Origin of the sequence: Sphingomonas sp. S6, assembly GCF_043498045.1 — a bacterium.
Lineage (GTDB): Bacteria > Pseudomonadota > Alphaproteobacteria > Sphingomonadales > Sphingomonadaceae > Sphingomonas.
Map to the genome: position 1 here is coordinate 459158 of NZ_JBIEOE010000002.1, position 53707 is coordinate 512864.

The following is a 53707-nucleotide window of genomic DNA, read 5'->3' on the forward strand; positions in this document are numbered from 1 at the left end:
AAACGGCCGGAAGGAAGACAGCGCATCGGATCCCCGCGGGCGACTCGCGCGTCGCCCCGACCCGCCTGTGTGACGGTTTTGTTGCCCTTTGATGACACGGGCGGCGGGTGGGGTGGTGGTGGGGGCCGTAAGGGCACTTTTAATGTACAGGCGGCTGCCGCACCTCCTCCGTCACCCCGGACTTGATCCGGGGTCCACTCTGCGGCGAGCGGGACGGCAGGAGGCTCGCACGCTGCCCCCGCGGCCCGGTGGACCCCGGAACGAGTCCGGGGCGACGGGGTGTGGGGAGACGCGTCGCGTGATTCGGTAGCGGCGGGTCGTGTCAGGCCTTCGCCGTCGCTGTCGCCGCGGTCGTCGCTATCGCCGTCTCCGCCTCCGCTGCCGGCAGCGCGATCGTCACTGTGGTGCCGATGCCGACGCGGCTGGCGATATCCAGGCGGCCGCGGTGGCGTTCGACGATGTGCTTGACGATCGCCAGGCCCAGCCCCGTGCCGCCGACGCTGCGGCTGCGGCCGGCATCGACGCGGTAGAAGCGTTCGGTGAGGCGCGGGATGTGCTGCGGCGCGATGCCCTCGCCCTCGTCGCGGACGACGAGCTGGACCAGTTTCGAGCGGTTGAGACTTAAGGACACGCGCACCGGCGTGTTCGCGCGGCCGTATTTCATCGCATTGCCGATGACGTTGTGGAACAGCTGCGACAGCTGCGCTTCGTCGCCGGTGACCGCGGGCAGGCCGGGATCGATCGTGACCGAGACGTCGGCGGCGCGCGGGCCGCGCGCGGCGGCGATCTCCGCGGCGACGTCTTCCAGCAATTCGCCAAGGTCCAGCCGTTCGCCGGGCAGGCGGTATTTCTCCGCCTCGATGCGGGACAGCGAGATGAGGTCCTCTACCAGCCGCTGCATGCGCCGGGCCTCGTCGAACATCACCTTCAGGAAGCGTGCGCGCAGGGCGGGGTCTTCGCCGGCCTCTTCGTTCAGCGTTTCGATGAAGCCGAGGATCGAGGCGAGCGGGGTGCGCAGTTCGTGGCTGGCGTTGGCGACGAAATCGACCCGCATCTTTTCGGCGGCATAATTGCCGCTCTGGTCGACGAGGTGGACGATGCGCATGCCGTCGGTGGTTTCGCCGGTGCGCATCTCCCAGCGCTGGTCGGGCGCGCCGACCCCGACCAATTCGACCGGACGGCCGGGCAGCGTGCCGTTCGGACCCAGGCGATCGGCGGCGGCGGGATGGCGGATGGCGACGCGCACGTCCTCGCCGACGATATGCTTGCCCAGTACGGAGCGGGCCGACGCGTTCGCGCAGGTGACGATGCCGCGGCGGACGAGCAAGACGGGTTCGGCGATGACGTCGAGCACTTCGCCCAGCAATGTATCGGCGTCGGGCCCCCGTGCACGGGCGGCCGCCTGCCCCTGGTCGCCGCGGCCCATGGCGGCAAGCGCGGCGGCCATGGCGCCGACCACCGTCACCGCCGCGCCATCGATGCCGCCGCCGACCACATAAACGCCGACGCCCGTGCCGAGCGCGATGACGAGCGCGCCGCTGAGCCGCCGGGCGAATCGGGTTAGCATGGCGTCCTCGCTAGCCGAGGATGACCGCTTGCGGGAGGGGGATCGCGACGCAATTTGCGGGCCGCGCGGCACCGGCGCCGCGGCAGGCCGTCCCGCCACGGTACGCGCGCCATACTTGCCAGTGGCTTACGAATATGAAAGGCACGCTTGCGATAACAGGGGTGTCATGAGCGACGAAACGCCGATCGACGGTGCGGACCAGACCGCCGGACAGCCTGCCGCTGCGCCGGTGACGGAGGGCGTGTCGACGCGCCGCCGGGTGCTGATGCTGGGCGCGGTGACCGCGGGGGCGGTCGTCTCGATCCGCCCGGCGCTGGCGCAGAGTGCGGCGTCGGTTATGACCTGCGAAATACCTGTCCCGGACCTGGGCCGTGCGGGCCAGTATATCGATCAATATGGCAATGTCGTGCCGGCGGGCACCAAGGGCGCGTTCGCGCCGCCGGGGCGGCCGTTCAAGGGCGACGAGGTGAAGCGCGCGCTCGCCGGCGGGCAGCTGCCGGGCACGACCTACGACAGCAGCCGCGCCTATATGGCCTATATCCGGCGGCTGCAGCGCGGGCAGGGCGGCTTTACCTGTTTCGCCTCGTTGCAGATGCCGCGCTGACCCGATGCGCTATCGCGCCGCGGCGCCCGACACGCTGCTGAGCCGCGAGCTGGATATGCTGGTCGCGGTATTCCATCGGTCGTCGGGGATCACGCATCTGCTTGCCAGCCCGGCGCCCGAAATCCTGCAGGCACTGGCCGCGGAACCGCTCGACCGGGACGGGCTGCTTGCCAAGCTGGGTGAGGCGTTCGAGCTGGGCGACGGCGGTGCCGACGCGCTGGCCGCGCGGCTCGACGAACTGGTTGCGGCCGGGCTGGTCGAGGCCCTGCCCGTCGCAACGGGGCCGGTCGCCGCGGCATGAAGCACGTCTTTGGCGTTCGTATCGGCCCGATCGGCTTTCGCATCGGCAGCGACTGGCGCGCGCCGATCGCGGCGCTGGAAGAGCTGTATCGTTATTACCCCTCGCCGAACCTGCCCGACTTCACCGTCAGGCTGGAGGCAACGCGGCCGTGGCGGCGCTGGGTGCGGCCGTCGGTGCGGATCGGCGGCGATTATATGCTGCCCGAAGCCGCGCCGCTGCCGCTGGCGCAGGGGCTGCTCGCCGCCGAGATGGCGATGAACCTGCAATTGGCGCTGGGGTGTCGGCGCTATCTGCTGATCCATGCCTCGTGCGTCGAGCGCGATGGGCGGGCGCTGCTGATGACCGGCGAATCGGGAGCGGGCAAATCGACGCTGGCGACATTGCTCTCCTCGCGCGGCTGGCGCTTTATGGGGGATGAATTCGCGCTCATCGATCCTGAAACGGGTCTGGTCCACGCCTTTCCGCGTCTGATCAGCCTGAAGAACGACGGCATCGCCGCGGCGATGGCAGCCTGGCCGCAGGCGCGGATGGGGCCACTGCTGGCGGCCACGCCGAAGGGTGACATCCGCCACATGGTGCCCGATGCGCTGAGCGTCGGCGCGATGGACGAGCCCGCTCAGCCGGCGCTGCTGCTGTTCCCGCGGCACGGCTTCGCGACGGAGACCCGCGCCGTCGCGGCATCGGAGGCGTTCGTACGGCTGACGCAGGCGTCGACCAATTACGTCATGCTCGGCGAGACCGGGTTCGACGCACTGACCCGGCTTGTGTGCGACACGCCCGCCATGGCGATCGACTATCCCGATGGCGCCGCGGCGGTCGAGCAGGTGGAGGCAATGTGGCGGACGCTCTGATCCTCGCCCGCGCGCTCGCCGATCCGACCAGTCTGGCGCTCGACACCGACTGGGCGGGCCTCGTCACCATGGCGCGCGCGGAGCAGTTGCTGGGCACGCTCGCGTGGCGGCTGCACGGCCTGCCGTTGCCAGAGGACGTCGCGCTGCTGCTGAGCGATGCGCGCGCTGCGGCCGAGAATGCGCGGCGGACGGCCTTGTGGGAGGCGGAGATGGCGCGGCGGGCGCTGGCGCCGCTCGGCGTGCCGGTCGTGCTGCTGAAGGGGACCGCCTTCGTCGCGGCGGGCTTGACGGCGGGGCAGGGGCGGTCGATCGGCGACCTCGATATTTTGGTGCCGCGCGAGGCGCTGGATGCCGTAGAGGCGGCGCTGATCGGGGCGGGCTGGGAATGGGTGAAGCCCGATCCCTACGACGACGCTTATTATCGGCGCTGGATGCACGAACTGCCGCCGCTGATCCATGCCGAGCGCGATCGGATGATCGACGTGCACCACACGATCCTGCCGCTGACCGCGCGGGTGCGGCCCGACGCAGCGGCGCTGATCGCGGATGCGGTGCCGTTGGGCAACGGGCTCTCGGTGCTGTCGCCGGCGGCGATGATCGTCCATGCGGCGGCGCATCTGTTCGCCGACGGCGATCTGGCGGGCGGCCTGCGCAACCTGTGGGATATCCACTGCCTGTATGGTGAGGCGGCGGAGGGGGATGCCGGTTTCGGCCTGACGCTGGTCGAGGAGGCCGGACGCCATGGCCTGCACGATGCGGTGGTGCGTGCGCTGCGGCTGTCGCAGCAGCTGTTCGGGACGCCGGTGCGGGCTTACGAGAGTTCGGGCCGTATCCGCCTGGCGCCGCGGTGGAGCGACCGGCTGTTGCGCCGCCGCCTGCTGGCCCGGGACGACTGGGGGCGACCGATCCGTCCGGTGACGCGGCTGGCGTTCTACGTCCGCTCGCACTGGCTGCGCATGCCGCCCGCGATGCTGGCGCGGCATCTGTGGATCAAGTGGCGGCGGGGCGCGCGAGCTTAGCCCCACCCACGCCGTCACCCCGGACCCGTTCCGGGTGACGAAGAATAGGGGGCTAACGCGTCGCCAGCCGCTCCAGCGTCGGGATCAATTCGTCATAGCCGTCGATGATCGCGTCCGCGCCCAGCTCCTCGACCGGCTGCATCAGGAAGCCGAACGAGCACGCCACCGTCGGCAGGCCCGCCGCATGGCCCGCCTGCACGTCGAAAATCGAATCGCCGACGAATGCCGCGGTGCCCCCGCCGCAGCGGGCCAGCATTTCGTAGATCGGCTTGGGGCTGGGCTTGCCGTTGCCCGGGCCCATCGTGTCGCCGCCGATGATGCATGCGAAGCGCCGCGTCAGGTCGAGCGCGTCGATCACCTTGCGCGCGAGCGATTCCAGCTTGTTGGTGACGACGGCGATCCGCACACCGCGCGCCGCCAGCAGGTCGAGCGCGTCGAGCGTGCCGGGATAGGGGCGGGTCAATACCGCGATGTTCGCTTCATAATGGTCGAGCAGCCGCCGATGCAGCACGTCGAGTGTCGCATCGTCGCAGCCGCCGGTCGCGGCGAGCCCCTGTGCCAGCATGTGCCGCGCGCCGCCGCCGATCATCGGTTTCACCTGCTCGACGGTCAGCAGCGGCCGGTCGATCGACGCCAGCGCGTGATTGACCGCGGCGGTCAGATCGCCGCTCGTGTCGAGCAACGTGCCGTCCAGGTCGAACCCGACGATGTCGAATACTGGATCGTGCGATGAAATTCCCGTCATAACCCGCGCCGGTGACGTCTCCCTATGGAAATGGCAAGTCTTCCGTGGCAGGCGACGTCGCCATGACCAGTCCTCTCGCCGTCATCATCCTTGCCGCGGGCAAGGGTACGCGCATGAAGTCCGATCTGCACAAGGTGCTGCACCCGATCGCCGGGCGGCCGATGCTGATCCATCTGATCGACAGTCTGAACCAGGCCGGCGCGACGCGTCGTGTCGTCGTGGTCGGCGCGAGCGGCGAGCAGGTCGAAGCGGCGGTCGCCGCCACGGGTGTCGAGATCGCGTGGCAGCGCGAACAGCTGGGTACCGCGCATGCGGCGTTGCAGGCGAAGGACGCGCTTGCCGACTTCGACGGGGTCGCGATCGTCTGTTTCGGCGACACGCCCTTGCTGGCGACCGAGACGGTGGCACGGCTTGCCGCGCGGCTGGAGGCGGAGGATGCGCCGACGATCGCGGTGCTCGGCTTCCGTCCCGCCGATGCGCGAGCCTATGGCCGGATCATCGCGGACGCGGACGGCACGATCGCCAAGATGGTCGAGTTCAAGGACGCTTCGCCCGAAGAGCGCGCGGTCGACCTGTGCAATTCGGGCGTCACCGCGGTGCGCACGCGCGATCTGTGGCGGTTGCTGGAAGCGGTCGGCAACGACAATGCCGCGGGAGAATATTACCTGCCCGATATCGTCACGCTCACCGTCGCCGAAGGCGGCCGCGCGGTGGTGATCGAAACGGGCGAGGATGAGGTCGCCGGCGTCAACAGCCGCGCCGAGCTCGCCGCGGTCGAAGCGGGCTGGCAGGCCGCGCGCCGCAATCAGGCGATGGCCGAGGGTGCGACGCTGATCGCGCCGGATACGGTGTGGTTCAGCCATGACACGCAGATCGGCCGCGACGTCGTGGTCGAGCCCAACGTGGTCTTCGGCCCCGGCGTCTCCATCGCCGACGGCGCGATGATCCGCGCCTTCAGCCATCTTGAGGGTGCCAAGGTCGGCGCCAGGGCCGATGTCGGCCCCTATGCCCGCCTGCGCCCGGGCGCAAATCTTGCCGAAAAGGCGAAGGTCGGCAATTTCGTCGAGGTAAAGAAGGCGACGATCGGCAAGGGCGCCAAGGTCAACCACCTGTCCTATATCGGCGATGCCGATGTGGGGGCGAACGCCAATATCGGCGCCGGTACGATCACCTGCAATTACGATGGCTTCTTCAAATATAAGACGCAGATCGGCGCGGATGCCTTCATCGGTTCGAACTCGGCGCTGGTCGCGCCGGTGTCGGTCGGTGACGGCGCGATCGTCGCGGCCGGATCGGTGCTGACCAAGGATGTCGAGGCTGGCGCGCTCGCGCTCGTCCGGCCGCCGCAGATTGCCAAACCCGGCTGGGCCACCCAATTCCGCGCGATGATGCGCGCCAAGAAGGAAGCGAAGTAAATGTGCGGAATCGTTGGAATCGTCGGCGCTGAAGATGTCGCCGACCGTCTGCTCGATGGGTTGAAGCGGCTGGAATATCGCGGCTACGATTCGGCGGGTATCGCCACCGATCACGACGGGCAGATCGAGCGGCGCCGCGCCAGCGGCAAGCTGGTCAACCTCGCCAAGGAACTCGCCGCCGCGCCGCTGCCCGGCACGACCGGCATTGCGCACACGCGCTGGGCGACGCACGGCGGCCCGACGACCAACAACGCACACCCGCATGCGACCGACGAGGTCGCGGTGGTCCACAATGGCATCATCGAGAACTTCAAGGCCCTGCGTGACGAACTGATCGCGCGCGGCCGCGTGTTCACCAGCGAGACCGATACCGAAGTCGTCGCGCATCTGGTGAGCGAGAAGGTGGAAGCCGGCCTCGACCCCGTCGGCGCGGTGCGCGAGGTGCTGCCGCGCCTGCACGGCGCGTTCGCGCTCGCCATCCTTTTCCGCAAGCACCCCGACATGCTGATCGGCGCGCGCCTCGGCTCGCCGCTGGTCGTGGGCTATGGCGAGGGCGAAACCTATCTCGGCTCGGATGCGCTGGCACTCGCCCCACTGACGCAGCGCATCGCCTATCTGGACGAAGGCGACTGGGTCGTCTGCACGACCGAGGGCGCGCAGGTCTATGACCGCGACAACCATCCCGTCGAGCGGCCGATCACCATCTCGGGCGTCACCGGCGAACTCATCAGCAAGGGCAATCATCGCCATTACATGCTGAAGGAGATCTACGAACAGCCGATCGTTGTCGCCCAGACGCTGCGCTCGTATTTGCAGCGGATGGAGGATCGCGTGACGCTGCCGATCCCCGACTTCGACCTCGCGGGCATCAAGCGCGTGACGATCGTCGCATGCGGCACCAGCTTCTACGCCGGCATGGTCGCCAAATATTGGTTCGAACAGTTCGCGCGCGTGCCCGTCGACCTCGATGTCGCATCCGAGTTCCGGTACCGCGCGCCGGTGATGGAGCCGGGCGGCCTGATGATCGTCATCAGCCAGTCGGGCGAAACGGCGGACACGCTCGCCGCGCTGCGCCACGCCAAGTCGGAAGGGCAGACGATCGCCGCGGTCGTCAACGTGCCGACCAGCAGTATGGCGCGCGAAGCGGACCTGTTGCTGCCGACGCATGCGGGGCCGGAGATCGGCGTCGCATCGACCAAGGCCTTCACCTGCCAGCTGGCGGTGCTCGCCGCACTCGCCGCGAACCTTGCGCGCGCCAAGGGCAAGTTCAAGGACGGGGAGGAGCGCGAGATCGTCAAGCATCTCGCCGAGACGCCGGCGGCGCTCAACGCCGCGCTCGCCTATGACGAATCGATCCAGGAAATGGCGGGCGTCGTCGCCGCAGCGCGCGACGTGCTGTATCTGGGGCGCGGCACCGATTATCCGCTGGCGCTGGAGGGCGCGCTGAAGCTGAAGGAGATCAGCTACATCCACGCCGAAGGCTATGCCGCAGGCGAGATGAAGCACGGGCCGATCGCGCTGATCGACGAAAACGTCCCCGTCATCGTCATCGCGCCGTCGGGTCCGCTGTTCGAAAAGACCGTCAGCAACATGCAGGAAGTGCAGGCGCGCGGCGGTAAGGTCGTGCTGATCAGCGACTATGACGGCATCCAGGCGGCGGGCGAGAATTGCGTCGCGACGATCACGATGCCCAAGGTTCATCCGCTGATTGCCCCGCTGGTCTATGCGGTGCCGGTCCAGCTGCTCGCCTATCACGTCGCGGTGGCGAAGGGCACCGACGTCGACCAGCCGCGCAACCTCGCCAAATCGGTGACGGTGGAATAAGCGCGGGGCCCGCGCGATCGTTGCGCTGTTTCTATGGGATGGGATGACAGAATGGACCGTGTGCCCCCGTTGGTTGCCGGCATCGAATTGGGGGGCACGAAGATCGTCTGCATCCTCGCGCGCGGACCGGACGATATCCAGGACCGCGTGCAGATCCCGACGACCCGACCCGACGAGGCGCTGGCGGCGGTCGAGGCCGTGCTGGACGGTTGGGGCGGGTTCGAGGCGTTGGGTATCGCGAGCTTCGGCCCGATCTCGATCGACCGGCATGCCGCCGATTACGGTCACGTCACCTCGACGCCCAAGCCGCATTGGGCGGGCACCGACGTCGCGGGTCGTCTGTCCGCACGGTATCAGGTGCCGACCGGCTTCCACACTGATGTGGTCGGCGCGGCGCTGGCCGAGGCACGCTGGGGCGCGGCGAAGGGCCTGCCCGATATCGCCTATGTCACCGTCGGCACGGGCATCGGCGTCGGACTGATCGCGGGCGGCAAGCCGGTCGACGGCCTGACCCATAGCGAATTCGGCCATATCCGGCCGCAGCGCATGCCGGGCGACGACTGGATGGGCATCTGCCCGTTCCACGGCAGCTGCCTGGAGGGCCTCGCCGCCGGCCCCGCGATCGGCGCACGCGCCGGCTGCAAGGGGGAAGACATTCCCGCGGACCACCCGGTGTGGGAACCCGTCGCGCATGTCTTGGGCCAATTGTGCCATACGCTGGTGCTGACCGGCGTGCCGCGGCGGATCGTGATGGGCGGCGGCGTGATGGTCGGTAACGACCATCTGTTCCCGCGCGTCCGCGACGCGATGGTGCAAAGCCTCGCCGGCTATATCGCGCTGCCCGAGATCGCCGAACCTGCGTTCATCGTGCCGCCCGCACTGGGGGGCAACGCCGGGCCGCTCGGCGCGATCGTGCTCGGCGAACAGGCGCTGGCCGAGCGCATGGGCGCGAGTGCGGTGGCGGGGGCGTTTACGACGCCTTAACCGCATCTGCTTACTCCCTCGTCAACCATAAGAGGGAAGTTGCTGCAGATGACCGCCGCCGTTTCGAAGCGCCTGCTGATCGTCGATGACGAGCCGGCCATGCACGACAGCTATGCCCGCTGCTTCGCGGTGCAGCGCGGTGCTGCGGAGAATGCGCTGGAGGCGATGGCGGCGGAGCTGTTCGGCGATGACGCGCCGGCGGCGGATACGGCGGCAGACGACAGCTTCGACCTGACGCATTGCCATCAGGGCCTTGATGCGGTCGCGGCGGTGGAGGCGGCGCTGGCGGCGGGGACGCCCTATGCGGTCGCGTTCATCGACGTGCGCATGCCGCCGGGCATCGACGGCCGCGAAACCGCGCGCCGCATCCGCGCGCTCGATCCCGAGATCAACCTGTGCATCGTCACCGGCTTTTCCGACTTCTCGCCGATCGAGATCAGCAAGGTCGCAGGGCCGGCCGACAAGATCTTCTACATCGCCAAGCCGTTCGAAGTGGCGGAGATCGTCCAGACCGCGACCGCCCTGGCGCATCGCTGGCAGGTCGACCGCGAGCTCACCGTCGCCCGGGCGCAGCTCGCTGCGCAGATCGTCCAGCTGGAAGAGCAGAGTGCCGAGCTTGCCGCGAACGAAAGCCGCGCGATCCACATGGCGACCCACGATTCGCTGACCGATGCGCCCAACCGGCTCGCCTTCCTGCGCGCGCTGGGTGATCGCGCCAAGCGGCCGGGCCTGTTCGCGACGGCGATGTTCGATCTCGACCGGTTCAAGATCGTCAACGACACGTTGGGACACCTCGCCGGCGACGCGCTGATCCGCGAAGTCTGCAGCATCCTCCACGCGCAGGCGCCCGAGGGGGCGATCGTCGCGCGTCTGGGTGGCGACGAATTCGGCGTGCTGTTCGATGCGCCGGGCGACGAGGCGGCAGTCATGGCCTGCGATCGCATCGTCGCCGCCTGTGCCGGCACGCATCAGGTGTTCGGCAATTCGGTGCAGAGCGGCGCCTCCGCCGGCCTCGTCGTGGTCGAGGGCGCGGGTATGTGCGATCCCATCGACGCGCTGCGCCGCGCCGACCTAGCGCTCAACGATGCCAAGCGCGCCGGCCGCGGCGTGACCCGCCTGTTCGACGAAAGCATGGACGAAGGCATTCGCTTCCGCCGCCGCATCGAGCATGGCCTGGGCCAGGCGATCGAGCGCAACGAACTAAGCCTGGTCTATCAGCCGATCGTCGCGCGCAACCAGCTGGAGGTGACGGGCTTCGAGGCGCTGGTCCGCTGGAACACGCAGGAATATGGGCCGATCAGCCCGGCGACCTTCATCCCGATCGCCGAGGAATCGAACGTCATCCACGAACTGGGTGACTGGATCCTTGACACCGCGCTCGGCATGGTGACGCGTTTCCCCGGCCAATATGTCTCGGTCAACTTCTCGCCGCGTCAGTTCCGCCGCCACAATTTCGTCGGCCACATCATGGAGGCGGTGCAGCGCGCCGGTGTGACGCCGAACCGCGTGCAGATCGAGATCACCGAAACCGCGATCTTCGACGACGCCGAACGCGCCGCCGAAACGCTCTACAAGCTGCGCCAGATGGGATTCCGCATCGCTTTGGACGATTTCGGCACCGGCTATTCCTCGCTCTACAATATCCGCAAATTCGCGCTCGACAGCCTCAAGATCGATCGCAGCTTCATCGACGGCATGGGCCGCGAGCGGGAGAGTGCCGCGATCGTCCATTCGATCATCCACTTGGGCCGCGCGCTGGGGCTGGAAGTGATCGCCGAGGGCGTCGAGACGGAGGCGCAGGTGCAGGCGCTGCGACTCGCGGGGGCCAGCCATTTGCAGGGCTATTTCTTCTCGCGGCCGGTCGCGCCGGATGCGGCGCTGGCGTTGGCTGAGCAGCGGTTCCTCAACCAGGACCTGGTCGAAGCCGGAGCCGCCACGGGCACGCACGGATGATCCCGGCGCTACGGACCCGGTGGCCCTTCGGGCGCCGGCGGCCGATCGGTCCCGCATCGCTCGGTGCCAAGCTGGTGCTGATCCTGACCGCGGTCGGCGTCGCCGGCGCGCTTGGCATCACCCTGCTGCTGGCCAGCGTCATCACGCCGAGCTTTGCGGCGCTGGAGGCCAAGGCGATCGCCGGCCATGTCGAACGGACGCAGGCGGCGCTGGGCGAATATGCGGCCAAGGTCGAAAACGCGGTTCGCGACTATGGCGACTGGACGCAGAGCTACGATTACATGGCGACGCCGGCGGGATCGCCTGCGGCGGCGACGTTCGAACGCGACAGCTTCTCGCCGCTGGCGATGACCAACCTGGGCGTGCAGGGCATGGCCTATGTGACCCCAGAGGGAACGCTGCGCATCGCGCGCTGGCTCGATTCCGCGAGCGGACGTGAGCGGGCGCGGTTGCGCGCGGCGCTGGTGCAACTCGCGACGCATGCCGATCTCGCCAAGGTGATCGCGCGGAACAACTCCGGGCATTTCTATGCGCGGCTGGGGCCAGTGGTCGCGGCGATCGGTGTGGCGCAGGTGCGTCGATCCGACGGCACCGGAACGCCGCGCGGCTATGTGCTGATGGCGCGGCAGGTGACGTCGCGCCAGCTGTCCGATCTGATCCGGCTCGATGCGCGCATCGACCGGTCCGGGCTGGGCGATGCGCCGATGGTCACGCCGGGCAAGCGCACGATGGCGATCGCCGTGCCGATCGCGGGCGTCGATGGCCATGCTGTCGCCGCGGCACGATTCCATGTCGTGCGCGACGTGTCGCTGCTGGGGCGGCGGATGCTGCTGCTCGCGATCGCCGGGTCGACACTGCTGCTGCTGATCGTGTTGCTCGTCCTGCGCCGCGTCATTGCGCGGCTGGTCTTGGCGCCACTGCTGCGCGTCGAGCGACATATGCAGCGGGTGCGTGCGTCGGGTTCGATGGCGCTGTTCAAGGACGACGGGCGTCGCGACGAGTTCGGCTCGTTGGGCCGCAGCCTCAACGCGATGCTGTCGCAGCTGAAAGACCTGCGCGAGCAGATCGAGGTACAGAGCTTCGCGCTGGGGCGCAGCGAGAGCGCGGTCGCGGTGATGCACAACGTTCGCAACGCGCTCAATCCGATCAGCACGATCCTGAGCCAGGGCATCGCCCAGGCGCCCCCGATCGACCGCGCGACGCTGGAACGGGCGATCACCGAACTCGCGCGTGACGATCTGCCGGCGGAGCGCCGTGCCAAGCTGGCCGCCTTCGTACAGGCCGCCTTCGCCGCCAAGCTGGCGAGCCGCGAGGCGATGCGCCGCGAGCTGGAGGTGGGGCGCGAAGCGATGGCGCACGTGCTGGAGATCATCGGCCAGCAGCAGAAGCAGGCGCATGAACGCCCCAGCCTGGAACGCTGCGACCTCAGCGAGATCGTCGCACGCAACGCGGCCATCGCACGCTATTCGGACAGCGCGTCGATCGCGTTCAGCTTCCCGGCGGAGGCGCATCTAGCCTTGGCGAACCGCGTGATCCTGAGCCAGGTCATCGGCAATCTGCTGGGCAATGCCGCCGAATCGATCGCGGCGACCGGACGGCAGAGCGGGTCGATCGGCGTGACGATCGACGAGGAGGACGATCAGGTCGTTGTGCGCATTCGCGACGATGGCGAGGGCTTCGACGCGGTGACGGGTGCGACGCTGTTCCAGCGCGGCTTTTCGACCCGCGCCCACAAATCGGGTGGGCTCGGCCTGCATTGGTGCGCCAATTCGATGACCGCGATGGAGGGCAGCCTGCGCCTCGAGAGCGAGGGCAAGGGACTGGGCGCGACGGCGGTGCTGACGCTGCGCGCGCCGGAACGGGACGAGATCGCGCAGGCGGCGTGATCGCGTCCCGTGGTAATCGGCGGGATCAGAAGTCGAAGCGGACCCGGCCGAGCAGCCTGTCGCCGGCATGCCCCGCATCGGCGAACGGCCCGAACGCATCGGCGCGCGTGACGTCCGTCCCGACATAGTCGACGCCCAGCGTCAGGCGATCGCGGCGATATTCGACGCCGAGCCGCCAATCGGTATAGTCGCCGCCGGGGCGCAACCGTTGCGCGCGGACCGGGTCGGTGACCGTCCCCGATGAATGGCCGAGCCCGGCGATCGCGGTCAGCGGCGTGCCGGGGAGGCCCGCGCTCGCATTGGCATAGAGGTACAGGTTGCTGCCCCCGATCGCACGCTGTTCGGGCGCCCAGATCGCACCCGCGGTCAGATCGGCGGGGCCGTAGGTGTAGCTCGCCGATCCGCCGAGTTCGGCATAATCCATATTCCCACGTGCGCCGCCGAACACGTGTGCGGTGCCCTGGGCGCGCAGCCGCACCGCCCCGACGTCCCACCCGCTGCCGAGCGTCAGGTCGGCGACCGCATCTGCACCCCCGTGCCGGTCCGATCCGCGCAGCGCCGCGACGCGCGCGCTGAGATCGAGGCCGTAGCCGCTCACCGTGGCATCCCCCGCGATCGAGGCGCGACCCTCGCTCCAGCTGATGCCTCGGCGGTTCTCGTCCGTCGTCGCCTCGACACCGGCGCTGGTCGCGAGTTGCGCGACGGCGGGCGTGGTCGCCAACAATGCGCAGGCAGCGAGGGCGGCTTTCGCAACGATGTCGATCATCCGGCGGCAACGCTACCGTGCAGACGATCGAGCTCGGCGCGCAATACGTCATGATCCTCGCGGGCGACCGCCCGGATGTGGCGGTCCAGATCGATGGACTGCGTGGCGATGTCACGCGCGATGGCGTCGCGTTGGCCGGCGCACCAGCCGGGACGATGGCCGGATAGCGACCGATCGCTGACGAAGCTGCGATGCGTGGTTGCACCAGTCGCGGTGGTCGCGTGACGCTCGACCGCGATCCGGGCGGTCCAGTGGCAGCGCAGGCTCGAGGCGCGGCCGGCGGGCGCCACGGCGCCGATCTGGCGATGGTCGACCACCAACGCGCCGCGATACCGGGCGGTGACGGGGCCGCTGTGATGATCGAGCTCCGCGCTGTGATCGATCGTCACCGCCGGCGCGGCATCACGTGCCATGGCTGGTGCGGCCAGACTCAGCGTCAGGGCAAGCACGGGAAGGTGAGGGGGCATCATGGGTCTCCTGCGGCGGTCCCGACCTTGTGGTCGGTGACCGTGATGCAGGCACAATGGCCGAACGCGTGCCGGGTTGCCACCATTGGGCCCTGACCGGTCGGCGGGAAACACAAAAAAAACCGGAGCCTAAGCCCCGGTTTTCCCGTGTATTTTTGCAAGATTGCCGGCGCCTCGCGCCGGCCCGTCTTACTTACTGCGTTCGACCTGTTCGAAGTCCAGCTCGACCGGGGTCGCACGGCCGAAGATCGACACCGACACCTTGACCTTCGCCTTGTCGAAATCGAGTTCCTCGACGACGCCGTTGAAGCTCGCGAACGGACCCTCGAGCACCTTGACCGCATCGCCGATCTCGTAATCGACCTTGATCTTGGTCTTGGGCGCGGCGGCCGCTTCTTCCTTGCTATTGAGCATGCGCGCGGCTTCCGCCTCGCTGATCGCCTGCGGTTTGCCCATGCTGCCGAGGAAGCCGGTGACCTTAGGCGTGTTCTTGACGAGGTGATAGACGTCGTCGTTCATGTTCAGCTTGGCGAGCACATAGCCCGGCATGAATTTGCGCTCGACCGCGATCTTCTTGCCGCGACGGGCTTCCGTCACCGTCTCGGTCGGCACTTCGATCTGCTCGACCAACTGCTCCAGGCCGAGGCGCGTCGCCTCTGCCATGATCGCGTCGCGAACCTTGCCCTCGAAGCCCGAATAGGCGTGAATGATGTACCAGCGCGCCATTGCCTGAACCTTTACTTCGCGAGCTTGAGCAGCGCCTGGACGACCGCGTTGAAGAACGTGTCGACGCCCAGGAAGAACAGCGCGAGGATGGTCGTCATGATGACCACCATGACGCCCGTCATGATCGTCTCGCGCCGGGTCGGCCAGACCACCTTCTTGGTTTCGGCCTGGACCTGGCGGATGAATTCGATGGGGGTCGTCTTTGCCACTGTTTTTCTCAGAAACCCGCTGGAATCACGAAAATCCGTACCGCCGGGGCATGAGCCTTCCGCCGCTTTCCCGTGATGGGAAACCGGCGCTGCCCGTCCTCAGCTGTCGGATGGCCTGCGCAAATAGCCGTACGGGGCGCCGAACGCAAGGGCGCCCCGCCTTCGTCGCGCGATCAATGGCCGTAGCGTTTGATCCCGCGCCGCCGCAGCTTGTCTCGCTTGCGCTTGCGCAGCTTCAGGATGAGCACCGGCGTGCCGATCAGAAGCAGAGCCGCGATGATCGCAATGACGAGGGTATGGCGGGTCGCTTCATCCATGATGCGGGCGCGTGTAGGGACGCCCGACGACGGCGTAAACAACCTTCGTCAACAATTATGACAGATCATTCATCTGCCAGACTTATTTTTGGAAGAATTCGTCGCGATGCGCGCGTTCGCCAGCACATGGCGAACTGGCAGGAGTGCACGGACTCGAACCGTGGGCCCTCGGTTTTGGAGACCGATGCTCTACCAACTGAGCTACACTCCTGCAGCCGGGGGCGGCCTCTAGCGCCGTCTGGGCGAAACCGCAAGCGGCTCGTGTGACGAAAGAAGCTGCGCGTGCCGAATGCGTCAGGCGGCGAGGCGGATGGCGCGGCGCACGACGATATTGTCGTTCGCCGCCTGGCACCGGACGGGGGTCTGGAAGGGTAGGGCGACAATCATCACCACGAAGCCCAGGACACCCGGCGGCAGCGGCAGGAGCATGGCCAGCACGACGATGCCCAGGCGGGCTTCGGCGAACAAGGCTGCCGGACGGGCGACCGTGCCGCGTGCCGCCAGCCACGCGCTCGCGCCGACGCCGATTGCGGCGACCAGGGCTAGGCTTGCCGGCCATGCTGCCGGGAGCATCGCCAGATTCGGCAGCTGCGCGGCCGGCGTGGCCCACGGCAATTGGGTAGCGACCAGCAGTCCGGTAACGGCGGCCACGGGAAGGTATCGGATCGCGCCGCGGTTGATGGAGAGGCCCAGGCATAGCGGCGCCAGGAGCAGCCCCGCTGGCGACAAAGCGACGCTCAGTGCCGCGGCGATCGCCATGTCGCGATGGCGGCGTTCGTGGGCGGCGAACAGCGCGGCGGTGATGGCGAGCAACGCAAGGGCGTCGCTCCAGCCGGTATCAGGCAACAGACCCGCCAATATTGCCGCGCTCGCAAGCGCCGCGACCGGCATGGGGGGAGGGGCAGGTCGGAACGGCGGCATGAGCCTGTCCTGCACCCGGACCGGTTGCCGCGTGGTTAAGGCGCCATCGTGCCTGTAGGGTCACGTGGCCGGACCGCCCCGGATTGACCGCGGACCCGACTCTGCGTATAGGCCCGCCCGTTCCATCGGAGCGATCCGGTGGGCAAGCTTGAACATTGCTGGATGCAAAAGTTGTGGGGCCGGGGTGGCGTTATGCCGCCCGCGTCCCTTTTTGTATTCCGAAGTGCTGTGAAGGCTCCAGCAAAGTAACCCATATACGAGGTGAAGGCTTCATGCCGACGATCAACCAGCTGGTCCGCAAGGGCCGCGACCCGCAGAAGGCCAAGTCCAAGGTCCCTGCGATGGAGCAGAACCCGCAGAAGCGCGGCGTCTGCACCCGCGTCTACACGACGACGCCGAAGAAGCCGAACTCGGCGCTTCGCAAGGTGGCCAAGGTCCGCCTGACCAACAGCCGCGAAGTCATCAGCTACATCCCGGGTGAAGGCCACAACCTGCAGGAGCACTCGGTGGTCCTGATCCGCGGCGGCCGTGTGCGCGACCTTCCCGGCGTCCGCTACCACGTCCTGCGCGGCGTGCTCGACACGCAGGGCGTCAAGGATCGCCGCCAGTCCCGCTCCAAGTACGGCGCCAAGCGTCCGAAGTAAGCCGGTCGGTCCGGTCGCCAACCGACGCAAGTCGGACATCTGGCACCGGGACTCGCCCACCAGGCTGAAGTTTGAAAGGTTTTTGAAATGGCACGTCGTCGTCGTCCCGAAAAGCGGGTCATCCTGCCTGATCCCAAGTTCGGGGATGAGGTTCTGTCGAAGTTCATGAATTCGGTAATGCTGGACGGCAAGAAGTCCGTCGCCGAACTCATCGTCTATGGTGCCCTGGAAACCGTCGAGCAGCGCGCCAAGCGCGAGCCGATCGGTGTGTTCCATGACGCGCTGAACAACATCAAGCCGGGCATCGAAGTGCGCTCGCGCCGCGTCGGTGGTGCGACCTACCAGGTCCCCGTCGAGGTTCGCCCGGAGCGTGCGCAGGCCCTCGCGATCCGCTGGCTCATCGCCGCGGCGCGTGCCCGCAGCGAGAACACCATGTCGGCGCGCCTGTCGGGCGAGCTGATGGACGCCGCCAACAACCGTGGCAACGCGGTGAAGAAGCGCGAAGACACGCACCGCATGGCGGAAGCGAACCGGGCGTTCAGCCACTACCGCTGGTAAGGCTTGGAAGCGTTCCGCTTTTGAACTATATCATGGGGAGCCGGCGAAAGCTGCGCTCCCCATATCTCTAAGGAAACCACGATCATGGCCCGCAGCCATCCGCTCGAGCGCTATCGCAATATCGGCATCATGGCGCACATCGACGCCGGCAAGACGACCACGACCGAGCGCATCCTCTATTACACCGGCAAGTCCTACAAGATCGGCGAAGTGCACGAAGGCACCGCGACGATGGACTGGATGGAGCAGGAGCAGGAGCGCGGGATCACGATCACGTCGGCCGCCACCACCTGCAAGTGGAAGGCCGAAGAGGGCAATGGCCCCGAGCATCTGATCAACATCATCGACACGCCGGGCCACGTCGACTTCACGATCGAAGTCGAGCGTTCGCTGCGCGTCCTCGACGGTGCGGTCGCCTGCTTCGACGGCGTTGCCGGCGTCGAGCCGCAGTCGGAAACCGTGTGGCGTCAGGCCGACAAGTACGGCGTGCCGCGCATGTGCTTCGTCAACAAGCTCGACCGCACCGGCGCCGACTTCTATTTCTGCGTGCAGTCGATCATCGATCGCCTGGGCGCGCGTCCGGCCGTCCTGTATCTGCCGATCGGCGTCGAGGGTGGCTTCAAGGGCCTCGTCGACCTGGTCGAGAACCGTGCGATCATCTGGCTCGAAGAGTCGCTGGGCGCGAAGTTCGAATATCAGGACATCCCGGCCGACATGGCCGAGAAGGCGGCGAAGTATCGCAGCGACCTGATCGAGCTCGCCGTCGAGCAGGACGACGAGGCGATGGAAGCCTATCTCGAGGGCAACGAGCCCGACACGAAGACGCTCAAGGCGCTGATCCGCAAGGGCACGCTGTCGATGGCGTTCGTGCCGGTCGTCTGCGGCTCGGCGTTCAAGAACAAGGGCGTGCAGCCCCTGCTCGACGCGGTCGTCGACTATCTGCCGAGCCCGCTCGACGTGCCGGCGATCAACGGCGTGAAGCTCGACGGCGAAACCCCGGACGAGCGCCCGTCGTCGGACGACGCGCCGTTCTCGGCGCTGGCGTTCAAGATCATGAACGATCCGTTCGTCGGCTCGCTCACCTTCGCGCGCATCTATTCGGGCGTCCTGACCAAGGGCGGCTATTTGAACTCGGTGAAGGACAAGAAGGAAAAGATCGGTCGTATGCTCCTCATGCACGCGAACTCGCGTGAGGACATCGAAGAGGCGCGTGCGGGCGACATCGTCGCGCTGGCGGGTCTCAAGGAAACGACGACGGGCGACACGCTCTGCGATCCGGCGCACCCGATCATCCTGGAGCGCATGGAATTCCCCGAGCCGGTCATCGAGCTGTCGGTGGAACCGAAGACCAAGGCCGACCAGGAAAAGATGGGCATCGCGCTCAACCGCCTGGCTGCCGAGGATCCCTCGTTCCGCGTGTCGACCGATCACGAATCGGGCCAGACGATCATCAAGGGGATGGGCGAACTCCACCTCGAGATTCTCGTCGACCGCATGAAGCGCGAGTTCAAGGTCGAGGCGAACGTCGGTGCGCCGCAGGTGGCGTATCGTGAGTACCTCAAGAAGGCCGTCGACGTCGACTACACCCACAAGAAGCAGTCGGGCGGCACCGGCCAGTTCGGCCGCGTCAAGGTGAAGCTGACGCCGGGCGAGCGCGGTGCGGGCATCGTGTTCAAGGACGAGGTCAAGGGCGGCAATATTCCCAAGGAATATATCCCCGCGATCGAAAAGGGCTTCCGCGAGACGGCGGCCACGGGTTCGCTGGTCGGCTTCCCGATCATCGACTTCGACATCGTCCTGTACGACGGCGCGTACCACGACGTCGACTCGTCGGCGCTGGCGTTCGAAATCACCGCGCGCGGTGCGATGCGTGAAGCGGCCCAGAAGGCTGGCATCACGCTGCTCGAGCCGGTCATGAAGGTCGAGGTCGTTACCCCGGAAGACTATCTGGGCGACGTCATCGGCGACATGAACTCGCGTCGTGGCCAGATTCAGGGCACCGACACCCGCGGCAACGCGCAGGCGGTGACCGCGATGGTCCCGCTGGCGAACATGTTCGGCTATGTGAACTCGCTGCGTTCGTTCACGCAGGGCCGCGCGAGCTACTCGATGCAGTTCTCGCACTATGACGAAGTGCCGCAGAACGTCGCGGACGAAGTGAAGGCGAAGATGGCCTGAGGCACACGGGGCTAAAGGTAACTTGGCCCCGAGCTGCCGAAGGCCGGCCGGCGGGTCGGCGCTCAGCCGAACCCGTCCGACGACACGGGATTTACTCCCGTGTCGGCCCTTCCCACGAGGGGCTGGCATTACCGACAAACTCCCGCTACAGGGCCGCGTTCGCGTGACCCCCCGGCGGCACCGAATTCGAATCAGAAGGTAGGAAAATGGCTAAGGCAAAATTCGAGCGGACCAAGCCGCACCTCAACATCGGCACCATCGGTCACGTCGACCATGGCAAGACCTCGCTGACCGCAGCGATCACGAAGGTGCTGGCCGACCAGGGTCTGTCGGAAAAGGTCGATTTCGAAAACATCGACAAGGCTCCGGAAGAGCGCGCTCGCGGCATTACCATCTCGACCGCGCACGTCGAGTATGAGACGGCCAACCGTCACTACGCGCACGTCGACTGCCCGGGTCACGCCGACTACGTGAAGAACATGATCACCGGTGCCGCCCAGATGGACGGCGCGATCCTGGTCGTGTCCTCGACCGACGGCCCGATGCCGCAGACCCGCGAGCACATCCTGCTCGCCCGTCAGGTCGGCGTGCCGGCGATGGTCGTGTTCATGAACAAGGTCGACCTGGTCGACGACGAGGAAATCCTCGAGCTGGTCGAGTTGGAAATCCGCGAGCTGCTCAGCTCGTACGAATTCCCGGGCGACGACATCCCCGTCATCAAGGGTTCGGCGACCTGCGCCCTGTCGGGTTCGAACGACAAGTTCGGCAAGGAAGCCGTCCTCGAGCTGATGCAGGCCGTTGACGACTACATCCCGCAGCCCGAGCGTCCGCTCGACAAGCCGTTCATGATGCCGATCGAAGACGTGTTCTCGATCTCGGGTCGCGGCACCGTCGTCACCGGCCGTGTCGAAACCGGCATCATCAAGGTTGGTGAAGAAGTCGAGATCGTCGGCATCCACCCGGAAGTCCGCAAGACCACCGTCACCGGCGTCGAAATGTTCCGCAAGCTGCTCGACCAGGGCCAGGCGGGCGACAACGTCGGCGCGCTGATCCGTGGCGTCGCTCGTGACGAAGTCGAGCGTGGCCAGGTGCTCTGCAAGCCGGGTTCGATCAAGCCGCACACCGACTTCAAGTCGGAAGTGTACGTGCTGTCGAAGGAAGAAGGCGGCCGTCACACCCCGTTCTTCGCGAACTATCGTCCGCAGTTCTACTTCCGTACCACGGACGTGACCGGCACCGTCGAGCTGCCTGAGGGCACCGAGATGGTCATGCCTGGCGACAACATCGCCCTCGGCATCAAGCTGATCGCGCCGATCGCTATGGACGTCGGTCAGCGCTTCACCATCCGTGAGGGCGGTCGTACCGTCGGCGCGGGCGTCGTGAGCCAGATCGACAAGTAAGAACCAGACGGGGCGGGGGGCTTCCGCGCGCCGAACGGAACAACAGCAGCCCGGCTCTCCTAAAAAAGGAGAGTCGGGCTGTTGCCTTTTTATGAGGGCCGCCGTATTGGGCCGCCCTTCAGTTTTATTGAGTTTCGGCTCTTTCTCGTCGTCCCGCTGTTTCAGTGGGATCTCATCCCGCCGGTCCAGCACCTGCGGCACGAGTCCTCCGCATCACCGCGGTGGAGACGGCCGGGGTCGTGCTCCTCGCATCGGTAGGGATCATGGACAGCAACATCCGTATTCGCCTCAAGGCGTTCGACCATCGCGTTCTCGACCAGGCGACCGGCGATATCGCCGACACCGCGCGTCGCACCGGCGCGCTCATCCGCGGCCCGATTCCGCTGCCGACCCGCATCGAGAAGTTCACCGTCAACCGCGGCCCGCACATCGACAAGAAGTCGCGCGAGCAGTTCGAAGTGCGCACCTACAAGCGCATGCTCGACATCGTGCAGCCGACCCCGCAGACGGTCGATGCGCTGATGAAGCTCGACCTCGCGGCTGGCGTTGACGTCGAGATCAAGCTGGCGTAATGGCGCGCATCCCCGCGGTCGACGTGAGTCCCGCGGGTTTGCTGTTTTCCGCGCTTCGCGGATGACGGCCGGTTGGGAACCCGCCTGGCGGGCCCCTGACAGACACGAGATACCGCCGGCTCTACGGAGCCGGGCCAGCGTCTCCCGTCACGTCCCCGGTAACGGGGGCATCCAGCCCGGGACGGGGCCGACGTAGTTACACACGGGTTGGATGATCCTTCGCAAGAAGGGTCGCACGCACGTTCGGGAATGGTCCCGGCGTGCCTCTGTAAAAGGAGTGCAGGATCATGCGTACCGGCGTGATCGCGAAGAAAATGGGGATGACCCGCCTGTTTCAGGACGACGGCCGCCACGTGCCCGTCACCGTCCTGCAGCTCGAAGGCGTTCAGGTCGTCGCCCGTCGCGAAATGGATCGTGATGGCTACACCGCCGTCCAGCTCGGTGCTGGCGTCGCCAAGGCCAAGAATGTCGCCAAGCCGCAGCGCGGCCACTTCGGCAAGGCCGAAGTCGAGCCCAAGGCGGTCGTCTGCGAGTTCCGCGTGACCGAGGACAACCTCCTCGACGTCGGCGCCGAACTGTCGGCCGACCACTTCGTTGCCGGCCAGCTGGTCGACATCCAGGGTCGTACCCAGGGTAAGGGCTTCGCCGGCGCCATGAAGCGCTGGAACTTCGGCGGTCTGCGCGCGACGCACGGCGTCTCGGTCAGCCACCGCTCGCACGGTTCGACGGGTAACCGTCAGGATCCGGGCCGCGTCTTCAAGAACAAGAAGATGGCCGGTCACATGGGCGACAAGAACCGCACCCAGCAGAACCTGGAAGTCGTCGGCACCGACGTCGAGCGCGGCCTGATCTTCGTGAAGGGCTCGGTGCCCGGTTCGAAGGGTGGCTGGCTGTTCGTCAAGGACGCCGTCAAGGTGAAGGCGCATGCCGACACCCCGTATCCCGCCAGCCTGAAGCAGGCTGCCAACAGCAACACCGCCGCCGACACGCCCGCTGAGACGAGCGCGCCGGAAGCGACCGACGGCCAGGAGGGCTGAACGTGAAGGTCAAGGTTCAATCCTTCGCCGGCACCGCTGCGGCGGACGTCGAGCTCAACGACGAGGTCTTCGGCCTCGATCCGCGCGCCGACATCCTGCACCGCGTCGTGACCTGGCAGCTGGAAAAGCGTCGCGAGACGGCACGTGGCACGCGTGAGCGCGCCGATGTCGCCCGTTCGGGCAAGAAGCTCGGTCGCCAGAAGGGCGGCGGTGTGGCGCGTCACGGCGATCGCCGCGCTCCGGTGTTCGTCGGCGGTGGTAAGGCGCACGGCGCCCGCGTCCGCGACTTCAATCCGTCGCTGAACAAGAAGATTCGTGCGCTCGGTCTCAAGATGGCTCTGTCGAGCCATGCGAAGGCCGGCTCGCTGATCGTCATGGACAGCCTGGCGGTGGAGAATGGCAAGACGAAGACGCTGGTCGGCGATCTCGCCAAGGTCGGCTTCGGCAAGACCGCGCTGGTAATCGACGGCGACGCCGTCGAAACGAGCTTCGCGCTGGCCGCCGGCAACCTGCACGGCATCAACGTTCTGCCGTCGGCTGGTGCCAACGTCTATGACATCCTGAAGGCTGACACGCTGGTGCTGACCCGCGCGGCGGTCGAAAAGCTGGAGGCTCGCTTCAATGGCTAAGCAGCAGAAGGCCGTCGACAACCGTCATTATGACGTGATCGTCGCGCCGCACATCACCGAAAAGGCGACGTTGCTCTCCGAGCATAACGCAGTCGTCTTCAAGGTCGCAGGCGATGCGACCAAGCCGCAGATCAAGGCTGCCGTCGAAGCGCTCTTCGACGTCACCGTGACCGGCGTGAACACGATCATCCAGAAGGGCAAGACCAAGAAGTGGAAGGGCGCTCCGTACCAGCGCTCCGACATGAAGAAGGCCATTGTCACCCTGAAGGATGGTCAGTCCATCGACGTGACGACGGGGATCTAAGGGTCATGGCACTCAAGCATTACAACCCGACGACGCCCGCGCAGCGCGGCCTCGTCCTCGTCGACAAGTCCTCCCTGTGGAAGGGCAAGCCGGTCAAGGCGCTTACCGAAGGCAAGCGCAAGAGCGGCGGTCGCAACAACAAGGGCCATGTGACCTCGCGCGGCATCGCCGGCGGTCACAAGCAGAAGTACCGCTATGTCGACTTCAAGCGTCGCAAGTGGGACGTCGAAGGCACCGTCGAGCGGCTCGAGTATGACCCGAACCGTACCGCGTTCATCGCGCTGGTGAAGTATGCCGACGAAGAGCTGGCTTACATCATCGCGCCGCAGCGTCTGGCGCCGGGCGACAAGATCATCGCCGCCAAGAAGACGGACACCAAGCCGGGCAACGCGATGGAGATCGGTCAGGTCCCCGTCGGCACCATCGTCCACAACGTGGAGATGAAGCCGGGCAAGGGCGGTCAGATCGCCCGTTCGGCCGGCACGTACGTGCAGGTCGTCGGTCGTGACCGCGGCATGGTCATCGTGCGTCTCAACTCGGGCGAGCAGCGCTACATCCGTGGCGAGTGCATGGCGACGGTCGGTGCGGTGTCGAACCCGGACAACCAGAACCAGAACCTGGGCAAGGCCGGTCGTTCGCGCTGGATGGGCAAGCGTCCGCTGACCCGCGGTGTCGCGAAGAACCCGGTCGACCACCCGCACGGCGGTGGTGAAGGCCGGACCTCGGGCGGCCGTCATCCGGTCACGCCTTGGGGCAAGCCGACGAAGGGTGCGCGCACCCGTCACAACAAGTCGACCGACAAGATGATCATCCGGTCGCGTCATTCGACCAAGAGGAAGGGCTAAACCATGGCTCGTTCAGTCTGGAAGGGCCCGTTCGTCGAACTGAGCCTTCTGAAGAAGGCGGAAACCGCGCAGGATGCCGGTGGCCGCGCGCCGATCAAGACCTGGTCGCGTCGTTCCACCATCCTGCCGTCGTTCGTCGGCCTCACGTTCAACGTCTACAACGGCCGCAAGTTCGTGCCGGTGTCGGTCAATGAAGACATGGTCGGCATGAAGCTGGGTGAGTTCGCGCCAACGCGCTACTTCCCGGGTCACGCCGCTGACAAGAAGGGCAAGCGCTGATGAGCAAGCCTGCATCCCCCCGTAAGGTCGGCGACAAGGAAGCCTTGTCGGTCGGCACCCAGATCCGTGGTTCGGCGCAGAAGCTGAACCTGGTCGCTGGCCTCATCCGCGGCAAGAAGGCCGGCGATGCGATGAACATCCTCTCCTTCTCGACGAAGGCGATGGCGGTCGACGCGCGCAAGGTCCTGGCTTCGGCCATCGCCAATGCCGAAAACAACCACAACCTCGACGTCGACGCACTCGTCGTCGCCGAGGCGTCGGTCGGCAAGTCGATCACCATGAAGCGCTTCGCGACCCGCGGCCGTGGCAAGTCCACCCGCATCCTGAAGCCGTTCAGCCGTCTGCGCATCGTCGTGCGCGAGCAGGAAGAAGCATAATGGGTCACAAGAGCAACCCGATCGGCATGCGGCTCCAGATCAACCGGACCTGGGACAGCCGCTGGTTCGCCGAGGGCCATGACTATGGCCAGCTGCTGCTGGAGGATCTGAAGATCCGCCAGTACATCGTGAAGACGCTGCCGCAGGCGGCGATCTCGAAGGTGGTGATCGAGCGTCCGGCCAAGCTGTGCCGCATCTCGATCTTCGCTGCCCGTCCCGGTGTGATCATCGGCAAGAAGGGCTCGGACATCGAAAAGCTGCGCAAGACGCTGGGCGCGATGACCAAGTCGGACGTGTCCCTGAACATCGTCGAAATCCGCAAGCCGGAAATCGACGCGCGCCTCGTCGCGCAGGGCATCGCCGACCAGCTCGAGCGTCGTATCGCCTTCCGCCGCGCCATGAAGCGCGCGGTGCAGTCGGCGATGCGCCTGGGTGCCGACGGCATCAAGGTGATGTGCGGCGGCCGTCTTGGCGGCGCCGAGATCGCCCGTACCGAGAGCTATCGCGAAGGTCGCGTTCCGCTGCACACGCTGCGCGCGAACATCGACTATGCCGAGGCCGAAGCCCACACGTCCTATGGCGTGTGCGGCGTGAAGGTCTGGGTCTTCAAGGGCGAGATCCTCGGCCATGACCCGATGGCGACCGACCGGCTGATGATGGAGGCTCAGACCTCCGGCGTCCGTCCGGCTCGTGACGACCGTCGTTAAGGACTGACACACCATGTTGCAGCCAAAGCGCACCAAATTCCGCAAGGCCTTCAAGGGCCGCATCCATGGCGATGCAAAGGGCGGCACCAGCCTGAACTTCGGGTCGTACGGCCTGAAGGCGATGGAGCCGGACCGGATCACCGCCCGCCAGATCGAAGCGGCCCGCCGCGCGATCACGCGTCACATCCGCCGTCAGGGCCGGTTGTGGATCCGCGTGTTCCCGGACGTGCCGGTCTCGTCGAAGCCTGCCGAAGTCCGCATGGGCTCGGGTAAGGGTTCGCCGGAGTTCTGGGCCGCCCGCGTCAAGCCGGGCCGGATCCTGTTCGAGCTGGACGGCGTCGAGGGCAAGATCGCCGCGGAGGCGTTCGAGCGCGCCGCGATGAAGCTCCCGATCAAGACCAAGGTCGTTGCCCGCCTGGGCGACACCTCGCACCTCGGAGGCGAGTAAGATGGCCAAGACCGATTTCGTCAGCCAGAGCGACGATCAGCTCGCCGAGAACCTCGGCCAGCTGAAGCGCGAGCAGTTCAACCTCCGCTTCCAGGCGGCGACGAACCAGCTCGAAAAGTCGAGCCGCGTGCGTGAAGTCCGTCGCGACATCGCGCGGATCAAGACCCTGCAGTCGCAGCGCACCCGCGCCGCGGCCGCCAAGTAAGGAATTAGCACATGCCGAAGCGCGTGCTGACCGGACTGATCGTCTCCGACAAGGGCGACAAGACGGTGGTTGTGAACGTCGAGCGTAAGGTGAAGCACCCGCTCTACGGCAAGATCATCCGCCGTTCGAAGAAGTACCACGCCCATGACGAGGCGAATGAGTACAAGCAGGGCGAGACCGTGCGCATCGAAGAGACTGCGCCGATCTCCAAGCTGAAGACCTGGAAGGTGATCGATCGGGTGAACACCCACGCGACGCCGGAACGGGTCGACGTCGACGCATAAGTCACGCCGCCGGCCATCGTGCCGGCGGATGGCAAGGGCAGGGCTTGCGTCCTGCCAGCGGAGCGGTTACAGGGCCGCTCCCCCGGTGCAGTCCGCTGCGCCGGGGTCATTGTTTTAGGCGGGGTTGGGTCGGTATCCACCCCATTGACGAGAAGGAAATGGATCAATGATCCAGATGCAATCCAATCTCGACGTCGCTGACAACAGCGGCGCGAAGCGGGTGCAGTGCATCAAGGTGCTGGGTGGCTCGAAGCGCCGCACGGCATCGGTCGGCGACATCATCGTCGTGTCGATCAAGGAAGCGCAGCCCCGCGGCAAGGTGAAGAAGGGTGACGTGCATCGCGCGGTCATCGTTCGCACTGCCAAGGACATTCATCGTGCTGATGGCTCGACCATCCGCTTCGACGGCAACGCTGCCGTCCTGGTCAACAAGAACGAGGAGCCGATCGGCACCCGTATCTTCGGCCCGGTCGTGCGCGAGCTGCGCGGCAAGAAGCACATGAAGATCATCTCTCTGGCGCCGGAGGTGCTGTAATGGCCGCCGCGAAGATCAAGAAGGGCGATCGCGTCATCGTCCTGTCCGGTAAGGACAAGGGCAAGACCGGCACCGTGACCGTCGCCATGCCGAAGGACGGCAAGGTCGTGGTCGAAGGCGTCAACGTCGCGACCCGTCACCGCAAGCCGACCCAGGCGAACCCGCAGGGCGGCCTGGAGCGCACCGAAGCGCCGATGCACATCTCGAAGGTCGCGCACGTGACCGCCGACGGCAAGCCCACCCGCGTCCGTTTCGAGACGCAGGACGGCAAGAAGGTCCGCGTGGCCGTGAAGTCCGGGGAGAAGATCGATGGCTGATGCCTACAAGCCCCGGATGAAGGGCATTTACGAAGACACGATCATCAAGGCGATGGTCGAGAAGTTCGGCTACAAGAACGTCAACGAGATCCCCCGGATCGAGAAGATCGTGCTGAACATGGGCGTTGGCGAAGCGACCCAGGACAAGAAGCGCGTCGATCAGGCCGCGTCGGAAATGGAACTGATCGCAGGCCAGAAGCCGGTGATCACCAAGGCCAAGAAGTCGATCGCGCAGTTCAAGCTGCGTGAAGGCATGCCGATCGGCGTCAAGGTGACGCTGCGTCGCGAGCGCATGTACGAATTCCTGGACCGTTTCATCACGATCGCGTTGCCCCGCGTGCGCGACTTCCGTGGTCTGAACCCCAAGTCCTTCGACGGTCGCGGCAACTATGCCTGCGGCATCAAGGAACAGATCATTTTCCCCGAGATCAACTATGACCGCATCGACAAGGTGCGCGGCATGGACGTGATCGTCACCACCACCGCGAAGACGGACGACGAGGCGCGCGAGCTGCTCCGCCTGTTCGGCTTCCCGTTCCCTCAGCCCGAGGCTGAGCAGCAGAAGCAGGCCGCGTGAGCGGTCTGGCTTCCCTGAAGTAAGGAAGAGAGCTTAAGTCCATGGCGAAACTGAGTTCGATCAACAAGAACGAGCGTCGCAAGAAGCTGGTAAAGCAATATGCTCCCAAGCTTGCGAAGCTGAAGGCCCAGGCAAACGACAAGAGCCTGGACGAGAACGAGCGTCTGATCGCTCGCCTCAAGATGGCGGAACTGCCGCGCAACGCGAACCCGACCCGTATCCGCAACCGCTGCGAGATCACCGGCCGTCCGCGTGCGTATTATCGCAAGTTCCGTCTTGCTCGCGTGATGCTGCGTGATCTGGCCAACAAGGGCATGATCCCCGGCCTGACCAAGTCGAGCTGGTAAGGATTTATCATGGCAGTGACCGATCCCCTGGGTGATTTGCTCACCCGCATCCGCAACGGCCAGCGCGCGAAGAAGGACAGCGTCCTTTCGCCTGCGTCGAAGCTGCGTCTGCGCGTCCTCGACGTGCTGCAGCGCGAGGGCTATATCCGTGGCTACAGCGACGAACAGATGGGCCCGGCCGCCGGCGTCCGCATCGAGCTGAAGTATTTCGAAGGCCAGCCGGCGATCAAGCACGTCGCGCGCGTTTCGAAGCCCGGCCGCCGCGTCTATTCCGGCTCGCAGGAACTTCCGCGCGTCCGCAACGGCCTCGGCATCACCATCGTCTCGACGCCGCGTGGCGTTCTCTCGGACGCGGAAGCGCGTGAGCAGAACGTCGGTGGCGAAGTGCTCGCGGAGGTGTTCTGATGAGCCGCATCGGTAAGAAGCCGGTCACCGTACCGGCCGGCGTAACCCCGACGATCGACAACGGCATCATCAGCGTGAAGGGCCCCAAGGGCACCCTCACCATGCCGCTGCGCGACGAGATCAGCTACACGCTTCAGGACGGCGGCATTTCGGTGCAGCCGGCCAATGACACCAAGCGCGCCCGTGCCTTCTGGGGCATGCAGCGCACGATGGTGCAGAACCTGGTGACGGGCGTCACCGACGGTTTCACCAAGAAGCTGCTCATCACCGGCGTCGGCTATCGCGCCGCGGCCCAGGGTCGTACCCTGAAGCTGCAGCTCGGCTACAGCCACGACGTCAACATCGACGTGCCGGAAGGCATCGAGGTGAAGACGCCGGACGCCACCACCGTCGAGATCAGCGGTGCGGACAAGCAGAAGGTCGGCCAGCTGGCCGCCGAGATCCGCCGCTGGCGCAAGCCGGAGCCGTACAAGGGCAAGGGCATCAAGTACGACGGCGAGTTCATCTTCCGCAAGGAAGGGAAGAAGAAGTAATGACCAAGGGTCTTTCTCTGTTCGCGAAGCGCCGTCGGCGCAATCGTACCGCGCTGAAGGCGCGTGCCGGCACCCGTCCGCGGCTGTCGGTCCATCGCTCGGGCAAGCACATCTATGCCCAGGTCATCGACGACGTCGCCGGCAAGACCGTCGCGTCGGCCTCGACGCTGGAAAAGGACGTGCGTGGCACCTCGGGCGCCAACATTGCGGCAGCGACCGCAGTCGGCACCCGCGTGGCGGAAGCGGCGAAGGCAGCGGGCGTGACGCAGGTCGTGTTCGATCGCGGCGGCTTCCTGTTCCACGGCCGTGTCAAGGCGCTGGCGGAAGCCGCGCGTGAAGCCGGATTGGAGTTCTGACGATGGCTGACGAAAACAACGTGCAGCCCGCAGCGGCTGAAGGCGCGCCCCAGGACGCGCAGCAGGGCCAGGGCGGCTTCGGCGGTCCGGGCGGTGGTCGCGGTCCGCGTGGCGGCCGTGGCGGCGGTCGCGGTCCCGGTGGTCCGGGCGGCAATCGCGGTGGCCGTGACGGCGGCCGTGGCGGTCGTCGCGACGACCGTCGTGGTGGCCAGGACGATGGCGGCGAAGAGCTGATCGAGAAGCTGGTTCACATCAACCGCGTCTCGAAGACGGTGAAGGGCGGTAAGCGCTTCGGCTTCGCAGCGCTGGTCGTCGTGGGCGACGGCAAGGGCCGCGTCGGCTTCGGTCATGGCAAGGCACGCGAAGTGCCGGAAGCCATTTCGAAGGCGACCGCGTCGGCGAAGAAGGCGATGGTTCGCGTTCCGCTGAAGGACGGCCGCACGCTGCATCATGACGGCAACGGCCACTTCGGTGCCGGTCGCGTGACGCTGCGCTCGGCGCCGCAGGGCACCGGCATCATCGCCGGCGGTCCGATGCGCGCGATCTTCGAATCGCTCGGCGTCGCTGACGTCGTGACCAAGTCGGTCGGCACGTCGAACCCCTACAACATGATCCGCGCCACGTTCGAAGCGCTGGGTGAGCAGACTTCGCCGAAGTCGGTCGCGCAGCGTCGTGGCAAGAAGATCGCCGACCTGCTCGGCCGCGGTGGTTCGCAGACCGCCGAGGCGGACGCAGCGGCCGTCACGGAGTAACGCGACATGGCGACGATCAAGATCAAGCAGACCGGTTCGCCGATCCGCCGCACGAAGGATCAGCGCGCGACGCTGATCGGCCTTGGCCTCAACAAGATGCACAAGGTCTCGGAGCTGGAAGACAGCCCCGAAGTGCGCGGCATGATCCGCAAGGTCCAGCATATGGTCGAAGTGCAGGGCTAAGCCCCTCGCGTTTCGATGGACAGGAAGAAGGGGTCGGTTTGCCGGCCCCTTTTTTTGTGTGTTTGGGGTGGGCTGCGCGGCGCGGATCGCCACCCTTTTTTGCGCTCGACTGCCAATAGGCCATGGCATCGTGTCCTCGCACGTAGGCGGCCTAGCGTAGCTAACTGCAGCGGTCATTCCCACAGAGACAGCACTCGGTGGCCGTCAGCGCGGCCTCACGGGTTGTCGAGCTTTTCAGCCTGGACCCATGCCGTCGCTAGGATAACTGGCGTGCGCTAAGGGGTACCGACCGTCCTATACTCAGCGTGTGGGGACGGCGCGCTCGATACTATGGGCAAAGGGCTGCGATCTGTGCCACCTAGTCGCATGATCCCTGCACGACGTTTGCGTGACCGGCCTTGATGACCGCCAAGCCGCAGCCCCCCGCGCTGAGCCCCCGCGTCCGCGCGCTGCTCGATGCCGCACGCGCGTGCGCTGCGCTGTACGTCGTCGCGCACCATGTCGCCAAAGGCTACGGATTCCCCGGACTGACCGGGCAGCTGCTGCGCTTCGGGCAGGAAGCGGTGATCGTCTTTTTCCTGCTGAGCGGTTTCGTGATCTTCGCGAATGAACGTGTCCGGGCTCTGTCGCCGCGGGGCTATGCGTGGCGACGGGTGCGGCGCATCTATCCACCGCTGATCGTGGCGATGATCGTCTCGACGCTCGTCTATTGGGACAATGGCACGCTTGAGCGGCATTTCGACGCGGGGCGGCTGGTGGGCACCTTGCTGGCGGTGCAGGACGTGTCGATGCTCAAACCCGGGGTGTGGGCCGATCCGTATCTGGGCAACGATCCGCTGTGGTCGCTGTCGTATGAGATCGCCTTCTACATCTTTTTTCCCCCGACGCTGGCCTTGTGGACCAAGCGGCCGGCGCTGACGACGCATGCGGTGGGCGCGATTGGCTGCGGCGCTTATGCGCTGTTCGCGATAGTGCCGAACCACCTGGCGTTGGTGATCGCTTATTATCCCTTGTGGTGGGCGGGCGCGATGGCGGCGCAGGCCTATCTCGACGGGGCGCGGACCGTCCGGGCGATCGCGGTGCCGCTCGCATGGCTGGTTGCGCTGTGCGGCGTCGCGCTGGTGGTGGCACTCGTGCAGCCACGTTATGGGATCGGCCTCTATCCGATCTTACCGCTGCGGCATTTCGCCGTAGCCGCCATCGTGGTCGCGGTGATGTTCGGTCCGGTCGGCCGGCTGATGGCGCGCGCCAGTGCGTGGTCGCCGGCGCTCTGGTCCGGGGTCGCGAGCATCTCTTATGGTCTCTATGTCCTGCACATGCCGCTGCTAGTGGATTGGCAGCGCGCTAAGGGGGCAGGGGGCTTCGCGCTGGCGGCGGTGCTGCTCGTGGTGCTCGCGTGGGCCGTGGAGCGCTGGCTGCCCCGCCTGCTGCCGCGGGCGCCGTCGCGCTGAAAGCACGTGACAAGCGGAGGCGATGCCGCTATGCGCGCCGGCTTCCAATCCATCAGCGCGTAACAAGCGAAAGCGAGTGCATATCATGAAGCTCAACGAACTCCGCGACAACCAGGGCGCCCGCAAGTCCAAGATCCGCGTCGGTCGCGGTATCGGCTCGGGTAAGGGCAAGACCGGCGGCCGCGGCGTCAAGGGTCAGAAGAGCCGCGAGGGCGTCAGCATCGCCGGCTTCGAGGGCGGTCAGATGCCGCTCCACATGCGTCTGCCGAAGCGCGGCTTCAACAACATCTTCGCCAAGGACTACGCCACGGTGAACACCGGCGCGATCCAGAAGGCGATCGATTCGGGCAAGCTGTCGGCCGAGGGCACGATCGATCAGGCGGCGCTGAAGGCAGCCGGTCTGGTGCGTGGCGGCAAGGACGGCGTGCGCGTTCTGGGCAAGGGCGACCTGACCGCCAAGCTGTCGTTCCACGTCGCAGGCGTTTCGGCCGGTGCGCGCGAGATGATCGAAAAGGCTGGTGGCTCGCTCGACATCCCGACGGTCGTCCCGGCGTCGGAGAAGGCCGCTGCCAAGAAGGGCGTCGCCTATAAGGCCCGCCAGGAAAAGAAGGCGTCGTTCAAGGCGTAAGCCGCTCTCCTCTCATCCTCCGTCATGCCGGGCTTGGCCCCGGCATCCATCGGCCCGCTGGCAATTGCGCGGCGGGCGAATGGGGCCCGGACCAACGGCCGGGTGGACGAAGGGATGAGAAACGAGGTGCGTCGCGATTAGACAAGGCGCGCGTAGCGCCTATATGAGCGGCGGGGGCGGACAAACGCTTACCCGCCGTTTTCGTTTCAGGACACCGACACGCATGGCATCCGCAGCCGACCAGATGGCGCAAAGCATCAGCCTCGCGAAATTCGCGCAGGCGACCGACCTCAAGAAGCGGCTGTGGTTCACGATCGGCGCGCTGATCGTTTTCCGTCTGCTGTCCTATGTGCCGCTGCCGGGGATCGACCCGACCGCTTTGGGCCTGCTGAGCCAGCGCACCACGGGCGGTGTGCTCGATTTCTTCAACACCTTCTCGGGCGGCTCGCTGAGCCGCATGTCGCTGATCGCGCTGGGCGTGATGCCGTACATCACGGCGTCGATCGTCGTGCAGCTGTCGACGTCGCTGTCGCCGCAACTCGCCGCGATCAAGAAGGAAGGCGAATCGGGCCGTAAGAAGCTCAACCAGTACACCCGCTATGGCACGGTCGCGCTCACTGCGATCCAGGGCTATTTCATCGCCGTCGGCCTCGAGGCGCTGTCGGCCACGAATGGCGTTCAGGCGGTGATCGAGCCGGGCATGACGTTCCGCATCGCGGCGGTCATCAGCCTGATCGGCGGTACGATGTTCCTGATGTGGCTGGGTGAGCAGATCACCAGCCGCGGCATCGGCAACGGCGTGTCGCTGATCATCATGGCGGGCATCGTCGCCCACCTGCCGACCACGCTGGTCAACCTGCTGGAAGGCGGCCGTTCGGGCTCGATCGATGCGGTGCGCCTGATCGGCATCATCGTCGCGGTCGTCGCGCTGATCCTGTTCATCTGCTTCATGGAGCGCGCCCAGCGCCGCATCCTGATCCAATATCCGAAGCGCCAGACGCAGCGTGGCATGCAGGCGGATCGCAGCCACCTGCCGCTGAAGATCAACACAGCGGGCGTGATCCCGCCGATCTTCGCCTCGTCGTTGCTGCTGATGCCGCTCACCATCTCGCAGTTCGCCGGCCAGCGCGTCGCGGGCCAGTCGAAGTGGGGCGATTTCATCATCGGCCTCAACCAGTATCTGGCGCACGGCCAGCCGGTGTACATGGCGCTCTATGCCGCCGGCATCATCTTCTTCTCGTTCTTCTACACCGCCGTCGTCTTCAATCCGGAAGAGACCGCGGACAATCTGAAGCGCTATGGCGGGTTCATCCCCGGCATCCGCCCGGGCAAGAACACCGAGACCTATTTCGACTATGTGCTGACGCGCATCACGGTGATCGGCGCGGCCTATCTGGTCATCATCTGCCTTCTGCCGGAATATCTGGTCTCGGCACTGTCGATCCCCTTCTATCTGGGCGGCACCAGCCTGTTGATCGTCGTCAACGTGACGATGGACACGGTGACGCAGATCCAGAGCCACTTGCTGGCGCATCAGTATGGCGATCTGATCAAGAAGGCGAAGCTGAAGGGCGGGCGCCTGCGTTAACGCCGCGACGACGATTGCACCGACGACAAGGGGACACGCGTGAACATCATCCTTCTTGGGCCGCCGGGGGCGGGCAAGGGCACCCAGGCGCAGCGGCTGATGGCCTCGCGCGGCATGGTGCAGCTGTCGACCGGCGACATGCTGCGCGCTGCGGTGAAGGCGGGCTCGCCCGTCGGGCTGCAGGCGAAGGCGGTGATGGATGCGGGCGAGCTGGTGTCCGACGACATCGTGTCGGCGCTGATCGGCGAGCGACTGGACCAGGGCGTCGGCGGGGGCGCGATCTTCGACGGCTATCCGCGCACCGCCGCGCAGGCCGCTTCGCTCGATGAATTGCTCGAAGCACGCGGCATGACGCTCGATCATGTCATCGAGCTGGAGGTCGACGAGGCTGCACTGATCGAGCGCGTCGAGGGCCGCTACACCTGCGCCAAGTGCGGCGAGGGGTATCACGACCGGTTCAAGTTGCCCAAGGTCGCCGGCGTGTGCGACGTGTGCGGCTCGACCGAGTTCAAGCGCCGGCCGGACGACAATGCCGAGACCGTGCGGACCCGCATGAACGAATATCGCGCCAAGACCGCGCCGATCCTGCCGATCTACCAGGCCCGCGGCTTGGTGCAGCGGGTCAATGGTATGGCCGACATCGAGCATGTCGCGAACGAGATCGCGACGATCCTCGACGGCGAGTGAGCGGTTTGACGTTGGAATAAGGGAAGGGCGGTCCGGTGGGGCCGCCCTTTTTGTTTGGGGGGCGGCCTCGATCACGCCCCCGTCATTCCCGCGAAGGCGGGAATCCAGACGCGCAGGTCTTCGCAAGGGCCGTGAGCTCAGAGGTTATGGATTCCCGCCTTCGCGGGAATGACGGGAGGGGGGCGATCGCCCGCGAATGACGCTTTTGTCATGTCGCGGTCATCGCCCCTCCACCTCGTATACCCTACACCGAACCTATGGTCGCCACGCGGCCGAACGGTTCGACGAGCTCGGCGCCCGACACTCCCGGGGGTGCCGTGGCGGCCGGCGGAGGGCTTGCTTTCCGCCGGCCGTTCCCGTTTGAAGGCAGACGGTTGCAGACAGGCGAAAGGAGCGCGCATGACCCGCAAGATCCTGGTGGTCGAAGACGATGCGTCGACCTCGGCCTATCTCGCCAAGGGCCTGTCCGAAGCCGGTTACGCGGTCGAAGCCGCGCATGACGGGCGTGACGGTCTGTTCCTCGCCAGCGAGGGGATTTTCGACCTCATCATCGCCGATCGCATGCTGCCGGGCCTCGACGGCCTCGCCATGGTCAGCGCGATTCGCGCGGCGGGGCTCGATACGCCGGTGCTGATCCTGTCGGCGCTGGGTGCGGTAGACGACCGCGTCGACGGCCTGAAGGCGGGTGCGGACGACTACCTCTGCAAGCCCTTCTCGTTCGCCGAACTGTCGGCCCGAATCGAAGCGCTCGTCCGTCGATCGGATCGTGCCGGGGCGGAGCCGACCAAGACGCGCCTGTCGGTCGGCGACCTGGAGATCGACCTGCTCTCCCGCGCTGTCACCCGCGCCGGCCGGTCGATCCCTCTCGGCGCACGCGAGTTCAACCTGCTCGAATTCCTCGCACGGCACGCGGGGCAGGTGGTGACGCGCACGATGATGCTGGAAAAGATCTGGAACTACCATTTCGATCCCGGCAGCAACGTGGTCGATGTCCATATCGGTCGCCTCCGCCGCAAGCTGGAGGAAGGCTTCCCGACCCCGATCCTCCACACCGTGCGCGGCGCGGGCTACCGTCTGGCGGCCGACCCGGCCTGATTTCGGCCGATAGCAGCAGTGGTTGGCAAGGGTCCGTCCCGGACTGTCCGCTGAACGCCGGATGCGATAGGGCGAGCCATGCGCCTGTCCGTCACCGCCCGTATCGCCCTGCTGTCGATCCTGTTGACGCTGGTCGCCAATATCGTGCTGCTCGGATTCGTCTGGAAACAGACCGATGCGGTGGTCGTCGACACCGTACGCCGCGACACGATCGAACATGCCGAGGCGATGCGCGCGCTCTACCGCATCGGCGGGTTGCCGCCGGTGGTGGCGGCGACCGCCCAGGCTCATGCGGGCGACGACAGCTCCTTCTTCCTTGCGGTGCTGGACCATAAGGGGCGGACGGTGGCGGGCACGCTGCCCCCCGGCCTGTCGCCGGCCCTGCTGCCCACTGCCTTCCGGATCGGCGATGCCGCTTTGCCAGCCGCGCGTGACGGCATCGGTTATGTGCTGCGTCCGATCGGCGACCATTGGCTGTTTGCCGGCCGACGCCTCGACGTGGTGGATACCGAACGTCGCGCGATCGAGGATGCGCTGGTGATCGCAGTGCTGCTGTCGCTGCTACTCGGGGTGGTCGCGGCGCTGATCCTCGCGCGCTACGTCAGTCGGCGGCTCACCCGCATCGCCGCGGTGGTGGAGGCGGTGAGCGAAGGCGACCTGTCGCGGCGCGTTCCGCTGACACCCGCCCACCGCGATGCCTTCGACCGCTTGGCCGACCGGTTGAACCAGATGCTGTCGAAACTCGAACGGCTGATGGTCGAACTGCGTGTGGTAACCGACAGCCTCGCGCATGACCTACGCTCGCCACTGGCGCGGCTGCGCACCAAGACCGAGCAGGCGGTGCTGATCGCCGATCCGCAGGCGCGCGAGACGGCGCTGGGCGGGCTGCTCGTCGAAACCGACCTCGTGATGCGCATGTTGACGATGGTGATCGAGATCAGCCGCTCCGAATCGGTGTCGCGCGACCGCTTCACCGAAGCGGCGCCTGACGAACTGGTGCGCGAGATCGCCGATCTCTACGAACCGGTCGCGGAGGATGCGGGGCTGGTCTTCACCGTCGCGGTCGACGACTCCGCGCCCGTGATGCGCGTTCATCGCGAATTGCTGAGCCAGGCGATCGGCAACCTCATCGACAATGCGTTGAAACATGCCGGCGAGGGCGGCGCGCTGACGCTGCGGTTGGAACGGCACGCGACGGAGATCGCGATCCAGGTCGAGGACCGCGGGGCGGGGATCGCCGAGGCGGATCGCGAACAGGCGCTGAAGCGCTTCGGGCGCCTGGATGCGGCGCGTACCACACCGGGGGCGGGCCTGGGCATGGCGCTGATCGAGGCGGTCGCACGCTTGCACGACGGACGTTTCGAACTTGCCGACAATGCGCCGGGCCTGATCGCGCGGATCGTGCTGCCGGTGACGCGGAGCTGACCAGGCGCGGGATCCGCCCACTCGTCGCGTTTTCCCCACCGTCGATGGTTAACCACTTGTCAGGGCGCGGGGCTTAGTGTGTCGGGCAGGACGCGGCCGGGGGGCTGCATGTGGGGCTTTTGCGCCGGAGACGGCAAAAAGGAGCGTTATGCTGGGGGCCATCGTATTCACCTATGGCATGCTGATGAGCTTCGTGTTCCAGGGCGCGGCCCGGAACGCCAAGCTGAAGCGGCCCAATCCGCCGATGCTGCAATATATCGGCTATCTGCTGGTCGGCCTGTCCGCCGGCTTGTCGGGTATGCTGCTGCTGATGGCATTCACCGCGAAGGCGCCGTTCCCGCTGGTGTGAGGGGCGTGCCGCGCGGATCGCCCCGGCTCTGCTCAATGCTGCGCGCTTAGATCGGGACGGCGAGCACGCGGCTTAGCCCGTGGCTCCAATTCGCCCGTGCGTCATCGTCCCACCGCGCTGGAGATGACGGGATTTGCTCTCCGCTGAGTGCGTACCCCTTATGCGGCGTGGCGCGCCAGCAATGCCGCATCGATTCGCGCCACCAATTCGCTCAGCGACGGCGCGACCCATGGCGCTGTGACCGGGGCCGGCGCGCGCACTTGGCGAACGAGGCGGGCGTAAGCGTGTTGCGACGGGGCCATGACATCTTCCTCGGGCTGACCCGGAGGACGATGCCGCCAACGTGCTCACCAAAAGGTTAACGGCTGGCCTCGGCGTCGCAAAGCGGTACAGCGATCGGCATGACTGCGCTCAATCTGTTCGGCCTGTTCGCCATCCTGTTCATGCTGCTGTGCTACCTCATGGAAGAGCGGTCGCCGTGGTGGACCCTGGGTTTCGCTTTCGGTTGCCTGCTCAGCTCGGCCTATGGGTTTCTGCAGGGCGCCTGGCCGTTCGGCGCGGTGGAGCTGCTCTGGACGGCGATCGCCATTCGCCGCTGGTGGGTGGGGCTGAGGAAGGTGCGGGCGAATGCGGAACCGCTCGCTTGACAGGGCGTTTGCGCGCGCCTACCTGCCTGTCCTTCCGAAACACCGGTCCCGGCGGCGCCTGATGGCGCGCGTCGCGTACATGCGTACAGGGCAGGTGTTGCTCGGAAGATGCGACGAGATGGGGTTTGTGCGGCCATGCCAAACCCTGTGGAGCTAGGAGAAACGTTTCATGGCACGTATTGCGGGTGTCAATATCCCGACCAACAAGCGCGTGGTGATCGCGCTGACGTACATTCACGGCATTGGCCCGGCCAAGGCCAAGGAAATCACGGAAAAGCTGAACATCGCCGCCGAGCGTCGCGTTCAGGACCTGACCGATCAGGAAGTGCTGCAGATCCGCGAGACGATCGACGCCGATCACACCGTGGAAGGTGACCTTCGTCGCGAAACCGCGATGAACATCAAGCGCCTGATGGATCTCGCCTGCTATCGTGGTCTGCGTCACCGCAAGGGCCTGCCGGTCCGTGGCCAGCGCACGCACACCAATGCGCGCACCCGCAAGGGCAAGGCGAAGCCGATCGCAGGTAAGAAGAAGTAAGCGCCCGCGCGCTTTCTTCTCCGCCGGAAGCTGGTCGGCAACGATCGCCCGGCGTTTCAGCTAGTTAAGGTCAGGACATAATCCATGGCACGTGAACCGCAGCGTCTTCGCCGTCGCGAACGCAAGAACATCACCGCCGGCGTCGCGCATGTGAACGCCAGCTTCAACAACACCATGATCACCATCACCGACGCGCAGGGCAACGCCATTTCGTGGTCGTCCGCCGGCATGATGGGCTTCAAGGGCAGCCGCAAGTCGACCCCGTACGCCGCTCAGGTGGCCGCGGAAGACGCCGGCAAGAAGGCCGCCGAGCACGGCGTCCGCACCCTCGAGGTCGAGGTGAAGGGTCCGGGTTCGGGCCGCGAATCGGCGCTGCGCGCGCTGCAGGCGGTCGGTTTCCAGATCACCTCGATCCGCGACGTCACCTCGATCCCGCACAACGGTGTGCGTCCGTCGAAGCGTCGCCGCGTCTGATTACCCACGCGCCGGCTGACGAGCCGGCGCGTCTTTCTCCCGGCTGGAGCTGCCCCCGTTCCGGCCCAAATTAGGGGACACCTGTGTCTGTCAATGCAAAGAACTGGCAGGAACTGAAGAAGCCCAACGGCCTTGAGAAGAAGGGCGGCGATGGCAAGCGCAAGGCGACCTTCGTGGCCGAGCCGCTGGAGCGTGGCTTCGGCCTGACGCTCGGCAACGCGCTGCGCCGCGTGCTGCTCTCGTCGCTGCAGGGTGCCGCCGTCACCTCGATCAAGATCGAGAACGTGCTGCATGAGTTCAGCAGCCTGGCGGGCGTGCGCGAGGACGTCACGGACATCGTCCTCAACGTCAAGCAGATCGCGCTCAAGATGCAGGGCGAAGGCCCGAAGCGTCTCCAGCTGTCCGCCACCGGCCCGGCCGAGGTGAAGGCCGGCGACATCGCCGTGTCGGGCGATATCGAGGTGATGAACCCCGATCTGGTGATCTGCCATCTCGACGAAGGCGCGACGCTCAACATGGAGCTGACCGCTGACATCGGTAAGGGCTATGTGCCCGCGACCGCCAACCGTCCGGCCGATGCGCCGATCGGCCTGATCCCGGTCGACGCGCTGTATTCGCCGGTGCGCCAGGTGTCGTACAAGGTCGACCCGACCCGCGTCGGTCAGGACCTCGATTACGACAAGCTGACGCTGACGATCGAGACCGACGGCACGGTGACCCCGGAAGACGCGGTGGCCTATGCCGGCCGCATCCTTCAGGACCAGCTGGCGCTATTCGTCCACTTCGACGATTCGGCGATCACGCGCTCGTCGGCGCCGATCGGCCAGGCGGCCGCTCCGGCAGCCGGTGGCGAGACGGCGGGCGACACGCAGCAGATCAACCGTTACCTCCTCAAGAAGGTCGACGAGTTGGAGCTGTCGGTGCGTTCGGCGAACTGCCTGAAGAACGACAACATCATCTATATCGGCGATCTGGTCGGCAAGACCGAAGCCGAGATGCTGCGTACCCCGAACTTCGGCCGCAAGTCCTTGAACGAAATCAAGGAAGTGCTCTCGTCGATGGGCCTCCGCCTGGGCATGGAAATCCCTGGCTGGCCGCCCGAGAACATCGAAGAGATGGCCAAGAAGCTCGAGCAGGAGATTATGGGGTAATCGCAGGCAGATAGCCTCGGCTATCTGCCGTCTCGGCGACTACCTCGGCCGACGGGCAGGGAAGCGGCAAAGCCGCGACACTGTCCCGTTCGACGTGATCGGTGCGGCTTTGCCGCACCGCCATCCGGCCCGAAAGAACACGCTCCTCGGCGTGACTTTTGTGACTTTCCAAAAGGGGCGAACGGCGGTCCCCTGATATCAAACCGCCAGCCTTGGGGTTCCGTGACACGGCCCCCTGACAAACGAAGGAAATACCCATGCGTCATCGCGTCGGCGGCCGTAAGCTGCAGCGTACCTCGGCCCATCGTACGGCCCTGTTCCGCAACATGTCGGCCGCGCTCATCAAGCATGAGCAGATCACCACCACCGTCGCCAAAGCGAAGGAACTACGTCCCTACGTCGAAAAGCTGGTGACGCTGGCGAAGAAGGGTGGCCTGTCCAACCGTCGTCTGGCGCACGCCCGCCTGCTCGACGATGCACAGCTGGTGAAGCTGTTCGACGTTCTCGCGTCGCGCTACGCCGACCGCAACGGCGGCTACACCCGCATCATCAAGGCCGGCATCCGCGCGTCGGACGCTTCGCCGATGGCGATCATCGAATTCGTCGACCGCGACGTTTCGGCCAAGGGTCAGGATTCGGGTCCGGTGATGTCGGACGAGGATTTCGACGAGGCGGCGTAAGAGCCAGCGGAGCTGGATCGAGGCTCAAGCCTCGTCCGGCCGGCGTCGCTACAGGCGACGTCCGACGACTCGGCTTTGCCGAGTCGTGCTTCGAAACGGCAAAAGGCCGCGCCAGCGATGGTGCGGCCTTTTTCGCGTCTGGCCCCGCCGCGGCAGAGCCGCATCGTCGGACGGGTGCTTCGCCCCGCCGGCCGGGCTTGGCCTGATCGGCCTGCGCCGCTAAGGGCTGCGCCCATGCAGCACAGCGACAGCATTCTCATCGTCGATTTCGGCAGCCAGGTCACGCAGCTCATCGCCCGCCGGGTGCGAGAGGCGGGGGTCTATTCCGAGATCGCGCCCTTCCAGTCCGCGGACGAGGCATTCGACCGGATCAAGCCCGCCGGCATCATCCTGTCCGGTGGCCCGGCCTCGGTCACCGCCGAGAACAGCCCCCGCGTGCCGCAGCGCTTTTTCGACGCCGGTCTGCCGATTCTCGGCATCTGTTACGGCCAGCAGGTGATGACCGCGCAGCTGGGCGGCAATGTCGTCGTCTCTGGAGACGGTGGCGAGTTCGGTAAGGCCTTCGTCGACGTGCAGACCAGCTGCGGCCTGTTCGACGGCCTGTGGGCCGAGGGCGAGCGCCATCAGGTGTGGATGAGCCATGGCGACAAGGTTGACGCGCTCGCCCCCGGCTTCACCCCCGTCGCCGTATCGGAAGGCGCGCCCTTCGCGATCGTCGCCGATGAGGCGCGCCGCTTCTACGGTGTGCAGTTCCACCCGGAGGTCGTTCACACCCCGGACGGCGGCAAGCTGATCGCCAACTTCGCCCGCCACGTCTGTGGCCTGACGGGCGAATGGACGATGGCCGAATTCCGCGACGCCAAGATCGCCGACATTCGCGCCCAGGTCGGCAGCGGCAAGGTGATCTGCGGTCTGTCGGGCGGGGTCGACTCGGCGGTCGCCGCGCTTCTCATCCACGAGGCAATCGGCGACCAGCTCACCTGCGTGTTCGTCGACGGCGGCATCCTGCGCGCCGGGGAGGCCGAGCAGGTCGTCGGCCTGTTCCGCGGTCATTACAACATTCCGCTGGTCCATGTGCAGGCGCAGACGCTGTTCATGAACGGCCTCGCTGGCGTCACCGACCCGGAAGCGAAGCGCAAGTTCATCGGCAAGACCTTCATCGACGTCTTCGAGGCGGAAGCGAAGAAGATCGGCGGGGCGGAGTTCCTGGCGCAGGGCACGCTTTATCCGGACGTCATCGAAAGCGTCAGCTTTACCGGCGGCCCGTCGGTGACGATCAAGAGCCACCACAATGTCGGCGGTCTGCCCGAGCGGATGAATATGAAGCTCGTCGAGCCGCTGCGCGAACTGTTCAAGGATGAGGTCCGCGCGCTGGGTCGCGAGCTGGGGTTGCCTGAAATCTTCGTCGGCCGCCACCCGTTCCCCGGACCCGGCCTCGCGATCCGTATCCCCGGCGAAGTCACGCAGGAACGCTGCGACATCCTTCGCAAGGCGGATGCCATCTATCTCGAAGAGATCCGCAACGCCGGGCTATATGATGCGATCTGGCAGGCGTTCGCGGTGCTGCTGCCGGTTCGCTCGGTCGGCGTGATGGGCGACGGTCGCACCTATGACAGCGTGCTGGCGTTGCGCGCGGTCACCTCGGTCGATGGCATGACTGCGGAGGCGTTCCAGTTTCCGGGCGACTTCCTGCCGCGGGTGGCGACCCGGATCATCAACGAGGTGAAGGGCGTCAACCGCGTCGTTTACGACTATACCAGCAAGCCCCCCGGCACGATCGAGTGGGAGTGACCGGGACTCGCGATCCTGCGGGGCAGGATCGCGGCCCGGTCACTCGGCGGCGAGTAGCCGCCGCAGCGCTGGCCACGCAGGAACCGTTCGACCTGAGCCTGTCGAGGGGCAGATGAGCCTCACCCTGCTTCGACAAGCTCAGCATGACCGGCGTGTTGGGCGGTGAGGCACGCGGTAGAGAAGGGGCTTACGCCACGTCCACCAGCACCAGTTCGCTGTCCTCCAGCGCGGTCACCCGCAGCACGTCTTGGTCCGCGATCGCCGCGCCGTCGCGGGCGTTGACCCGCACGCCATCGATCTCGACCGCACCCGTGGCCGGCACGAGATAGCCGCGCCGATCCTTGCCCAGCGAATACTCCGCGCTTTCGCCCGCCTTCAGCGTCGCTGCGACCACCCGGCCGTCGGTGCGGATGCGCAGCGCATCGCCGTCGTCCTCGTAACCGCTCGCGAGCACGACGAACTGCCCCGCGCGCTCGCCCTTGGGGAAGGGGCGGGCGCCCCAGCTGGGCTTTTCGCCGCGGCTGGTCGGCTGGATCCAGATCTGGAAGATCTTGGTCGTGACATCCTCGCGATTGTATTCGGCATGCGCGATGCCGGTACCGGCGCTCATCACCTGGACGTCGCCTGCCTCGGTCCGGCCAAGGTTGCCCAGATTGTCCTGATGCGTGATCGCACCTTCGCGGACGTACGTGATGATTTCCATGTCGCGATGCGGGTGCGGCGGGAATCCCGACTGCGGCGCAATCGTATCGTCGTTCCAGACGCGCAGGTTGCCCCAGCTTTCGCGCTTGGGGTCGTAGTAATTGGCGAAGCTGAAGTGATGCTTGGCGTCGAGCCAGCCATGGTTGGCACCGCCCAGCGACGCGAAGGGGCGAAGGTCGATCATGGTACGTCTCCCGATGAGGGGCGGCGGATCGCCGGCGGCCCTCGTTGATCCGCAATATGGCGCGGGTGGGCGGGACGATGAAGGCGGCAAACGGCAACGGTCCGTTCGCAAAATGACGTGCGTTGACGCGGGCGCCGACACGCGAGAGGAGGGGGCATGACCAAGCCCCCCATCGGCCGCGACACGCGGCTGTGCATGTCGCTGTCGGCGCGTCCCGGCAATTTCGGCTCGCGCTTCCATAACCGGCTGTACGAGCTGACGGGGCTGGACTTCGTCTACAAATCCTTCTCGACCACCGACCTGCCCGCGGCGGTGGGTGGCATTCGCGCGCTGAACATCCGCGGCAGCGCGATCTCGATGCCGTTCAAGGAAGCGGTGATTGCGCTGCTCGACGGCCTCGCGCCCTCCGCCGCGGCGATCGACAGCGTCAACACGATCGTCAACGACGATGGCGTGCTGACCGGCCACAATACGGATTACGGCGCGGTGGTGGATCTGCTGCGCGACGTCGCCCCTGCGACGCGATTCGTGCTGCGCGGATCGGGCGGCATGGCCAAGGCGGTCGCCGCCGCGCTGCGCGACAGCGGCTTTGGGGACGGCACGATCGTCGCGCGCAACCGGGCGGCGGGCGAACCGCTCGCGACACTGTACGGCTATCGCTGGGCGCCGGAACTGACAGAGGGCGCGGCGCTGCTGATCAACGTGACGCCGCTCGGCATGACGGGCGCCGATGCCGACGCGCTCGCCTTTCCAGCCGAGATGATTGCTGATTGCACGATCGCCTTCGACGTCGTGCAATACCCGCCGGAAACCCCTTTCCTCCGCGCCGCGCGCGAGGCGGGCAAGCGCTGCATCACCGGCACCGAGGTGGCGACGTTACAGGCCTTGCAGCAGTTCATCCTGTATACGGGTGTGACGCCGACCGATGTGCAGGTCGCCGAGGCCGCCGCGTTCGCGCGCGGCTGAGCCGAGGCGGCGAGACGCCGAGCCATATTCATCGATGTTCGGAAAATGGCGCGCCCGGAACGATTCGAACGTCCGACCCTCAGATTCGTAGTCTGATGCTCTATCCAGCTGAGCTACGGGCGCTTGGCCATGGCGGGAGCCACGGCGGGTATTTTGGCTGCGGGTGGGACCCGCAGCGGATAAGTGGTCGGGAAGAGAGGATTCGAACCTCCGGCCCCTGCCTCCCGAAGACAGTGCTCTACCAGGCTGAGCTACTCCCCGACGGAGTCCGTCCGGATCGTTTTCGGCGACCCGACCGTGCTTGGAGGCGCGCCTATAGCCACGCCCGAAACGGGATGCAAGCGCCCGATGCACTCTCTTGCGAAATCATGCGTGTCCGCCGTAGCAGGTGGGGCGTGAACATGATCGAAGCCCTTGCTGCGGCGCTGGTAATCCTGAACGTGGCGCTCGTCGCAGGTCGCAGCCTGTGGAACTATCCGGTCGCGCTGGTGGCGGTGGCGATCTACGCAAGCGTGTTCTTCGAGGCGCGCCTGTACAGCGACGCGCTGCTCCAGGGCTTCTTCTTCGCGGCGAATCTGTACGGCTGGGCGAACTGGTCGCGTAGCCGGCATGTGGCGGGCGAGGTGGTGGTCGACACGCTCGATTCGCGGGGGCGGACACGCTGGTTGGGGGGCGGTATCGCCGCGTGGGTGATCTGGAGCGCCTTGATGCATCGCTACACCGATACCGCTTACCCCTGGTGGGACGGCGCGATCGCCATCGCGTCGGTGGCAGCACAGCTGTTGCAGGCGCGCCGCCGCATCGAAAGCTGGTGGGTATGGATCGCGGTCGATGTGGCGAGCGTGCCGCTCTACGCCGCCAAGGGACTGTGGTTTACCGCCGGCGTGTACGGGGTACTGCTGACGCTGGCGGTATACGGCTTCGTCGATTGGCAGCGCGCCGCGACGCGACGCCAGCTGGTGGTGGCGGCATGACGCCTCGGACGATCTGCCTGCACGGCCCGGAAAGCACCGGCAAGTCGGCGATGATCCCGCGTCTCGTCCAGCATTTCGGCGGCGTGCCCCATGTGGCCGAGTTTGGGCGCACCTATTGCGAGGCGTTCGGCACCGATCTGACGATGGCCGATCTGGTCGAGATCGCGAAGGGGCATGACGGCAAGACTCACGGCGCCTTGTTGGAACGCAGCTATCCCGTCATTCTGGACACTGATCCGCTGATGACGGCGGTGTGGGCGGACATGATGTTCGGCCGCCGCGATCCATGGTTCGCCACCTGGACCAATACGGCGGACATCTACCTGCTGTTCGATATCGACCTGCCCTGGGTGGACGATGGGACGCGGATGTTCGGCAGCCTGGCTGAGCGCCAGCGTTTCTTCGACCTCAGCCGCCGGATCCTGGAGGAACGCGGTGTGCGCTGGGCGCTGGTGAGCGGGCAGGGCTCGACGCGTTACATCAACGCACTGCACGCGATCGAGGCGCTTAGCCGCGACTAGCGCAACGCCGTCGTCCCCTGCTAGGGGCGGCGCATGACGACCCCGCTTTCGCAGATCCGTAACTTTTCGATCATCGCCCATATCGACCATGGCAAGTCGACGCTTGCCGACCGCCTGATCCAGCGCACCGGCGGCCTGACTGACCGCGAGATGTCGAGCCAGGTGCTCGACAATATGGACATCGAGAAGGAACGCGGCATCACGATCAAGGCGCAGACCGTGCGCCTGTCGTATCCCGCGAAGGACGGCGTCACCTATACGCTGAACCTGATGGACACGCCGGGCCACGTCGACTTCGCCTATGAAGTCTCGCGCAGCCTGGCAGCGTGCGAGGGCGCGCTGCTCGTGGTCGACGCAGCGCAGGGCGTCGAGGCGCAGACGCTCGCCAACGTCTATCAGTCGATCGAGCATGATCATGAGATCGTGCCGGTCATCAACAAGATCGACCTGCCCGCCGCCGAACCCGAGAAGGTGCGCAAGGAGATCGAAGACGTCATCGGCCTCGATGCGTCCGAAGCGGTGCTGGCGAGTGCCAAGTCGGGGATCGGCATCGACGACATCCTCGATGCGATCGTCACCAAGATCCCGCCGCCCAAGGGCGATGCCACCGCGCCGTTGAAGGCGATGCTGGTCGATTCGTGGTACGATCCGTATCTCGGCGTCGTCATCCTTGTGCGCGTGATCGACGGCACGCTGAAGAAGGGGCAGCAGGTCGCCTTCATGCAGGCGGGCACGACGCACCTCGTCGACCGCGTCGGTTGTTTCCGGCCGAAGATCGAGCAGCTGACCGACCTGGGGCCGGGCGAGATCGGCTTCATCACCGCGCAGATCAAGGACGTCGCCCAGGCGCGCGTCGGCGACACGCTGACCGACGCCAAGAAGCCCGCGGCCGAACCGCTGCCGGGGTTCAAGGAAGTGCAGCCGGTGGTGTTCTGCGGCCTGTTCCCGGTCGACGCCAACGACTTCGAGAAGCTGCGCGAATCGATCAGCAAGTTGCGGCTGAACGATGCGAGCTTCAGCTTCGAAATGGAGACGAGTGCGGCGTTGGGCTTCGGCTTCCGCTGCGGGTTCCTGGGCCTGCTGCATCTGGAGATCATCCAGGAGCGGTTGACGCGCGAATACGACCTCGACCTGATCACGACCGCGCCGTCGGTGGTCTATCAAATCGATCTGACGCATGGTGGCGGCCAGATCGATCTGCACAACCCCGCCGACATGCCCGACCCCAACAAGATCGAGTCGATCAGCGAACCGTGGATCGAGGCGACGATCTACGTCCCCGACGAATATCTAGGCAGCATCCTGAAGCTCTGTCAGGATCGCCGCGGCATCCAGAAGAACCTGACCTATGTCTCGGGCCGCGCCCAGGCGACATACGAACTGCCGCTCAACGAAGTGGTGTTCGACTTCTACGACCGCCTGAAGTCGCTGTCGAAGGGCTATGCGAGCTTCGACTATCACCAGATCGGCTATCGCGAGGGCGACCTCGTCAAGATGAGCATTCTGGTGAACGAGGAGCCGGTCGACGCGCTGTCAATGATCGTTCACCGTGGCACCGCCGAAGTGCGCGGGCGCGGCATGGTCGAACGGCTGAAGGAACTCATCCCGCGGCACATGTTCAAGATCCCGATCCAGGCGGCGATCGGCGGCAAGGTGATTGCGCGTGAGACGATCAGCGCGATGCGCAAGGACGTGACCGCGAAATGCTATGGCGGCGATGCGACGCGTAAGCGCAAGCTGCTCGACAAGCAGAAGAAGGGTAAGGCCCGGATGCGCGAATATGGCTCGGTGAGCATTCCGCAGGAGGCGTTCATTGCGGCGCTGCGGATGGGGGATGAGGGCTGAGCGCCCGAAGCTAAGCGCAGCTGCTTAGACGAGGATCACCGCCAGCCCGGCCGACGATCGCGCGACCTTGTCGTCGCACGTGTCGATGGACGACGCGACTTCGCCGCGGCGTGGCTTTGTTTCGATGTGCCTTTTTCTTCGTCACTCCGGACTTGTTCCGGAGTCCACTCTGCGGCGAGGCTTGCGCTTTGAGCCGCCGGACGTCCCCTGGCCGCCTGGTGGACCCCGGAACGAGTCCGGGGTGACGGGGGGATGGGCAAGTGTTTCGACCTCACCAGCCGGCGCCGCGGCGCAGGCGCGTCGTCGATCGACACGGGCGACGGTAAACTCGCCCGGCCGTCGGCCGGGCTGGCGCTGGTCCTCGACTAAGCCGCGCTTAGCCTTGGGCGCGCAGCCTTACATATAATTCTGGGGATCCGGGCTCGGCAGTTTGCATGCACGGGTCTTGCCGCGTTCGCATGCGTCGACCTGTGCGCGCCAGTCGGCCATCGCCATCGCATAGGCGCGCTCGCGATCCGCCTGCAGCGCGGCGTTTGCGACGATCGTCTTGCGACGGGCGCGCATCGCGGCGCGATAGGCGGCGACGTCGGCCTGATAGCGCGCGTCGTTGGCAGCATTGACCGCAGTCACGGCATGACCATCCATACGCGCCTGCGCGGCGACGTCGCGGTTGGCAGCGGCGACGCCCGGCGCGCTTTCGGCGGCGATGGCGTTGCTGCGCGGGGTGTTGCTGTCATGACCGGGATCATAGGGCAGCGGTGTGCTGGGCTGATCGGCGGGATTGGTGCTCTGGGTTTGAGCGATGGCCGGCGCGGCGATCACCAGGGCGGCACCGATAAGTAGCGGGCGAAACATGGAGAATGCTCCTTGTTGGACTGCCCGCGATAATCGGTGAACGACCGGTCCGGTTCCGAACCCCGTATCGGCGTCAGCGTTGCAACTTGGCCAGCATCGTGTCGAGGGCCTGCAGAAAGCGGCTGCGATCGGCAGCGGCGAAGGGTTTGGGGCCACCCAATTGCTCGCCGCCCGCGCGCAGGTCCGCCATGATCGCCCGCGTCGCGATCGCGCCACCGATCGAAGCGGTCGTGAAGGGCTTGCCGGTGGGCGCCAGTACCGTCGCGGCTGCCTTCAGACAGCGATCGGCCAGCAAAATGTCCGCAGTAATCACCAGCGCTGCGGCATCGGCCCGGTCCGCGATCCAGTCATCGGCGGCGTCGAAGCCGTCGCTCACCACGACGCGTGTGATGAGCGGGTGCTGCGGGATACGGAAGGGCGCGTTGCTGACCAGCGTCACGGGCACCTCCCGGCGCCACGCGACCTTGTAGATTTCGTCCTTCACCGGGCATGCGTCCGCATCGACGAGGATGCGGACGCCTGTTGCCGGATCAGAGGTCATCGACTGCGCGCCTTAACCGCGGGGGCCCTTGCGATACGGTTTGGCCTGATGCCGTGCGGGTGCGCCGCCGGTGCGCGGGCGACCGGCGTTGTCACGCGGCGCGCGCGGACCACGCGCGCCGCCGCCTTGACCGCCCTCGGCGCGCGGATTGCCGGCGAAGGGGACGATCTGCAGGCTACCTTCGTCGCTTTCCGGGTTGGCAGTTCGCTGTACGCTGGCGAGCACTCGGTCGGCGACGGTGCGCGGCACTTCGAACAACGTGTCGTTCGGGTTGATGCGGATCGCGCCGATTTCCGACTTGGTGATGTGGCCGCGGCGGCAGATCAGCGGCAGCAGCCAGCGCGGGTCGGCGTTCTGGCGGCGGCCGATGTCCATGCGGAACCACACGGTATCCTCGAACCCGGGGCGGGGACCCTGCTGACGCTCGCTCTGCTGCGGAGCGGCCGAATCGAGCAGGTCTTCCGCCTGCGGCATCGCGGCCCGGTGCGCATGGACGAGCGCGGCGGCAATATCCTCAGGCGACTTTTCGGCGATCAGGCGCTGCGCCAGTTCGCGATCCTCGTCGTCATATTCGATGGGTTCGAGCAACGTCGCAATCAGGCGCTCTCGATCCTGTTTGCGGATGTCGTCGGCGCTGGGGGCGGGGATCCAGTCGCAGGCGATTTTCGCCTGCTTGAGCATCATGTCGACGCGGCGGCGGCGCGGGTAGGGGACGATGAGCACCGCGGTGCCCTTCTTTCCGGCGCGACCGGTGCGGCCCGAGCGGTGCTGAAGCGTTTCGGCATCGCGCGGCATTTCGACGTGGATCACGAGCGTCAGGCTGGGCAAATCGATGCCGCGCGCAGCGACGTCGGTCGCGACGCAGACGCGGGCGCGGCGGTCACGAAGGGCCTGCAACGCCTGGTTGCGCTCGTTCTGGCTGTGCTCGCCCGACAGCGCGACCGCCGCGAAGCCGCGCTCGACCAGGCTGGCGTGCAGGTGCCGGACATTGTCGCGGGTGGCGCAGAACAGGATCGCCGTCTCCGCCTCATGGAAGCGGAGCAGGTTGATGACGGCATGTTCGATGTCGGCGGGGGCGACGGTAACCGCCTGATACTGGATGTCGCCGTGGCCGCGCGTCTCACCGACGGTCGAGATGCGCAGCGCGTCATTCTGGTAGCGCTTGGCGAGCGCGACGATCGGCTTGGGCATCGTCGCCGAGAACATCAGCGTCCGGCGTTCGGATGGCGACGAATCGAGAATCTGCTCCAGGTCTTCGCGGAAGCCCATGTCGAGCATCTCGTCCGCCTCGTCGAGGACGGCGACGCGCAGCGCCGACAGGTCGAGCGCGCCGCGCTCGAGGTGATCGCGCAGGCGGCCCGGCGTGCCGACGACGATATGCGCGCCGTGGCTGAGCGAGCGACGCTCCTTGCTGGCGTCCATGCCGCCGACGCAGGTCGCGATGCGCGCATGCGCTTCCTTATAGAGCCACATCAGCTCGCGGCTGACCTGCAGCGCTAACTCACGGGTCGGCGCGATGATGAGCGCGAGCGGCAGGCCCGGCGGCGGCAGCGTGCCGTCGATGAGCAGTTCGCCCGCCATGGCGAGGCCGAAGGCGACCGTCTTGCCCGAACCGGTCTGGGCGGAGACGACGAGGTCGCGGCCGGCGGCTTCGGGTTCGATCACCGCAGCCTGAACGGCGGTGGGCGCTTCATAGCCACGGGCGACGAGCGCTTCAGCGAGAAGCGGGGGCAGGGAGGAAAAGGGCATGGGAAACCTAAATAAAAGCGGGCCCCGAAGCCCATGCCGACAGGGCAGGGCTGGAGCGCAGCAGGACAACAAAATCGCGATGGAAATCGCGGGCCAATGCGGGCGGCAATACGGGTAATGTGGCGCTTATCGCGTGCGCATCATGGCCGTGGCCGTAACCCCAAGAGACCCTGCCTGCGCGCCAAATCCGCGAAGCCGAGGCCGAGCGAGGCCGCGCGGGCTCCCTACGCCGAAACGCGCCGATGCGCAACTCGCGCGATATTGCCAGGTCGTTTCAGCGCGCTCGGGGCAACATTCCGTAACATTTATTAGTCCGATGCGGGATCAAAGCCCGGCGCCTGCCGTTGGGCGGCGACGGATTGGAACGGGGCCGCCGCGGCGCCGACCATCGCGGTGAGGACGACTGCATGGCGACACTGGCTCCCCCGGCCCCACGGCACGCACCCAAAGATCGCGGAGGACCGCATGGCGCGGGGCGCACGCTGGATGCGCTGAACTTCTTCCTGGCGGATGTGCGCGATGGGCTGGGCCCGTATCTCGCCATCTATCTGCTGGCGGTGCGCGGGCCGGCGCATGGCTGGAACGAGGCGACGGTCGGCATGGTGCTGACGATCGCGGGCATCGTCGGGCTGGTATCGCAGACGCCGGCGGGCGGCCTGATCGATCGCAGCCGCAACAAGCCCGCTATCGTCATCGTCGCGGCATTGCTGGTCACGCTGACCAGCGTATCGCTGCCGTTCGTCCATGGTTTCGCGATGGTCACCGCGACCCAGTCGCTCGCGGCGGTGGCGGGAGCGGTGTTCGCCCCGGCGATCAGCGCAATCACGCTGGGCCTGTTCGGCCCCAAGCTGTTTTCGAAGCGCGTCGGGCGGAACGAGGCGTTCAATCATGCCGGCAATGCCGTCTCCGCCGCGCTGGCGGGAGCACTGGCATGGAAGTTCGGCCCGGTCGTCGTCTTCTGGCTGATGGGCGCGCTGACGGTGGCGAGCGTCGCCGCCGCGCTGCGGATCCGCAACGGCGATATCGACAATGCGGTGGCGCGCGGCCTGGATTGCGAACCGGACGAGAGTTGCGACCAGCCCGGCGGCTGGCGCGTGCTGGTCGAAAACCGGCCGCTGCTTCTGTTCGCTGCCATCGCGTTCCTGTTCCACCTTGCCAATGCGGCGATGCTGACGTCGGTCAGCCAGCTGCTCGCCAAGACGGTGGGCAAGGATTCGGCGACTTCGCTGACCGCCGCCTGTATCGTCGCGGCGCAATTGGTGATGGTGCCGGTCGCCGTCATCGTTGGCCGCAACGTCGATGCCTGGGGGCGCAAGCCGCTGTTCCTCGTGGCGTTCGGCGTGCTGGCCGCGCGCGGTGCGCTGTATACGCTGTCGAACGATGCATGGTGGCTGGTCGGGGTGCAGGCGCTCGACGGGGTCGGGGCCGGCATCTTCGGCGCGCTATTCCCGGTGGTGATCGCCGATCTGACCAAGGGTTCGGGACGCTTCAACGTCGCGCAGGGTGCGGTCGCAACGGCGCAGGGACTGGGCGCAGCGCTCAGCGCGACGCTGGCGGGCACGATCATCGTCGGCGCAGGCTATGCCGTAAGCTTCCTGACATTGGCAGCGATAGCGGCGGTCGGCCTCGCGCTCTATGCCGTGGCGATGCCCGAGACGAAGCCGAAGCATGCCGCGCCGAAAGCGAAAGGGCACGCCGCATGATCGCTACGGTTGCCATCTGCGCCGGTGCCACGGCAGGCGTGATCGCGCGCCCGTTCCGCTGGCCGGAGGCGATCTGGGCGGTCGGCGGCGCGCTGCTGCTGCTCGTCACCGGGCTGATCGCGCCCGCGGCGGCGTG

General features: G+C 66.4%; 65 protein-coding genes and 3 tRNA genes (2 of these 68 cut by a window edge). 52 read left to right on the plus strand and 16 right to left on the minus strand.

From position 1 onward, the window contains the following. Window positions 1–26: the start of a substrate-binding domain-containing protein gene (locus tag ACGVWT_RS05170; protein ID WP_315461432.1), read on the minus strand. It extends 1045 nt beyond the left edge of the window; the window shows 26 of its 1071 coding nt (coding positions 1–26); it begins with the start codon at window positions 24–26; its stop codon lies beyond the left edge, outside the window. Between the two features lie 296 nt (window positions 27–322). Further along, window positions 323–1567, minus strand: a complete 1245-nt coding sequence (locus ACGVWT_RS05175) for an ATP-binding protein (protein ID WP_315461431.1) — start codon at window positions 1565–1567, stop codon at window positions 323–325. A gap of 166 nt (window positions 1568–1733) precedes the next feature. Here ACGVWT_RS05175 and ACGVWT_RS05180 point away from each other — a divergent pair, with 166 nt between their 5' ends. From ACGVWT_RS05180 to ACGVWT_RS05195, 4 genes are read left to right on the plus strand one after another with little or no spacing between them, the layout of a single operon-like run. Further along, a complete protein-coding gene (locus ACGVWT_RS05180) occupies window positions 1734–2171 on the plus strand; it encodes a hypothetical protein (protein WP_116461815.1) in 438 nt (145 codons plus the stop codon). Between the two features lie 4 nt (window positions 2172–2175). Beyond that, entirely contained in the window at window positions 2176–2472 is a 297-nt protein-coding gene (locus ACGVWT_RS05185) for an HPr-rel-A system PqqD family peptide chaperone (RefSeq protein WP_315461430.1), read from the plus strand. Further along, complete coding sequence (locus tag ACGVWT_RS05190; RefSeq protein WP_315461429.1) at window positions 2469–3323, plus strand: HprK-related kinase A; 855 nt, start codon at window positions 2469–2471, stop codon at window positions 3321–3323. Before ACGVWT_RS05185 ends, ACGVWT_RS05190 begins: the two co-directional genes overlap by 4 nt. Further along, a complete protein-coding gene (locus ACGVWT_RS05195) occupies window positions 3308–4342 on the plus strand; it encodes a nucleotidyltransferase family protein (RefSeq protein WP_315461428.1) in 1035 nt (344 codons plus the stop codon). The genes ACGVWT_RS05190 and ACGVWT_RS05195 overlap by 16 nt, the downstream gene beginning before the upstream one ends. Before the next feature lie 52 nt (window positions 4343–4394). On the opposite strand, the gene ACGVWT_RS05200 is transcribed toward ACGVWT_RS05195, so the two are convergent. Next, the gene (locus ACGVWT_RS05200; protein WP_315461427.1) at window positions 4395–5087 is read right to left on the minus strand and encodes an HAD-IA family hydrolase; all 693 of its coding nucleotides are present in this window, start codon (window positions 5085–5087) and stop codon (window positions 4395–4397) included. Window positions 5088–5149: 62 nt separating this feature from the next. Here ACGVWT_RS05200 and glmU point away from each other — a divergent pair, with 62 nt between their 5' ends. The 5 genes from glmU to ACGVWT_RS05225 are packed head-to-tail and all read left to right on the plus strand — an operon-like array spanning window position 5150 to window position 13149. Then, a complete protein-coding gene (gene glmU, locus ACGVWT_RS05205; RefSeq protein ID WP_315461426.1) occupies window positions 5150–6502 on the plus strand; it encodes a bifunctional UDP-N-acetylglucosamine diphosphorylase/glucosamine-1-phosphate N-acetyltransferase GlmU in 1353 nt (450 codons plus the stop codon). After that, on the plus strand, window positions 6503–8326 hold the full coding sequence (gene glmS / locus ACGVWT_RS05210; RefSeq protein WP_116461821.1) for a glutamine--fructose-6-phosphate transaminase (isomerizing): 1824 nt from the start codon (window positions 6503–6505) through the stop codon (window positions 8324–8326). Between the two features lie 51 nt (window positions 8327–8377). Next, window positions 8378–9310 (plus strand): ROK family protein, encoded by a 933-nt coding sequence (locus tag ACGVWT_RS05215; protein ID WP_315461425.1) that lies wholly within the window; start codon window positions 8378–8380, stop codon window positions 9308–9310. Window positions 9311–9358: 48 nt separating this feature from the next. Further along, entirely contained in the window at window positions 9359–11263 is a 1905-nt protein-coding gene (locus ACGVWT_RS05220; RefSeq protein ID WP_315461424.1) for an EAL domain-containing protein, read from the plus strand. Next, window positions 11260–13149 (plus strand): ATP-binding protein, encoded by a 1890-nt coding sequence (locus ACGVWT_RS05225; RefSeq protein WP_315461423.1) that lies wholly within the window; start codon window positions 11260–11262, stop codon window positions 13147–13149. The genes ACGVWT_RS05220 and ACGVWT_RS05225 overlap by 4 nt, the downstream gene beginning before the upstream one ends. 25 nt (window positions 13150–13174) lie before the next feature. Here the strand turns inward: ACGVWT_RS05225 and ACGVWT_RS05230 are convergent, their stop codons facing one another. The 7 genes from ACGVWT_RS05230 to ACGVWT_RS05260 all read right to left on the minus strand — a co-directional run bounded on the left by ACGVWT_RS05230 (window position 13175) and on the right by ACGVWT_RS05260 (window position 16480). Beyond that, window positions 13175–13915 (minus strand): TorF family putative porin, encoded by a 741-nt coding sequence (locus ACGVWT_RS05230; protein WP_315461422.1) that lies wholly within the window; start codon window positions 13913–13915, stop codon window positions 13175–13177. Further along, complete coding sequence (locus tag ACGVWT_RS05235; protein ID WP_394425438.1) at window positions 13912–14385, minus strand: hypothetical protein; 474 nt, start codon at window positions 14383–14385, stop codon at window positions 13912–13914. The genes ACGVWT_RS05230 and ACGVWT_RS05235 overlap by 4 nt, the downstream gene beginning before the upstream one ends. Window positions 14386–14571: 186 nt before the next feature. Next, window positions 14572–15108, minus strand: coding sequence for a transcription termination/antitermination protein NusG (nusG, locus tag ACGVWT_RS05240; protein WP_017979501.1), 537 nt, complete (start codon window positions 15106–15108; stop codon window positions 14572–14574). A gap of 11 nt (window positions 15109–15119) precedes the next feature. Next, window positions 15120–15317 (minus strand): preprotein translocase subunit SecE, encoded by a 198-nt coding sequence (gene secE / locus ACGVWT_RS05245; protein WP_017979500.1) that lies wholly within the window; start codon window positions 15315–15317, stop codon window positions 15120–15122. A gap of 173 nt (window positions 15318–15490) precedes the next feature. Then, on the minus strand, window positions 15491–15634 hold the full coding sequence (locus ACGVWT_RS05250; protein WP_165800882.1) for a hypothetical protein: 144 nt from the start codon (window positions 15632–15634) through the stop codon (window positions 15491–15493). A 135-nt stretch (window positions 15635–15769) separates the two neighbouring features. After that, a tRNA-Trp gene (locus ACGVWT_RS05255) sits at window positions 15770–15845 on the minus strand. Window positions 15846–15928: 83 nt separating this feature from the next. Next, on the minus strand, window positions 15929–16480 hold the full coding sequence (locus ACGVWT_RS05260) for a hypothetical protein (RefSeq protein ID WP_315461420.1): 552 nt from the start codon (window positions 16478–16480) through the stop codon (window positions 15929–15931). A gap of 347 nt (window positions 16481–16827) precedes the next feature. On the opposite strand from ACGVWT_RS05260, the gene rpsL reads away from it, so the two are divergent. The 37 genes from rpsL (at window position 16828) to guaA (ending at window position 43531) form a co-directional block, all read left to right on the plus strand. Next, complete coding sequence (gene rpsL / locus ACGVWT_RS05265; RefSeq protein WP_010185487.1) at window positions 16828–17199, plus strand: 30S ribosomal protein S12; 372 nt, start codon at window positions 16828–16830, stop codon at window positions 17197–17199. Between the two features lie 87 nt (window positions 17200–17286). Beyond that, on the plus strand, window positions 17287–17757 hold the full coding sequence (gene rpsG / locus ACGVWT_RS05270; protein ID WP_017979497.1) for a 30S ribosomal protein S7: 471 nt from the start codon (window positions 17287–17289) through the stop codon (window positions 17755–17757). 84 nt (window positions 17758–17841) lie between these two features. Continuing rightward, complete coding sequence (fusA, locus tag ACGVWT_RS05275) at window positions 17842–19935, plus strand: elongation factor G (RefSeq protein WP_315461419.1); 2094 nt, start codon at window positions 17842–17844, stop codon at window positions 19933–19935. Between the two features lie 206 nt (window positions 19936–20141). Next, window positions 20142–21335 (plus strand): elongation factor Tu, encoded by a 1194-nt coding sequence (gene tuf / locus ACGVWT_RS05280; protein ID WP_315461418.1) that lies wholly within the window; start codon window positions 20142–20144, stop codon window positions 21333–21335. 263 nt (window positions 21336–21598) lie between these two features. Next, on the plus strand, window positions 21599–21907 hold the full coding sequence (rpsJ, locus tag ACGVWT_RS05285) for a 30S ribosomal protein S10 (RefSeq protein ID WP_007406109.1): 309 nt from the start codon (window positions 21599–21601) through the stop codon (window positions 21905–21907). A 287-nt stretch (window positions 21908–22194) separates the two neighbouring features. Then, window positions 22195–22944, plus strand: a complete 750-nt coding sequence (gene rplC / locus ACGVWT_RS05290; RefSeq protein ID WP_018250686.1) for a 50S ribosomal protein L3 — start codon at window positions 22195–22197, stop codon at window positions 22942–22944. A gap of 2 nt (window positions 22945–22946) precedes the next feature. Beyond that, window positions 22947–23573, plus strand: a complete 627-nt coding sequence (gene rplD, locus ACGVWT_RS05295; RefSeq protein ID WP_017979493.1) for a 50S ribosomal protein L4 — start codon at window positions 22947–22949, stop codon at window positions 23571–23573. Then, a complete protein-coding gene (locus tag ACGVWT_RS05300; protein WP_315461417.1) occupies window positions 23566–23877 on the plus strand; it encodes a 50S ribosomal protein L23 in 312 nt (103 codons plus the stop codon). The genes rplD and ACGVWT_RS05300 overlap by 8 nt, the downstream gene beginning before the upstream one ends. Window positions 23878–23882: 5 nt before the next feature. Beyond that, window positions 23883–24722 (plus strand): 50S ribosomal protein L2, encoded by an 840-nt coding sequence (gene rplB, locus ACGVWT_RS05305; RefSeq protein WP_017979491.1) that lies wholly within the window; start codon window positions 23883–23885, stop codon window positions 24720–24722. Window positions 24723–24725: 3 nt separating this feature from the next. Then, complete coding sequence (gene rpsS / locus ACGVWT_RS05310) at window positions 24726–25001, plus strand: 30S ribosomal protein S19 (RefSeq protein ID WP_017979490.1); 276 nt, start codon at window positions 24726–24728, stop codon at window positions 24999–25001. After that, the gene (gene rplV / locus ACGVWT_RS05315) at window positions 25001–25378 is read left to right on the plus strand and encodes a 50S ribosomal protein L22 (RefSeq protein ID WP_017979489.1); all 378 of its coding nucleotides are present in this window, start codon (window positions 25001–25003) and stop codon (window positions 25376–25378) included. The genes rpsS and rplV overlap by 1 nt, the downstream gene beginning before the upstream one ends. After that, entirely contained in the window at window positions 25378–26085 is a 708-nt protein-coding gene (rpsC, locus tag ACGVWT_RS05320) for a 30S ribosomal protein S3 (RefSeq protein WP_017979488.1), read from the plus strand. The genes rplV and rpsC overlap by 1 nt, the downstream gene beginning before the upstream one ends. A gap of 13 nt (window positions 26086–26098) precedes the next feature. Continuing rightward, complete coding sequence (gene rplP, locus ACGVWT_RS05325; protein WP_017979487.1) at window positions 26099–26533, plus strand: 50S ribosomal protein L16; 435 nt, start codon at window positions 26099–26101, stop codon at window positions 26531–26533. 1 nt (window position 26534) lies between these two features. After that, entirely contained in the window at window positions 26535–26738 is a 204-nt protein-coding gene (gene rpmC / locus ACGVWT_RS05330) for a 50S ribosomal protein L29 (RefSeq protein WP_017979486.1), read from the plus strand. 11 nt (window positions 26739–26749) lie between these two features. Then, window positions 26750–27022 (plus strand): 30S ribosomal protein S17, encoded by a 273-nt coding sequence (rpsQ, locus tag ACGVWT_RS05335; RefSeq protein WP_017979485.1) that lies wholly within the window; start codon window positions 26750–26752, stop codon window positions 27020–27022. A 166-nt stretch (window positions 27023–27188) separates the two neighbouring features. Next, window positions 27189–27557, plus strand: coding sequence for a 50S ribosomal protein L14 (gene rplN, locus ACGVWT_RS05340; protein WP_017979484.1), 369 nt, complete (start codon window positions 27189–27191; stop codon window positions 27555–27557). After that, window positions 27557–27874 carry a 50S ribosomal protein L24 gene (rplX, locus tag ACGVWT_RS05345; RefSeq protein WP_017979483.1) on the plus strand — a complete coding sequence of 106 codons (318 nt, stop codon included), beginning with the start codon at window positions 27557–27559 and terminating at the stop codon, window positions 27872–27874. The genes rplN and rplX overlap by 1 nt, the downstream gene beginning before the upstream one ends. Next, on the plus strand, window positions 27867–28451 hold the full coding sequence (gene rplE / locus ACGVWT_RS05350) for a 50S ribosomal protein L5 (RefSeq protein ID WP_017979482.1): 585 nt from the start codon (window positions 27867–27869) through the stop codon (window positions 28449–28451). The genes rplX and rplE overlap by 8 nt, the downstream gene beginning before the upstream one ends. A gap of 41 nt (window positions 28452–28492) precedes the next feature. After that, window positions 28493–28798 (plus strand): 30S ribosomal protein S14, encoded by a 306-nt coding sequence (gene rpsN / locus ACGVWT_RS05355; protein WP_017979481.1) that lies wholly within the window; start codon window positions 28493–28495, stop codon window positions 28796–28798. Between the two features lie 9 nt (window positions 28799–28807). Then, window positions 28808–29203, plus strand: a complete 396-nt coding sequence (gene rpsH, locus ACGVWT_RS05360; RefSeq protein WP_017979480.1) for a 30S ribosomal protein S8 — start codon at window positions 28808–28810, stop codon at window positions 29201–29203. Continuing rightward, complete coding sequence (rplF, locus tag ACGVWT_RS05365) at window positions 29203–29736, plus strand: 50S ribosomal protein L6 (protein WP_116461829.1); 534 nt, start codon at window positions 29203–29205, stop codon at window positions 29734–29736. Before rpsH ends, rplF begins: the two co-directional genes overlap by 1 nt. Further along, the gene (gene rplR / locus ACGVWT_RS05370) at window positions 29736–30092 is read left to right on the plus strand and encodes a 50S ribosomal protein L18 (RefSeq protein WP_017979478.1); all 357 of its coding nucleotides are present in this window, start codon (window positions 29736–29738) and stop codon (window positions 30090–30092) included. Before rplF ends, rplR begins: the two co-directional genes overlap by 1 nt. A gap of 2 nt (window positions 30093–30094) precedes the next feature. Continuing rightward, entirely contained in the window at window positions 30095–30844 is a 750-nt protein-coding gene (gene rpsE, locus ACGVWT_RS05375; RefSeq protein ID WP_017979477.1) for a 30S ribosomal protein S5, read from the plus strand. Between the two features lie 6 nt (window positions 30845–30850). Then, the gene (rpmD, locus tag ACGVWT_RS05380) at window positions 30851–31027 is read left to right on the plus strand and encodes a 50S ribosomal protein L30 (RefSeq protein WP_017979476.1); all 177 of its coding nucleotides are present in this window, start codon (window positions 30851–30853) and stop codon (window positions 31025–31027) included. A gap of 401 nt (window positions 31028–31428) precedes the next feature. Continuing rightward, a complete protein-coding gene (locus ACGVWT_RS05385) occupies window positions 31429–32478 on the plus strand; it encodes an acyltransferase (RefSeq protein ID WP_315461416.1) in 1050 nt (349 codons plus the stop codon). Window positions 32479–32563: 85 nt separating this feature from the next. Next, on the plus strand, window positions 32564–33106 hold the full coding sequence (rplO, locus tag ACGVWT_RS05390) for a 50S ribosomal protein L15 (protein ID WP_017979473.1): 543 nt from the start codon (window positions 32564–32566) through the stop codon (window positions 33104–33106). A gap of 223 nt (window positions 33107–33329) precedes the next feature. Then, complete coding sequence (gene secY, locus ACGVWT_RS05395; protein ID WP_116461833.1) at window positions 33330–34694, plus strand: preprotein translocase subunit SecY; 1365 nt, start codon at window positions 33330–33332, stop codon at window positions 34692–34694. A 39-nt stretch (window positions 34695–34733) separates the two neighbouring features. Then, window positions 34734–35381 carry an adenylate kinase gene (locus tag ACGVWT_RS05400; RefSeq protein ID WP_315461415.1) on the plus strand — a complete coding sequence of 216 codons (648 nt, stop codon included), beginning with the start codon at window positions 34734–34736 and terminating at the stop codon, window positions 35379–35381. Window positions 35382–35780: 399 nt separating this feature from the next. Further along, on the plus strand, window positions 35781–36476 hold the full coding sequence (locus tag ACGVWT_RS05405) for a response regulator transcription factor (protein ID WP_017979470.1): 696 nt from the start codon (window positions 35781–35783) through the stop codon (window positions 36474–36476). A gap of 78 nt (window positions 36477–36554) precedes the next feature. After that, window positions 36555–37901: an ATP-binding protein gene (locus ACGVWT_RS05410; RefSeq protein ID WP_315461414.1), complete on the plus strand. Its 1347-nt coding sequence runs from the start codon at window positions 36555–36557 to the stop codon at window positions 37899–37901. Between the two features lie 148 nt (window positions 37902–38049). Next, entirely contained in the window at window positions 38050–38250 is a 201-nt protein-coding gene (locus ACGVWT_RS05415; RefSeq protein ID WP_116461836.1) for a hypothetical protein, read from the plus strand. A gap of 401 nt (window positions 38251–38651) precedes the next feature. Beyond that, window positions 38652–38897: a hypothetical protein gene (locus tag ACGVWT_RS05420; protein ID WP_017979466.1), complete on the plus strand. Its 246-nt coding sequence runs from the start codon at window positions 38652–38654 to the stop codon at window positions 38895–38897. Between the two features lie 169 nt (window positions 38898–39066). Further along, window positions 39067–39435 carry a 30S ribosomal protein S13 gene (gene rpsM, locus ACGVWT_RS05425; protein ID WP_017979465.1) on the plus strand — a complete coding sequence of 123 codons (369 nt, stop codon included), beginning with the start codon at window positions 39067–39069 and terminating at the stop codon, window positions 39433–39435. A gap of 84 nt (window positions 39436–39519) precedes the next feature. Beyond that, window positions 39520–39909: a 30S ribosomal protein S11 gene (gene rpsK / locus ACGVWT_RS05430; RefSeq protein ID WP_017979464.1), complete on the plus strand. Its 390-nt coding sequence runs from the start codon at window positions 39520–39522 to the stop codon at window positions 39907–39909. Window positions 39910–39992: 83 nt separating this feature from the next. Next, a complete protein-coding gene (locus ACGVWT_RS05435; protein WP_017979463.1) occupies window positions 39993–41060 on the plus strand; it encodes a DNA-directed RNA polymerase subunit alpha in 1068 nt (355 codons plus the stop codon). A gap of 257 nt (window positions 41061–41317) precedes the next feature. After that, window positions 41318–41740, plus strand: coding sequence for a 50S ribosomal protein L17 (rplQ, locus tag ACGVWT_RS05440; protein WP_043060684.1), 423 nt, complete (start codon window positions 41318–41320; stop codon window positions 41738–41740). A 234-nt stretch (window positions 41741–41974) separates the two neighbouring features. Continuing rightward, the gene (gene guaA, locus ACGVWT_RS05445) at window positions 41975–43531 is read left to right on the plus strand and encodes a glutamine-hydrolyzing GMP synthase (RefSeq protein WP_315461413.1); all 1557 of its coding nucleotides are present in this window, start codon (window positions 41975–41977) and stop codon (window positions 43529–43531) included. Window positions 43532–43718: 187 nt separating this feature from the next. On the opposite strand, the gene ACGVWT_RS05450 is transcribed toward guaA, so the two are convergent. After that, entirely contained in the window at window positions 43719–44417 is a 699-nt protein-coding gene (locus tag ACGVWT_RS05450; protein ID WP_315461412.1) for a pirin family protein, read from the minus strand. 156 nt (window positions 44418–44573) lie between these two features. Here ACGVWT_RS05450 and ACGVWT_RS05455 point away from each other — a divergent pair, with 156 nt between their 5' ends. Further along, entirely contained in the window at window positions 44574–45383 is an 810-nt protein-coding gene (locus ACGVWT_RS05455; protein WP_315461411.1) for a shikimate 5-dehydrogenase, read from the plus strand. Window positions 45384–45429: 46 nt separating this feature from the next. On the opposite strand, the gene ACGVWT_RS05460 is transcribed toward ACGVWT_RS05455, so the two are convergent. After that, a tRNA-Arg gene (locus ACGVWT_RS05460) sits at window positions 45430–45506 on the minus strand. 61 nt (window positions 45507–45567) lie between these two features. Beyond that, window positions 45568–45644: transfer RNA gene (locus ACGVWT_RS05465), tRNA-Pro, on the minus strand. A gap of 140 nt (window positions 45645–45784) precedes the next feature. On the opposite strand from ACGVWT_RS05465, the gene pnuC reads away from it, so the two are divergent. Genes pnuC through lepA form a run of 3 tightly spaced genes read left to right on the plus strand, consistent with a single transcriptional unit; the run spans window position 45785 to window position 48723 of the window. Further along, on the plus strand, window positions 45785–46357 hold the full coding sequence (gene pnuC, locus ACGVWT_RS05470; RefSeq protein WP_315461410.1) for a nicotinamide riboside transporter PnuC: 573 nt from the start codon (window positions 45785–45787) through the stop codon (window positions 46355–46357). Then, complete coding sequence (locus tag ACGVWT_RS05475; RefSeq protein WP_315461409.1) at window positions 46354–46878, plus strand: AAA family ATPase; 525 nt, start codon at window positions 46354–46356, stop codon at window positions 46876–46878. The genes pnuC and ACGVWT_RS05475 overlap by 4 nt, the downstream gene beginning before the upstream one ends. A gap of 33 nt (window positions 46879–46911) precedes the next feature. Continuing rightward, window positions 46912–48723, plus strand: coding sequence for a translation elongation factor 4 (gene lepA / locus ACGVWT_RS05480; protein WP_017979455.1), 1812 nt, complete (start codon window positions 46912–46914; stop codon window positions 48721–48723). Between the two features lie 396 nt (window positions 48724–49119). Here lepA and ACGVWT_RS05485 read toward each other — a convergent pair whose 3' ends face one another. The 3 genes from ACGVWT_RS05485 to ACGVWT_RS05495 form a co-directional block, all read right to left on the minus strand. Next, window positions 49120–49578: a hypothetical protein gene (locus ACGVWT_RS05485; protein ID WP_315461408.1), complete on the minus strand. Its 459-nt coding sequence runs from the start codon at window positions 49576–49578 to the stop codon at window positions 49120–49122. A gap of 73 nt (window positions 49579–49651) precedes the next feature. Then, window positions 49652–50119, minus strand: a complete 468-nt coding sequence (locus ACGVWT_RS05490) for a YaiI/YqxD family protein (protein WP_315461407.1) — start codon at window positions 50117–50119, stop codon at window positions 49652–49654. A gap of 12 nt (window positions 50120–50131) precedes the next feature. Next, window positions 50132–51868: a DEAD/DEAH box helicase gene (locus ACGVWT_RS05495; RefSeq protein ID WP_315461406.1), complete on the minus strand. Its 1737-nt coding sequence runs from the start codon at window positions 51866–51868 to the stop codon at window positions 50132–50134. A 407-nt stretch (window positions 51869–52275) separates the two neighbouring features. Here ACGVWT_RS05495 and ACGVWT_RS05500 point away from each other — a divergent pair, with 407 nt between their 5' ends. Together ACGVWT_RS05500 and ACGVWT_RS05505 are read left to right on the plus strand one after the other, a co-directional pair. Further along, a complete protein-coding gene (locus ACGVWT_RS05500) occupies window positions 52276–53571 on the plus strand; it encodes an MFS transporter (RefSeq protein ID WP_315461405.1) in 1296 nt (431 codons plus the stop codon). After that, window positions 53568–53707, plus strand: the start of a protein-coding gene (locus ACGVWT_RS05505) for an arsenic transporter (RefSeq protein WP_315461404.1). Its footprint extends 1099 nt past the window's final position; only the first 140 of its 1239 coding nucleotides appear in the window; its start codon is at window positions 53568–53570; its stop codon lies beyond the right edge, outside the window. Before ACGVWT_RS05500 ends, ACGVWT_RS05505 begins: the two co-directional genes overlap by 4 nt.

Bases quoted from the DNA above. Each gene is read 5' to 3' on its own strand.
- ACGVWT_RS05405 (WP_017979470.1), top strand. From the start codon at position 35,781: ATGACCCGCAAGATCCTGGTGGTCGAAGACGATGCGTCGACCTCGGCC.
- ACGVWT_RS05450 (WP_315461412.1), bottom strand. From the start codon at position 44,417: ATGATCGACCTTCGCCCCTTCGCGTCGCTGGGCGGTGCCAACCATGGC.
- rpsH (WP_017979480.1), top strand. From the start codon at position 28,808: ATGGCAGTGACCGATCCCCTGGGTGATTTGCTCACCCGCATCCGCAAC.
- rpsC (WP_017979488.1), top strand. From the start codon at position 25,378: ATGGGTCACAAGAGCAACCCGATCGGCATGCGGCTCCAGATCAACCGG.
- ACGVWT_RS05300 (WP_315461417.1), top strand. From the start codon at position 23,566: ATGGCTAAGCAGCAGAAGGCCGTCGACAACCGTCATTATGACGTGATC.
- fusA (WP_315461419.1), top strand. From the start codon at position 17,842: ATGGCCCGCAGCCATCCGCTCGAGCGCTATCGCAATATCGGCATCATG.
- ACGVWT_RS05485 (WP_315461408.1), bottom strand. From the start codon at position 49,578: ATGTTTCGCCCGCTACTTATCGGTGCCGCCCTGGTGATCGCCGCGCCG.
- ACGVWT_RS05175 (WP_315461431.1), bottom strand. From the start codon at position 1,567: ATGCTAACCCGATTCGCCCGGCGGCTCAGCGGCGCGCTCGTCATCGCG.
- rpsK (WP_017979464.1), top strand. From the start codon at position 39,520: ATGGCACGTGAACCGCAGCGTCTTCGCCGTCGCGAACGCAAGAACATC.
- rplQ (WP_043060684.1), top strand. From the start codon at position 41,318: ATGCGTCATCGCGTCGGCGGCCGTAAGCTGCAGCGTACCTCGGCCCAT.
- rplN (WP_017979484.1), top strand. From the start codon at position 27,189: ATGATCCAGATGCAATCCAATCTCGACGTCGCTGACAACAGCGGCGCG.
- rplO (WP_017979473.1), top strand. From the start codon at position 32,564: ATGAAGCTCAACGAACTCCGCGACAACCAGGGCGCCCGCAAGTCCAAG.
- rpmC (WP_017979486.1), top strand. From the start codon at position 26,535: ATGGCCAAGACCGATTTCGTCAGCCAGAGCGACGATCAGCTCGCCGAG.
- pnuC (WP_315461410.1), top strand. From the start codon at position 45,785: ATGATCGAAGCCCTTGCTGCGGCGCTGGTAATCCTGAACGTGGCGCTC.
- ACGVWT_RS05215 (WP_315461425.1), top strand. From the start codon at position 8,378: ATGGACCGTGTGCCCCCGTTGGTTGCCGGCATCGAATTGGGGGGCACG.
- rpsM (WP_017979465.1), top strand. From the start codon at position 39,067: ATGGCACGTATTGCGGGTGTCAATATCCCGACCAACAAGCGCGTGGTG.
- rpsE (WP_017979477.1), top strand. From the start codon at position 30,095: ATGGCTGACGAAAACAACGTGCAGCCCGCAGCGGCTGAAGGCGCGCCC.
- rplB (WP_017979491.1), top strand. From the start codon at position 23,883: ATGGCACTCAAGCATTACAACCCGACGACGCCCGCGCAGCGCGGCCTC.
- rplC (WP_018250686.1), top strand. From the start codon at position 22,195: ATGCGTACCGGCGTGATCGCGAAGAAAATGGGGATGACCCGCCTGTTT.
- rplE (WP_017979482.1), top strand. From the start codon at position 27,867: ATGGCTGATGCCTACAAGCCCCGGATGAAGGGCATTTACGAAGACACG.
- ACGVWT_RS05250 (WP_165800882.1), bottom strand. From the start codon at position 15,634: ATGGATGAAGCGACCCGCCATACCCTCGTCATTGCGATCATCGCGGCT.
- ACGVWT_RS05385 (WP_315461416.1), top strand. From the start codon at position 31,429: ATGACCGCCAAGCCGCAGCCCCCCGCGCTGAGCCCCCGCGTCCGCGCG.
- ACGVWT_RS05225 (WP_315461423.1), top strand. From the start codon at position 11,260: ATGATCCCGGCGCTACGGACCCGGTGGCCCTTCGGGCGCCGGCGGCCG.
- rpsL (WP_010185487.1), top strand. From the start codon at position 16,828: ATGCCGACGATCAACCAGCTGGTCCGCAAGGGCCGCGACCCGCAGAAG.
- glmU (WP_315461426.1), top strand. From the start codon at position 5,150: ATGACCAGTCCTCTCGCCGTCATCATCCTTGCCGCGGGCAAGGGTACG.
- ACGVWT_RS05495 (WP_315461406.1), bottom strand. From the start codon at position 51,868: ATGCCCTTTTCCTCCCTGCCCCCGCTTCTCGCTGAAGCGCTCGTCGCC.
- rpsQ (WP_017979485.1), top strand. From the start codon at position 26,750: ATGCCGAAGCGCGTGCTGACCGGACTGATCGTCTCCGACAAGGGCGAC.
- secY (WP_116461833.1), top strand. From the start codon at position 33,330: ATGGCATCCGCAGCCGACCAGATGGCGCAAAGCATCAGCCTCGCGAAA.
- ACGVWT_RS05455 (WP_315461411.1), top strand. From the start codon at position 44,574: ATGACCAAGCCCCCCATCGGCCGCGACACGCGGCTGTGCATGTCGCTG.
- rpsG (WP_017979497.1), top strand. From the start codon at position 17,287: ATGGCACGTCGTCGTCGTCCCGAAAAGCGGGTCATCCTGCCTGATCCC.
- ACGVWT_RS05500 (WP_315461405.1), top strand. From the start codon at position 52,276: ATGGCGACACTGGCTCCCCCGGCCCCACGGCACGCACCCAAAGATCGC.
- ACGVWT_RS05185 (WP_315461430.1), top strand. From the start codon at position 2,176: ATGCGCTATCGCGCCGCGGCGCCCGACACGCTGCTGAGCCGCGAGCTG.
- ACGVWT_RS05415 (WP_116461836.1), top strand. From the start codon at position 38,050: ATGCTGGGGGCCATCGTATTCACCTATGGCATGCTGATGAGCTTCGTG.
- ACGVWT_RS05200 (WP_315461427.1), bottom strand. From the start codon at position 5,087: ATGACGGGAATTTCATCGCACGATCCAGTATTCGACATCGTCGGGTTC.
- ACGVWT_RS05410 (WP_315461414.1), top strand. From the start codon at position 36,555: ATGCGCCTGTCCGTCACCGCCCGTATCGCCCTGCTGTCGATCCTGTTG.
- ACGVWT_RS05180 (WP_116461815.1), top strand. From the start codon at position 1,734: ATGAGCGACGAAACGCCGATCGACGGTGCGGACCAGACCGCCGGACAG.
- nusG (WP_017979501.1), bottom strand. From the start codon at position 15,108: ATGGCGCGCTGGTACATCATTCACGCCTATTCGGGCTTCGAGGGCAAG.
- glmS (WP_116461821.1), top strand. From the start codon at position 6,503: ATGTGCGGAATCGTTGGAATCGTCGGCGCTGAAGATGTCGCCGACCGT.
- rplX (WP_017979483.1), top strand. From the start codon at position 27,557: ATGGCCGCCGCGAAGATCAAGAAGGGCGATCGCGTCATCGTCCTGTCC.
- rplP (WP_017979487.1), top strand. From the start codon at position 26,099: ATGTTGCAGCCAAAGCGCACCAAATTCCGCAAGGCCTTCAAGGGCCGC.
- ACGVWT_RS05490 (WP_315461407.1), bottom strand. From the start codon at position 50,119: ATGACCTCTGATCCGGCAACAGGCGTCCGCATCCTCGTCGATGCGGAC.
- guaA (WP_315461413.1), top strand. From the start codon at position 41,975: ATGCAGCACAGCGACAGCATTCTCATCGTCGATTTCGGCAGCCAGGTC.
- ACGVWT_RS05235 (WP_394425438.1), bottom strand. From the start codon at position 14,385: ATGATGCCCCCTCACCTTCCCGTGCTTGCCCTGACGCTGAGTCTGGCC.
- ACGVWT_RS05475 (WP_315461409.1), top strand. From the start codon at position 46,354: ATGACGCCTCGGACGATCTGCCTGCACGGCCCGGAAAGCACCGGCAAG.
- rplF (WP_116461829.1), top strand. From the start codon at position 29,203: ATGAGCCGCATCGGTAAGAAGCCGGTCACCGTACCGGCCGGCGTAACC.
- rpsJ (WP_007406109.1), top strand. From the start codon at position 21,599: ATGGACAGCAACATCCGTATTCGCCTCAAGGCGTTCGACCATCGCGTT.
- rplR (WP_017979478.1), top strand. From the start codon at position 29,736: ATGACCAAGGGTCTTTCTCTGTTCGCGAAGCGCCGTCGGCGCAATCGT.
- rpmD (WP_017979476.1), top strand. From the start codon at position 30,851: ATGGCGACGATCAAGATCAAGCAGACCGGTTCGCCGATCCGCCGCACG.
- lepA (WP_017979455.1), top strand. From the start codon at position 46,912: ATGACGACCCCGCTTTCGCAGATCCGTAACTTTTCGATCATCGCCCAT.
- ACGVWT_RS05190 (WP_315461429.1), top strand. From the start codon at position 2,469: ATGAAGCACGTCTTTGGCGTTCGTATCGGCCCGATCGGCTTTCGCATC.
- rpsN (WP_017979481.1), top strand. From the start codon at position 28,493: ATGGCGAAACTGAGTTCGATCAACAAGAACGAGCGTCGCAAGAAGCTG.
- ACGVWT_RS05220 (WP_315461424.1), top strand. From the start codon at position 9,359: ATGACCGCCGCCGTTTCGAAGCGCCTGCTGATCGTCGATGACGAGCCG.
- rplV (WP_017979489.1), top strand. From the start codon at position 25,001: ATGAGCAAGCCTGCATCCCCCCGTAAGGTCGGCGACAAGGAAGCCTTG.
- ACGVWT_RS05420 (WP_017979466.1), top strand. From the start codon at position 38,652: ATGACTGCGCTCAATCTGTTCGGCCTGTTCGCCATCCTGTTCATGCTG.
- rpsS (WP_017979490.1), top strand. From the start codon at position 24,726: ATGGCTCGTTCAGTCTGGAAGGGCCCGTTCGTCGAACTGAGCCTTCTG.
- ACGVWT_RS05230 (WP_315461422.1), bottom strand. From the start codon at position 13,915: ATGATCGACATCGTTGCGAAAGCCGCCCTCGCTGCCTGCGCATTGTTG.
- tuf (WP_315461418.1), top strand. From the start codon at position 20,142: ATGGCTAAGGCAAAATTCGAGCGGACCAAGCCGCACCTCAACATCGGC.